This window comes from Streptomyces sp. NPDC019443 (genome assembly GCF_044389785.1).
Classification (GTDB): Bacteria; Actinomycetota; Actinomycetes; order Streptomycetales; family Streptomycetaceae; genus Streptomyces.
Genome location: NZ_JBIRYJ010000008.1, coordinates 168,585 through 224,725 on the forward strand (window position 1 = coordinate 168,585; position 56,141 = coordinate 224,725).

A 56,141-nucleotide genomic window follows, 5' to 3' on the forward strand; every position below is an offset into this window, starting at 1 on the left:
CTCGCGCGCCTCGGCGGGCGTGCCGGCGATCGGCTTGTCCACGACGACCGGGAGGCCGGCCTTGAGCGCGGCGGTGGCGAGCGGGACGTGCGTCTTGTTGGGGGAGGCGATGACGATGAGGTCGAGCTCGCCCGCGCGCTTCCACAGCTCGTCGGGCGAGGCCGCGAAGCGCATGTCGTCGCCGAACTCGGCGCGGGCCTGCTCCCGCCGCTCCGGGTTCGAGGTGACGATCGTGTCGAGGGCGAGGCCCTCGGTGGCGGCGATCAGCGGGGCATGGAAGACGGAGCCCGCCAGGCCGTAGCCGACGAGTCCGACGCGGAGAGGGCTGCGGGTGTCGGTGCCAGTCATGGTTCCACTTAAACAACGGTGTTGCCAAAGTGCAAGCGCAGAGGACAATGGGGTCCGTGAACAGAACCGTCAATGGAGCGAATCTGCCTGTGCTGCGCAGCCACAACGCGGCACTGGTGCTCGATCTGCTGCGTACGGCCGGGGAGGGCGGCATCAGCCGGATCGAACTGGCCGAGCGCACCGGGCTCACTCCGCAGGCGGTCAGCAAGATCACCGCGCGCCTGCGTGAGGGTGGCCTGGTGGTGGAGGCGGGCCGCCGCGCGTCGACCGGAGGCAAGCCGCGCACGCTGCTGCGCCTGGTCCCGTCGGCGGGGCACGCGATGGGACTGCACCTGGACCGCGACGAGCTGACGACGGTCCTGCTGGACCTGTCGGGAACGCTGGTCGCGGCGCGTACGGTGCCGCTGGACCTGGGGGCGGGGGCGGAGGCGGTCCTGGAGGCTGCGGCGGCGGAGATCGAGGCGGTCCTGGCGACGACGGCGACGGCGGAGGCCGAGGCGGTCCCGTCGGCCGGGCGCGTGCTCGGTGTCGGGGTTGCCATGCCCGGGCCGCTCGACCACTGGGCCGGCGTGCCCCGTCGCGTCACCGGGTTTCCCGAGTGGGACGGGTTCCCGCTCCGGGACGCTCTCGGTGCGCGGCTCGGGTTGCCTGTCGTGCTCGACAAGGACACCAACGCCGCCGCCCTCGGACTCGCCCTGCGTGGGCCCGGTGACTCGTTCGCGTATCTCCATCTCGGTACGGGGCTGGGCGCGGGCCTCGTACTCGGCGGGGCGCTCTACCGGGGCGCGCGCACCGGGGCGGGGGAGTTCGGGCATCAGGTCATCCAGCTCGACGGGCCCGAGTGCGGCTGCGGCAGGAGCGGCTGTATCGAGGCGCTCTGCCTCGCCGCCGTCGGGCGCGGCGACGTCGACCGGGCCGCGGGTGTCCTCGGGATCGGCGCCGCGAACCTCGTCGAGCTGCTCGACATCGACCGGGTGCTGCTCGGCGGCCGGGCCGTGACCGCGGCGGCTGAGTCGTTCGTACGGGGAGTCGGCGAGCGCGTCCGTGTCCCCGTTGCCCTCGCCGAAGGCGGCGAGCACGTCGTCGCTGAGGGCGCCGCGCAGCTGGTGCTCGCGCCCCTGTTCGGCCGCGCCGAGGCGTCACCTGCCGGACCGAAAATACGCTGATAGGGCGGAGTTGCGCCGCTGTTCGGCCCTAAGGAGAGCCGGAGCCGTGTCCCCCTGCGCGCGCGAGGGGAAGGTTTTGGGGCACGGCCGGGCGATCCCCCCGCCGTAGGCGATCAGCAAAGGCCCCTCATGCGACTGCGCTATGCCCTCACCGTCGGCGTCACCGCAGCCACCATCGCGCCCGCGGCGCTCACCGCCGCGACCGCGACCGCGACCGCGACAGCGGCGACGTCGGCGACGGCAGCCGCTCCCGTGGCCGCGCGCCCCGCAGCCCCGCGCCCCGCGGCCGACACGGCGCTCACCGGCTCGACGGCGACAGCCGCGATCACTGGGACGGCGACGATCCCCGGGACGGCCGCGATGACTGGGACGGCCGCGATCACTGGGACAGCCGCGATGACTGGGACGGCCGCGATCACTGGGACAGCCGCGATGACCGGGACGGCGGCGATCCCTGGGACGGCCGCGCTCACCGGGACGGCGTCGGCTTTCCTGACCCGGGTCCTGACCGCGCGCCCCGGCGCCGACGCCATCGCCGCGCCCGCGGCCACACCGCCGGCCCCGCCCACGGACAAGCCCGGCGAGCCGCCCGTCGCCACCGCCCTCCCCACCCAGCAGGAGAACCGCCCCGCCGACCGGCAGCCCACCTGCGGCAAGGCAGCCGACCCCGACTTCCCCATCGACACCCGCGTCCACGGCGGCGCGTCCGTCCACCGCCCCGGCGGCGGCTTCGAGCCCTGGTCCGTCGAACTCGCCAACACCACCGGCGAGGCCTGCCAGAACATCCACCCCGTGATCATCTTCACCGGACGCGACCTCGGTCTCACCCCGGCCCGGATCACACTGGAGTTCTACGACGACGAGGCCGCCCTCTGGCGCCCCGTCGTCCTCGAGACGACCGCCGAGGGCGAGGTCGTCGGCGTACTCGACGGTGGGGGCCGTTTCCCCGGCTTCGCCGTCCCGGCCCGCAAGTCCGTCACCGCCAAGGTCCGGTTCCGGCTCGCCACCGACGCCCCGCCCAACGAGGTCACGGTCAACGCCGCGGTCGTCCAGCGGCAGGGCGACGACGGCGACTGGGTCGGGGAGTCCGGCGACTACCGATTCGCAGTCCTCGGCGACGACGGCTCCGGCATCGACGCCGGCGTCACCCGGGACGAGCTCGCGGCCACCGGCACCGGCACCGGCTCCCTGCTCCTGCTCGGCGCCGCCTTCGGTGCGGTCCTGCTGGGCAGCGGGGCTCTGGTGCTCGCGTCCCGGTGGCGGCGTAAGGGCCGACGCTGATCGTTCTCGTACATCTGCGAACATCCCCTGGTGCAACGGGGGCTGAGGGCCGCCCGCGGGTGGTTCTGCCGGGGGTCCGGGGGCTGTCCCCCGGGAGATGCAGGACGGTGCACCTGGGCAATCGGAACTGAGGGCCGACTCGAACTTCGCGACGCGTCTGGTCAGTTCAGGTCCATGCCGAGTCCGTCCGCTCATCGACGGGGTCAAGATCAGCCCAGCCTGACTAGGCTGGGGGGCGCCGGAGACTCACAGGGCCGTGCCTCCGGCGTCCACAGCACACTGCGTACGGCAGGAGTCCGTCTGATGGCAGAGCGCAAGCCGATCGAATCCTGGCTCACCGACATGGATGGTGTCCTGATCCACGAGGGCGTGCCGATCCCGGGCGCCGACGCCTTCATCAAGAAGCTGCGGGAGACCGGGAAGCCGTTCTTGGTGCTGACCAACAACTCCATCTACACGGCGCGCGACCTGCACGCACGGCTGGCCCGGATGGGCCTGGACGTGCCCGTGGAGAACATCTGGACCTCGGCGCTGGCCACCGCGCAGTTCCTGGACGACCAGCGTCCCGGTGGCACGGCGTACGTCATAGGTGAGGCGGGTCTGACCACCGCCCTGCACGACATCGGCTATGTCCTGACCGACCACGACCCCGACTATGTGGTGCTCGGCGAGACCCGTACGTACAGCTTCGAGGCGCTCACCAAGGCGATCCGGCTGATCAACGCCGGGGCCCGGTTCATCTGCACCAACCCGGACGAGACCGGCCCCTCCGCCGAGGGCCCGCTGCCCGCCACCGGCGCGGTCGCGGCGCTGATCACCAAGGCGACCGGCAAGGACCCGTACTTCGCGGGCAAGCCGAACCCGCTGATGATGCGGACCGGGCTGAACGCCATCGGCGCGCACTCCGAGACCAGCGCGATGATCGGCGACCGGATGGACACCGACGTGCTGGCCGGACTGGAAGCGGGTATGCAGACCTTCCTGGTGCTCACCGGGCTCACCACCCCCGCGGCCGTCGACCGGTATCCCTTCCGGCCTTCCACGGTCGTCGACTCGATCGCGGATCTCGTCGACCGCATCTGAGCACGTCAGAGGCCTCAATCGGACTACGGAGCCGCTCCTGCGGATGCGAAAACGGCCCGGACGCGTGAATCTTTCCGTATCAGGAGGTTCACGATGCGTTCAAGTTTGGTTACTTTCCGTGCCGCAGGAGTGGCTGCCGTACTCGTCCTGGCGCCGGCCGCCGCGGCCGCATACGCCGCCGATTCCGTCAAGGTCACGGTCGTCCCGTCCAAGGTCGCTCCCGGCGGCGAGGTGGAGGTCCTCGTCTCCGGTTGTCAGGGCATGACCGGAGCTGCCAGGTCCCAGGGGTTCGTCTCGTACGCCGCGCTCGCGAGCCGCAATGGTGCGGGCACCCAGCTGTTCGGCGAGACGACCGTGAAATCCTCCGTGCAGCCCGGCACGTACGACATCGGCGTCACCTGCGACGGCCGTGAGCACCCGGTATCGGCCCGCGTCCAGGTCGTCTACAACCAGCCGACGGAGCAGCCGGACGAGTCGACCAAGCGGGCGGACGAGTCGAGCAAGCGGGGGGACGAGCCCACCAAGCGGGCGGACGAGTCGACCAAGCGGCGGGACGAGCCCACCAAACGGGCAGACGAGCCGACCAAGCGGCGGGACGAATCGACCAAGCGGCCGGACGAGTCGAGCAAGCGGGGGGACCGTCCGACCGAGCAGTCGTACGAGCCCACGGAGAAGTCGGACGAGGAGGACTCGGACGAGGAGGAGTCGTACGAGCCGACCGACGACTCGACGCCCTTCGCCCCGGTTCGCGCGGGCGGCGGCGGCACGGCCGCCCTCGCGGCCGATGGCCCGCCGGACCCGGCCGAGGCAGGCCCCGGCATCCCGCACACCGTGATCGGCCTGGTGCTCGCGGGCGCGGCAGCGGTCGCTGTGGCTTTCCGCAGCTCACGGCGGCGCCGATCGGATTCGGACTGACATGTCCTCCACCGATCGCCCGGCCGGGACCGGCCGGCTGCTCACCGGAGTGGCCTGGGCGGTACTCCTGCTCGGGCTCTGGCTCTGGGGCCGTGAGATGACCGGCGGCCTCGGCGGAAGCTCCGCGCCCACCACCGGCGACGTTGCCGCGGTCGGCCGGCCGCTGGGCGTGCCGCTGCCGCCCGCCCACGACCCGCTGGCCCCGGCCAGGCCGGACCAGGTGGCCATTCCGTCGATAGGGATCAGCGCCCCGGTCGTCCCGCGCGGCCTGGACGTCACAGGCGCGGTGGATCCGCCGCCGTACGCCATGCCGCACACGGTCGGCTGGTACGACAGCGGTACGCAGCCGGGCGCGGCGGGCACGGCGCTGCTCGTCGGCCATGTCGACACCGAGACGAAACCGGCCGTCTTCTACGGTCTGAGCTCGGCCCGGCCGGGCGAGAAAGTCCGGGTCACCAGGGCCGACGGCTCGGTCGCGGAGTTCACCATCGACGACGTCCAAGTGGTCGACCAGGACCGGTTCGACGCGCAGAAGGTCTACGGCCCGCGCAAGGACGGGCGCGCGGAGCTGCGGCTGATCACCTGCGGCGGCACCTTCGACCGCGAGACCCGCGCATACACCGCCAACGTGGTCGTCTCTGCCTACCTGACCGGGGTCACCAAGGGTTAGGGGAGTCCTCCGCCGCCGGACGGACGCTGTCTGCAACCTGGCCCGGCCGACGACATGCTCCCCCCAGAGCCGCCGGCCGAGCCGGGTCCTCAACCGCGGGTGCTCGGGCTGCGGGAGAAGCCCGGCGCCGACGCGGGAGGTGCGGGAAGGTCCGGTTGCGGTCCCGCCACCGGCCGGGGCGGTTTGCCGGACACTCTAGGGCCGCGAACGGGCCAGGCCTAGAGGCTGAATGACGCCATGTCGCGAAGTCGTCGCCTCCCCCGTGCGTCCCGTGCCCGCGTACCCGTCCTCTCCCGTCCGCCGCGTTGTCACAGCCTGTCCACGGTGCTCCGGCGGGGCTCGTGACCCTCCGCCGGGGTGTGCCACGATGGATTCGACCTGACTTGTCCGGCTGCAAGGGGGAGCGGATGTACGGCAGTTGGTCCGGCCGACGTGCCAGGGCGGGGGCGGTCGCGGCGGGGGCGGTGCTGTTGCTCGCCGGCTGTTCCTCCGACGACGGCAAGGACAGGAGACCGGCGACGAGCCAGCAGCCCAAGGGGAACGATCCGTACTGGGTCAACCCCGACGGCAACGCCGCCAAGCAGGTCGTCGCCTACCGCAAGGACGGCGACGACAAGAACGCCGAGCTGATCAAGAAGATCGCCGATCAGCCGGTCGGCGAGTGGATCGGCCCGGACAACCCCGGGGCCGAGGCCAAGGGCTACACCGAGGCGGCCTCCACAGCCGACCGGGACGCGCTGCTGGTGCTCTACAACATCCCGCACCGCGACTGCGGACAGTTCTCCAAGGGCGGCGCGGCCGACGGCAACGCCTACCGCGCCTGGGTCGACCAGGTCGCGACGGGCATCGGCGACCGGCGGGCCACGGTGATCCTGGAGCCGGACGCGGTGCTGCATCTGGTGGACTCCTGTACGCCGCAGGAGTTCCACGGGGAGCGGTTCGACCTGCTCAAGGGCGCTGTGGAACGGCTGAAGCAGCAGCCGAACACCAAGGTGTACCTGGACGCGGGCAACGCCGGCTGGTCCCAGCCCGACGCGCTCTTCGACCCGCTCCAGAGGGCGGGCATCGACAAGGCGGACGGCTTCGCCGTCAATGTCTCCAACTTCTATCCGACCGCAGCGAGCAAGGAGTTCGGCCAGAAGCTCTCCGCGAAGGTCGGCGGCAAGCACTTCGTCATCGACACAAGCCGCAACGGCAACGGCGCGTACACCGGCGGCGACCCTGAGGAGAACTGGTGCAATCCGCCGGGCCGCGCGCTCGGCGAGGCGCCGACCACCGAGACGGGCGACCCGCTGGTCGACGCGTATCTGTGGGTCAAGCGCCCGGGGGAGTCGGACGGGGACTGCAGGGGTGGGCCCAAGGCGGGGGAGTGGTGGCCGGAGTATGCGCTCGGCCTGGCCCGCGCGACGAACTAGGCGGCGCGCGGGCCCTTCCCGTAACCGGGGCGGAGCCCCGAAAACAGCCCCGCCGGCGATTGAGGCGCGGGTCCGGGCGGAGCACCGGTTATGGGACCTCGACCCACACGCCTTCGGACGGCGTCCCCTTCTCGTTCGTCACAAAGAGCATGTACCACCCGGACGGCACCAGCGCCCGGTTCCTGGGCACGGTGACCTCGATGCCGTCCGCCGTCCTCTTCATGCCGAGCGCGATGGAGCGCTGATCGACATCGGTGACATGCGTGACGGCGCTCGGCCGCATCAGCTTGGCCGACTTCACCGGGCCGCCCCTCTTCACCTTGAACTCGCCGCTCTCTCCGCGCTCGATCGACTTCGGGCCACCGCTCACCTCGGGCCTGGAGCCCCGGTAGCGATACGGCGGGGTGTAGATCTCGATGCGCTGCTCGAAGACGCCCGGCTTGGTGTCGGCCTTGTCCGCGAACAGCGAGTCCGAGCCGAAGATCATGACGCGGCCGTCCGGGAGCAGCACCGAGCCCGAGTGGTAGTTGCGCCCCACCTGGGGGTCGGCAACCCGCTTGTACGTACCGGACTTCGGGTCGTACATACGCGCCTGGAGGACATTGGAGCCGCCGCGCCCCCGGTAGTCCGACGAGCCCCCGGTGACCAGGACGGAGTCGTCCGGCAGCAGCGAGGCGCTCGGATAGCGGGTGCCTTTCTCCAGCGAAGCGCCGTCTGTGAAGCGGGGGTTGTTCTCCTTGAGGTCCACTAGGCGGGACTTCTCGCTGGACTTCTCGGACTCGCCGACCCCCCCGCCGCCGATGACCATGAACCGCTGGTCCTGGGCGGGCGGCAGCATGACCGTCGCGGAGGTCTCCATCCTGTCGGGGTCGCTCAGGCCGGGGATCTTGTCGAACTCGTTCGTCGCCAGGTCCCAGACGCCCGGCTCACGGCCCACGTCGGCCGGTCCGTATCCGGCGTTGGAGCCGGAGTAGAAGAGCTTGCCGTTGTCCATCAGGAAGATCGCCGGGTAGGTGGGGAACTTCCTGATGATCCCGGTGTACTTCCAGGTCCTGGTCTTCGGGTCGTAGATCTCGTCCTTGCCGGGGACGATCTGCCCGATCTCGTCGAGACCGGAGAGCGAGAGGACTCTGCCGTCCTTCAGGGTGGTCAGCGTGGGGTACCAGCGGGCCTCGTTCATCGGATCCACGGTGATGTACTTCTCCGCCACCGGGTCGAACTCGTAGGCCTCCTTGATGCCCTGAAAGTCCTTCTTGTCGAGCGCGAGCTTCTGCGCGATGCCGTAGACATTGCGGGCGTCGGAGCCCTTCAGGCCCTGCACTCGGTAGTTGTCCTCGGTGCCGGTCTCGTAGTCCTTCCCCGACGCCTCGGCCTCGACATAGATCCGGCCGAGCCCCGCCTCGGTCCGCAGGAACCTGCCGGTGTTCTTGTCGAAGATCTTCTTCGCCTTCTCCACCAGGACGGGGTCCCTGGAGACGAAGGTCTTGCCGTTCTCCTTGCCGGTGAACCTGGTGCCCGCGGGCAGTGTCTTGGGCTCGTCCGAGTCCTCGTTGTGGACGATCATCAGGCCGCCGGCCTTGGTCACATCGCCCTTGAGCTTCTCGTACCGCTTTGTGCCGCCCGCGACCAGCAGGTTTCCGTCGGGCAGCTGGGTGTGCCCGGCGCAGAACATGTCCTTGGGTGTGGGGATCTTCTTGAACTCATCGGTCTCCGGGTCCCACAGCACCGACTCGAACTTCTTCGCGTCGAAGTTCTTCTGGTTGTTGCCCGAGCCTGCGATCAGCAGCACTTTGCCGGTGTGCAGCAGGGCCGCGTGGATGGTGTTGACGCGGTACTCGGAGGGGACGTCGAGATAGTCCCAATGGCCTTTCGCGGCCTTGTAGTCCGGCTGGTTGATCTCGAAGTCGTGGTACTGCTCCGAGCCGAACCGCCACAGCGCGGGCCCGTTGAACGCGGCCAGCGTCACCACAACCGCCGCACCTGTCGCCATGCGGCGGGCGCGGCGGCGGCTTGGAGGGTAGTAGTTCACTTCTCACGTCCCCCAATGGCGATCTGCACGGTCTGTTCGGCAGCAGCGGTCTGTTCGGCAGTAGCGGTCTGTTCGGTAGCGGTGCCCTGTCGCTGCTGCGGCACATGGGCCTGAGGATGCCCGGCCGGCGGCTGCCCGCCTTCCTCCCGATTGCCGCGCTTCTTCTTCTCCGTGCGGATGTCGTGCCGCCAGGCGACGATGGGCGCCGCCGTGATCAGCAGCGCCAGCGTGGCCCAGGTGATCATCGCCGGATGGTCGTGCCCGAAGTAGAAGGAGGAGCCGAGCGATCCGCCGAAGACGAGGATGAAGAAGAGATGGATCCGGAAGGTGCCGAAGAGCGTGTCCGGACTGGACGAGTCGCCCTTGGGGGTCACGACGAACGAGCTCTTGCGGCGCAGTACGGCGTCCATCAGCGAGCGTGCGTAGACCGGCGCGGAGAGCGCGGACATCATCATGCCCGCGAGTCCACCGGAGCCCTCGGGCTCGTGCGGCGAGACATTGTGGCGGCGGTTCCAGATGTAGAGGCCGATCTGGAGGGCCGAGGCATTGCCGTACAGCATCATCCAGATCACCGGGTCGATCTGCACACCCGAGGCGCCCACGCCCAGGAACAGCGCACAACTCAGCGCCGCCAGGATCCAGTTGAGAGCGGACATCGGGTAGAAGATGATCATCATCGTGTAGTTGAAGAGCTTGCCCGCGGGCAGCGAGTAGAAGCCCTTCCAGTACTGCTTGAGGATCGTCTCGTACGTGCCTCGGGACCAACGTAACTGCTGGGTGAAGAAGTCCGTCCAGGCGGTCGGGCCCTCGCCGACGGCGAGCACGTCCGGGGTGTAGACCGAGCGCCACCTTTTGCCGGACTCGGGGTTGCGGGCGCGGTGCATCTCGAAGCCCGTGGCCATGTCCTCGGTGATCGAGTCGTACAGGCCGCCGATCTGCTTGATCGCCTTGATCCGTACGGCGTTGGAGGTGCCGACGAACATGGGCGCGCCGTAGCGGTTGCCCGCGCGCTGGATCAGCGCGTGGAAGAGGAACTGCTGCGACTCGGCGGCCTTGGTGACGAACGTGTCGTAATTGCCGTACACCTGCGGCCCGATGACGAAGCCGACGTCCGGGTCGCGGAAGTAGCCGAGCATCCGCTCCAGATAGTTGGGCATCGGGACATGGTCGGTGTCGACGGAGGCGAAGAAGTCGTAGTCGTCGCCGTGCGCCTGGAGCCAGGCGTTGTAGTTGCCGTGCTTGGTCCTGGCCCGGTGCGCGCCCTTGGGCTGGTTCCAGTGCGGGACGCCCTTGCGGGAGAAGTGGTGGACGCCGAGGCGCGCGCAGACGGCCTTGACGTCGGGGTCGTCGCCCTCGTCGAGCAGCCAGACGTGCATCAGCCCGCGGTGGCGCAGCCTGACGGCCGCCTCCAGGGTCTTGGTCACCATCTCCAGGGGCTCCTTGCCCGGTACGAAGGAGGTGAGGAAGGCGACCTTGGTGCCGGGTTCGGGCACCACCGGGACGGGGTCACGCGCGACCAGCGTCGCGTGCGCGTTGGACAGGACGTTCATCGTGCGGAAGAGCTCGATCAAGCCGATCGAGACGAGCATGACGATGTCGAGGATGAGCAGCGTGTCGTTCTTGAGGTTCGGATCGCGCTCGGTCCAGTGCTGAGGCTGCATCAGCCAGGCGAACAGGCCCAGTGACACCAGCGGCGCCGCGCAGAGCAGCAGGGCGGCCTGGATGCGGTGCGGCTCCTGCGAGAGCAGCGAGCGGTACTGCACGGTGTACGGCTTGGCCGGGTCGGGCTCGGTGAGGGGGCCGGCGAGCCGGCTGTAGTGCTCGTAGTCGTACCGGGACAGCGCCTTCTTGGGGCGCAGCCGGTGGCCGCCGGTGCGCAGATGCGCGGGTATCCGGAGCTGAACCGTTCTGGAAGGGTTGTTGGGCTGCCGGGCGCCGCGTGGTGTCGACGTCATGAGTCATCCCCCCGCACGCATGCTGGCTGCGTGTTATGTGGTCGGTCGGTCCGTCCTGAGCGCGGTCCCCCTGGACCCGCGGCCCTGGACGCATCAGTGGCGGGCCACCATCCCTACAGACACAAAGCAGTCACCTGCCGGTTGCAGCGATGCCCGTGGCGTCCAAAACACCCCCAACTGCACTTAACGGATGCCCTATTGGTGGCATTGGCCCCCAACAGGTTCTCCGACCCCCGCTGTGACCGCAAGGGTGGAAACGGGGGCGTAATCGGTCAAACAAGCGATTTACGAGACCCTTGCCGAAGGGGTGTACGGGAGTGCGGGGGTGGGCTGAAAGGGCGCGGGAACGACCGAGGCCCCCTCACCTGTGGTGAGGGGGCCTCGACTCTGCGTGCGCCGCCAGGGACTCGAACCCCGGACCCGCTGATTAAGAGTCAGCTGCTCTAACCAACTGAGCTAGCGGCGCCTGCTGACCTGGAGAACTTTACCGGACGGGGAGAAGTGCTCCTGACCATTATCTGATCATTCCGGCCTGTCGAATCCTCTTTTACTACCTTCATACCGTCAAAATATGCCGAGAAGGGACAGTTTGGACATTACTGCGGAGGGTTTACGTATGACCGTGCCGGTATTCGAGGAGTTCGAGCCCGCTGCCGACTGCGACTGCGCCGGGTGCGCCCAGCAGCGACGGGCTCTTGCCGCCGGAGGCCACCCGGCGGCGCACGGCTGCCGCCGTGCGCTCGTCCTGTTCACCGCGGCGGGCGTGGTGCTCGGCGGCGGGGGAACGAGCGCGGCGGCCGCGGCCGACTTCCCGGCGGGGCACGCGCGCCCGCACGCAATTGCCGACGCGGCCCCCGCCGCACCGACGGCCGCACCGAAGGCCGCACCGAAGGCCGGGCGCACTGCCGCTTCCGGGGCCGGGGTCGCACCCGCGCGCACCGCCGCCGACCCGGAGCCCGCCACCGAGCAGGGCGGCTCCGGGCCGCTGCACGGCGGGACGCTTGGCGGTCCCGCGGGCACGCAGGGCACCGCGCCCGCCAAGCTGCGCAAGATGACCCGGGCCCAGATCATCAACCGCGCCAAGCGATGGCTGACCGCCAAGGTCCCGTACAGCATGGAGAAGTACTGGTCCGACGGGTACCGCCAGGACTGCTCGGGCTATGTCTCGATGGCCTGGAATCTGGCCGGCAACGAGTGGACCGGCAGCCTCGCGTCATTCGCCAACAGGATCACGCGCGAGCAGCTGCAGCCCGGCGACATCCTGCTTTTCCACAACCCGGACAATCCGACCAGGGGTTCGCACGTCACGATCTTCGGCGGCTGGACCGACTACACGCACACCTACTACATCGCGTACGAACAGACGAAGCCGCGCACCCGCAGGCAGCCCACGCCCATGGGGTACTGGACCAACGCCGACCGGTATGTGCCCTACCGCTACAAGGGCCTCGCCACGACTTCTTCCGACACCGACACCGACACCGACACCGACACCGACACCGACACGGCCACCGGCACGGCGACCGCGACCGCCACCAGTACCGCGACCGCCACCGCCACCGCCACCGCCACCGCGAGCGGGGCGACGTCCGCCGACGCCTATCCGGGCCTGACCGCCTTCGGCCCCGGGGCGAGCAACACGTACATCACCCAGCTCGCCGAGATGCTCGCCGGGCGCGGCGGCAAGCACTTCTACCCCAACGGGCCCAGGACGCAGTGGGGCGAGTCGGACCGGCTGGCCACGCAGGCTTTCCAGCTCGCCCAGGGCTGGGCAGGCAGGGACGCGGACGGCCTGCCGGGACCTGAGACCTGGCGGCGGCTGGCGAGCAAGCAGGGCAGGAACATCACGGCCGTGGGCGCGGGCGGCCCCGGCGCCACGAGGGCGGCGGTGCCGAAGTACCCGGGGCGAGGGTTCTTCAGGCCCGGCCAGTCCAACGCGTACGTCACCCAGCTCGGCCGGCAGCTGGTGAAGCGCGGCTTCGGCAAGTACTACACATCGAGCCCCGAACCGCGGTGGAGCGAGGAGGACCGGCGCAATGTCGAGGCCTTCCAGCGGGCCCAGGGCTGGCGCGGCAGCGCGGCCAATGGCATTCCCGGGCCCGAGACCTGGCGACGGCTCTTCGCCTGGGCCCCAGGGGACGCTTCCATCGACAGCGGCTCCGCCACGGGGCGGACCCCCGCCGAAAAGCAGGTCGGCGGGTCTGAACAGACCACTCTTGCGAGGTGAATCGCAGTGAACCCAACTACGTCGGAACCGGAGGGCGGCGCGCCGTCCGACAGCCCGCGGCGCACCCCGGTCATCGCCCAGGAGGTGACGACCGAGATCCCGGTGCACCTCCTCTTCCGTGACGACGACACCCAGCAGGTCGACCTGCGCTCCGCCATGGTGGCGCGGCGGCAGGGAACCGGCGAGCAGCCGAAGGTCAAGGCCGGCAGACCCGCGCCGCCGCCCCCCGTTCCGCTGCGGGCCGCGCCGCCGGTCGACCCCGACCTGGCGGAGCGGGCCGCGCCCGCGCTGCCCGGCTGGACCGCGGCGGTCGCCGGGGCGTGCTCGCTCGCCGGGATCGGCGCGCTGCTGTGGGGTTCCGGGGCGCTGCCCGGCCGGGTGACCGGGCTGCTCGGGCTGACCTCGTACCCGTACCACGGCATCGGGTTCGGCGTGTGGTGCCTGCTCGCGCTCGGCGTGCTCCTGGCGCTCTTCGCCCTCGGCGGGCTCGGGCGCGCACAGGTCGGATACGCCTGGGTGCTCACCCTCTTCGGCGACTACGGCGGGACTGTGCGGCGTACGGGACTGGTGTGGATGAGCCCGCTGGTGCTGCGCCGCCGGGTCGATGTACGGCTGCGGCACTGGCGCAGCCATCCGATGCCCGCGGTCGACGCGAACGGCACCGCGCTGCGCGTCGTCGTGCTCGTGGTGTGGCGGGTCGAGGACACCGCGCTGGCGGCCCTCGGCGTCGAGGACCACGAGCGCTATCTGACCGAGCAGGTCGAGTCCGCGGTGGCGCGGGTGCTCTCGCAGCTGCCGGCCGACGTGCTCCACGAGGACGCTTCCTTTGCCTCCGCCGAAGGGACCCCCACGCTGCGCAACGCAGAGGCGGTCGGCGACGCGCTGACCCGGATGCTGTCGGCGGAGTGCGTGCCGGCGGGGATCGAGGTCTTCTCGGCGCAGCCGACGGGGATCGAATACGCGCCGGAGGTGGCGACCGCGATGCAGCGCCGGCGGATCGCGGCGATCGACGCCAAGCACCGGGACAGCGTGCTCACTTCGGTGGTGGAGGCGGTGGACGACACGGTGAACAGGCTGACCGCGCGCGGGCTCGTCCAGCTCGACGCCTATGAGCGCAACGCTCTGGTGAAGGACCTCACCGTCGCCTTCTACAACGGGCGCTCCGGGGCAGTGGAGGGTTAACGATTGGTCTGGACATGATGAACGCACGTCAATACATTGGGACTTGGTCTAGACCGGAACAAGCACTCTCGTACAACACGCACGCGTGCGGCACGGCTCACAGAACACCCCCACGTTCTCCTGGAGCGAAGCATGCGCAAGAAGATAAGTGCGGCCGTGGTCGGCCTCGTCGTGGCGGGCACCACCGTGCTCGCCAGCGGCAGCGCCAGCAGCCACGGCTACACCGAGTCCCCCATCAGCCGCCAGAAGCTCTGTGCCAACGGTACGGTCACCAACTGCGGCCCCATCCAATGGGAACCGCAGAGCGTCGAGGGCCCCAAGGGGTTCCCGGGCGCGGGTCCCGCAGACGGAAGGATCTGCGCGGGCGGCCTCGGCCAGTTCGCGCAGCTCGACGATCCGCGTGGCGGGGCATGGCCCACCACCAAGGTCTCGTCCGGCCAGAACTACACGTTCCGCTGGCGGTTCACCGCCAGGCACAGGACGACCGACTTCAAGTACTTCATCACCAAGAGCGGGTGGAACTCCAACCAGCCGCTGACCAGGGCGGCGCTCGAGTCGCAGCCGTTCCTGACCGTCCCCTACGGCGGCAACCAGCCGCCGGAAACCCTCTCTCACTCCGGTAATCTCCCGCAGCGCTCGGGGAGGCATCTGATCCTGGCGGTGTGGACCGTCCACGACACGGGGAACGCCTTCTACGCCTGCTCGGACGTTCAGTTCTGACAGCTAGTCAGTTACCGTGCTCCCGCGCGGCGGCCTTGGCCGGGGCCGCCGTGGCGGGCATCGACCCGCCCCGGCGCGGGACCGAGCCGGCCCGCGACATCCTGCACACCGACTGCCGGGTGCCCCCGGGCGCGACCCAGGGGTAGGGCCGGGCATACCCCCCGTCCGCCGCAGGACCCATGGTCGTGGGCGCGCGTCGGCGCCTACCGTTGGCGCATGACCGCCGCCCACAGCCCCTGGCAGGCCCTGACCAGGGGCGACTTTCTGCGCAGTGCCTGGCCCTGGCGTTCGGGCGGGTATCTGGTGACCAGCGCGCTCACCGGCGTTCCGGCTCTTCTCGCGCTCGTCGTGCTTGCGGCGTTCTCGCTCGTCCTCGTCGGGCTGCCGCTGCTGATCCTCGCGGGCGTCGCCCTCGCCGTCGTCGAGCGGCGCAGGCTGCGGATCGTCGACGCCGGGCCCGCGCCCAGCCCGCACCGCACCCCCGCAGAACCCGGTCTCGGAGCCTGGCTGCGGCTGCGGCTCAGTGAGCAGGCGACCTGGCGGGAGCTCGCGTACGGGCTCCTGCACGCGCTCGTCCTGTGGCCGCTCGACCTGGTCGCCGTCTTCGTCGCCATCGGGCTGCCCGCCGCGATGGCCGCCGCGCCCGTGCAGCTGGCGCTCGACGGGGAGGAGGCGCGGGTCGCCAAGGCCTTCCTTGTCACGTCGTACCCGCAGGCGTTCGCGGCGGCCGCGGCCGGGCTCGTACTCCTCGCCGTACTCCTCCATCCGCTCGCCGCGCTGGCCGGAGCACGGGCCCAGCTCACCCGGCTGCTGCTCGCGCCCCGTGAGGGCGAGCTGCGCGACCGGCTGAGCGAGGTGACCCGGTCCAGGGCCCGGCTGGTCGCCGCATTCGAGGCCGAACGGCGGCGTATCGAAAGGGACTTGCACGACGGTGCGCAGCAGCGGCTCGTCGCCCTGACGATGACCCTCGGGCTCGCCCGCCTCGACGCGCCCGCCGGGCCGCTCGCCGACCGCATCGCGGCCGCGCACGACGAGGCCGGTCAGGTCCTCACCGAGCTGCGCCGGCTCATCCACGGCATCCATCCGCAGGTGCTCGCCGACTACGGGCTCGGCCCCGCGCTCGCCGACGCCGCCGACCGCTCGGCCCTGCCTGTGGACGCCGACGTCGAGCTGCCGCGGCTCGACCAGTCCGTCGAGACCGCGGCGTACTTCGCGGTCTGCGAGGCACTCGCCAACGCCGCCAAGCACAGCGGCGCGGACCGGGCGCGGCTCACCGCCCGCCGGCTGCGCGGGGTTCTGGAGATCGAAGTGCGGGACGACGGCCGCGGCGGCGCGACCGCGGCGAAGGGCAGCGGGCTTGTCGGCCTCGCCGACCGTATCGCCGTCCTCGATGGCACACTGACGATCACCAGCCCGCCGGGCGGGCCGACCGTGCTGCGTGTGGAGATCCCGTGCGAACCGAGAGAGAGCGAACCGACCGCCCCCTGCGAGTAGTTCTGGCCGAGGACAGCGTCCTCCTGCGCGAGGGCCTGATCGGCCTGCTGGCCCGGTTCGGCCACGAGACCGTCGCGGCGGTCGGCGACGCGGACGCACTGCGGGACGCGGTCACGGAGCACGACCCGGACATCGTGGTCACCGACGTCCGCATGCCGCCCGGCTTCCAGGACGAGGGCCTGCGCGCCGCCCTCGCCCTGCGCGCCGAGCGCCCGTCGCTGCCCCTGCTGGTGCTCAGCCAGTACGTCCAGCGCTCGTACGCCGCCGAACTGCTCGACGCGGGCGACGGCACCGGCGTCGGCTACCTCCTCAAGGACCGGGTCGGCCAGATCGAGGAGTTCCTGGACGCGATCGCCCGGGTCGCCGCGGGCGGCACGGTCGTCGACCCCGAAGTCGTACGGCAGCTGCTGCGCCGCCGCCGCGACCCGCTCGCCGCGCTGACCCCGCGCGAGCGCGAAGTCCTCGCCCTGGTGGCGGAGGGCCGGTCGAACGCGGCGATCGCCCGTGCGCTCGTGGTCACCGAGGCGGCCGTCGGCAAACACATCGGCAACATCCTCGGCAAACTGGACCTGCCGCCCGCCGAGGACACCCACCGCAGGGTGCTCGCGGTGCTGGCCTTCCTCCGCGCCTAGGGTGCCGCCGCGCCCAGGGTGTGTGGAGGTGGTCCGGGCGTCTGGGCGCACGAAAAAGCCCCTCGCTCTCGCGAGGGGCTTTCCCCGTCTGTGCGCCGCCAGGGACTCGAACCCCGGACCCGCTGATTAAGAGTCAGCTGCTCTAACCAACTGAGCTAGCGGCGCCTGCTGACTCGAAAATACTACCTGGTCCGCAGGGGTGCTCGTGACACCCGCCGCCGCCCGGCTAGATCGCCAGCGACAGCACCACCGGCGCCGCCTTGCGGTTCAGCGTGTCCGCCGCCGCGCGCAGCCGGTGGGCATGCTCGATCGGGAGCGAGAGCGCCAGGCACCCCACCGCCGAGCCCGCCGTCAGCGGGACCGCGGCGCAGACCGTGCCCACCGCGTACTCCTGGAGGTCCAGGATCGGGACCGTCGGGGGCTGGCTGTCCAGCTTCGAGAAGAGCAGCTTCTCGCTGGTGATCGTCCGCGAGGTAAGTCGGGCGATCTTGTGGCGCGAGAGATGATCGCGGCGGCCGTTGACGTCCAGCTGGGTCAGCAGGCATTTTCCGACCGCGCTCGCGTGCGCGGCCGAGCGGAAGTCGACCCACTCGTTGACCTTGGGAGCGCGTGGACCGTCGGCGTACTGCGTGATCTTGACCTCGCCGTCGATGTACCGGCTGATGTAGACCGCAGCCCCGACCGAGTCCCGCAGCTCGGTGAGCGTCTCCTGGATCTTCGCCTCCAGCGCCTGCTGGCGGGTGACCCCTGAGCCGAGGAGTATCAGGGAGTCGCCGATCGCATAGGCGCCGCCCGTGACCTGCTCCACATACCCCTCGCGGCGGAGCATCGCCAGCATGGGGGCCAGGTGGCCGGTCGGCAGACCTGTCTCGCGTGCGATCTGGACGTCGGTGACACCGCCACCGTGCTTCGAGACCGTCTCCAGGACGCGCAAGACGTATTGCACCGAGTGGAACGGCGCGGTCGGCTCGGGCTTCAGCGCCACGGTTTCCCCCTAGCAGGTTGTGACCGCAAGCTTTCGTACCACGATAGCGGCCAAGAGCCGTTTCGGGGGCGGCTGTTGGCGAGTTTCGTGCTGTGCCCCAGCCTCATGGGCTGGGGCTCAGCACTCTGGCATATGCCACAGTCACACCTATTTATCGGAGTGAATGGTCAGAGCACCGCGCCGAGAAACTCGCGGGTACGATCATGCTCCGGCTCCGAGAAGATTTTTTCCGGCGATCCGGACTCGATGACCTTTCCGGCGTCGAACATCAGAACCTCGTCCGAGATGTCCCGGGCGAAATTCATCTCGTGCGTCACGCACAGCATGGTGATGTCGGTGGAGCGGGCGATGTCCCGCAGCACGTCCAGCACGCCCGCGACCAGCTCAGGGTCGAGCGCCGATGTGACCTCGTCGAGGAGCAGCACCTGCGGCCGCATCGCCAGCGCCCGCGCGATCGCCACCCGCTGCTGCTGGCCGCCCGACAGCTGGGTCGGCTTCGCGTCGCAGCGGTCGCCGAGGCCCACCAGGTCGAGCAGCTCCTTCGCGCGCTCCTCCGCCTCGTCCTTGGACATGCCGAGCACCCGCACCGGCGCCTCGGTGATGTTCCGCAGAGCGGTCATGTTCGGGAACAGGTTGAACTGCTGGAAGACCATGCCGATTTGTTTGCGCGCCTCGCGGCGCTCCTTCTCGGCGGCTGGAAACAGCCGGTTACCGTTCACCTGGATCGTGCCTTCTTGGGGCGATTCCAGAGTCATGAGCAGGCGCAGGATCGTGGTCTTGCCGGAGCCGGACGGGCCGATCAGCGTCACATGCTTTCCGGGCTGTACCGAGAAACAGAGGTTGTCCAGCACGGTGTTGTCGCCGAAGCGCTTCGTCACATTCTCGAAGCGGATCAGTTCCTTGGACATGTCGGGAGAGGTGTCGGGGCGGGTGTCAGCGGACAAGGCGGCGCTCCAGGGTTCGTACGAGAAGAGAAGCCGGGTAGGCGATGAGGATGAAGGCGATGCCGATCACGGTCAGCGGCTCGGTGTACTGGAACGTCGACGCGCTCTCCAGCCGCGACTGCTGCAGCATCTCCAGTACGCCGATCGCGGCGAGAAGCGGTGTGTCCTTCAGCATCGCGATGACGTAGTTGCCCAGCGCCGGCGTGATGCGCCGGATCGCCTGCGGCAGGATCACCGCGAACCAGGTGCGGTGGGCGGGCAGGCTCAGCGCCGTCGCCGCCTCCCACTGACCGGCCGGGACGGCTTCGATGCCGGCCCGGTAGACCTGCGCGGTGTACGTCGAGTAGTGCAGCCCGATCGCGATCGTGCCGGTGGTCAGCGCCGAGAACTGCACGCCCCACTCCGGCAGTACGAAGAAGAGGAAGAAGAGCTGCACCAGCAGCGGCGTGGTGCGGATGAACTCAGTGACGAGGTTCACCGGCCACCGTATGAAACGGGTCGGCGCCCTGAATCCGATCGCCCAGACCAGGCCGAGCGTGAAGGAGATCAGCGAGCCGAGCACCAGGATCTGCAGCGTGATGAGCACGCCGTCCCAGAAGCGCGGCATGAAGTCCGCGACCGCGGACCAGTCCCAGTTCACTTCGCGCCACCTCCGGAGACCGCGACGCCGATATTGCTCTTGGTCTTCTTCTCGAGAGCTTTCATGGAGCGTGTGATGCCGAACGCGAGCACGAAGTAGATGACCAGGCTGATGGTGTAGATCTGCGCGCTCTCCTGCGTCGCGAGCCGCACCAGGTACGCCGCGAAGGAGACGTCGCCCACGCCCAGCAGCGACACCAGCGCCGTGCCCTTGAGCAGCTCGACCAGCAGATTGCAGAACGGCGGGAGCATCTCCGGTACCGCCTGCGGCAGCAGGATCAGCCGCATCCGCTGCCACGGTGTGAAGCTGAGCGCGACCCCCGCCTCACGCTGGGCCGGAGCCACCGAGTTCAGCGCGCCGCGCACGATCTCCGCGCCGTACGCACCGTAGGACAGGCCCAGTGCCAGCACTGCCGCCCACATCGGGACCAGCTGCCAGCCCAGCAGCGGCGGCAGCACGAAGAACAGCCAGAACATCAGGATCAGCGCGGACGTGCCGCGGAAGATCTCGGTGTAGAAGCCCGCCAGGAAGCGGACGAACCGCGAGCGGTGGGTGCGGGCCATGCCGACCGCGAAGGCGACGACGCCGGCCAGCGCCGCGCTGTACACCAGGAGTTGGACGGTGATCCAGATGCCCGGGAGCACCCAGTTCTGCCAGAGTCCGGCTGTCATCGGCACAGCTCCTTGGCAGTGAGCGTGGTCATCTCGTTCTTGGTGAAGCCGAACGGCCGCAGTATGCGGAAGAGTTCGCCGCTCTTCTTCATCTTGTGGATCTCGACGTTGAAGGCGTCGCGCAGCTCGGTGTCGGTGGGGCGGAAGGCGAAGCCGCCGCCGTCGATCTTCTTCTCACCGTCGACGACGGCCGCGAACGGCTCGGTCGCCTCCGCCTTCCGGCTCTTCTTGACCACCTCGCGGGTGGTCAGCGCGGTGCCCGCGAAGACGTCGACCCGGCCCGACTCGACCGCGTTCAGCCCCGCCACCTGGTCCTGGAGGATGACGATGTCCTTCTCCGGGAAGCCGGCGGCGACGGCGTATTCGATCTCCGCATAGCCGGTGCCGGTGGCGAACTTCGCCTTCGCCTTCACCACGTCCTCGTAGGTGTGCAGATTCTTGGGATTGCCCTTGCGCACGATGAAAGCGTCGAGCATCTGGTACTCGGGGTCGGCGAAGATGACCTGCTCGCAGCGCTCCTTGTTGATGTACATCCCGGCCGAGACGACATCGAACTGCTCGGAGTTCAGCCCGGGTATGAGAGAGGCGAAATCGGTGGCGACCGGCTGGACGTTGTCGATCCCCAGCCGCTTGAAGATCACCCGGGCCAGCTCTGGAGCCTCCCCGGTGAACTCGCCCTGGTCGTCCACATAGCCGTAGGGCACCTCGCCCGCGATGCCCAGGCGCACCGTGCGCTGGGACTTGAGCCGGGCCAGGGCATCACCCGACGGCACCCGGCTGCAACCGGCCGCGCCCGCGGCGCCGAGCGCGCCGGCGGCAGCGGTGCCAAGCAGCACTGTGCGTCTGCGAATCGATCCTGTCAGTGGTGTTCGAGCCATGGCCGCGCGGCTACCCGCGTCCACGCGGGGTATGCGTACGAAATGGCCGACCGATACATGACCGTTGCCCTTGAGAAGCGCGGTGTGCGGTGCACCGCGAAACTCCTCACCGACAAGGCCCCACTGACCTGCGCTGCCGTGTGGGACGCGCTGCCGCTCTCCGGGGACGTCTACCACGCGAAGTATGCCCGTAATGAGATTTATGCACTTTTTCCGGCGTTCGCGGAGCAGGAACCGCCGCTGGAGAACCCGACGGTGACCCCCATTCCGGGTGATCTATGCTATTTCACCTTCTCGGACGTGCAGTTGGGCACGGCGTCGTACGGGTACGGCGAGCAGGCCGCCCATCACGGCCGGACCACAGTCGTCGACCTCGCCCTCTTCTACGAGCGCAACAACCTGCTGCTCAACGGCGACACCGGCTGGGTACCCGGCATCGTCTGGGGCACCGTGGTCGACGGCCTCGACCGGATGGCCGAGGCCTGCCAGGACCTGTGGCGGGCGGGCGCGCTGGGGGAGTCGCTGTCGTTCCGCCGAGCGTAGGAGCTGGGGCGGAGCCCCGGTGGGGTCTGGGGGCTTGCCCCCAGCTATCCGACCGCCGGCGGGGCGATGCCCGCCGCGCCCGACTCGTACAGCGCATGCGCCGCCCGCAGCACCAGCGCGTCCGCGTGGCGCGCGCCGATCAGCTGGACGCCGACCGGCAGCCCGTCCTCGTCCACCCCGCACGGCACCGTCGCGGCGGGCTGCTGGGTCAGGTTGAAGGGGTATGTGAACGGCGTCCACCCCGTCCAGCGGCGGTGCCCCGAGTGCGCCGGGACCTCCACCCCCGCCTCGAACGCGGTGATCGGCAGGGTCGGGGTGACCAGCAGGTCGTACGACGTGTGGAAGCGGCCCATCCGCCGGCCGATGTCCATCCGGACGTCGACAGCCGCCAGATACTCCAGCGCACTGTGCCGCGCCCCGGCCTCGGCGATCTCCCGCAGCCCCGGATCCAGTGCCTCGCGCTGCCGGGGCCCGAGATGCTGCAGCAGCCGGGCCGCGCCGCTGAACCACAGGGTGTGGAAGGCCTCCACCGGGTCGGCGATGTCGGGGTCGCACTCCTCGATGTACGCACCGAGGCCCGCCAGCGCCGCTACCGCCCGCCGTACCGCGGACGCGACCGCCGGGCGCACCGCCACCTGTCCGCCGAAGGACGGCGAATAGGCGATCCGCAGCCCCTTCACCCCGTCCGCGAGGGTGCCGCGGACGCCGTCCGCGGGGCCCAGGTGCGACCAGTCCCGCCAGTCCTCGCCGCTGATCACATCGAGCATCAGCGCGGCGTCCGCGGCGTCCTTCGTCATCGGGCCCGCGTGCGAGAGCGTCCCGAACGGGCTCGACGGATACAGCGGCACGCGTCCGTACGTCGGCTTCATCCCGAAGATCCCGCAGAAGGACGCGGGGATGCGGACCGAGCCGCCGCCGTCCGTGCCGATCGACAGCGGACCCGCGCCGAGCGCCACCGCCACCGCGCTGCCGCCGCTGGAGCCGCCCGCCGTGCGAGTGATGTCGTACGGATTGCCCGTCACACCGTGCCGCGGTGAGTCGGTGACGCCCTTCCAGCCGAACTCGGGGGTCGTCGTCTTGCCGAGGAAGACCGCGCCGTGCGCGCGCAGCCGCCCCACGGACGGTGCGTCCTCGTCCCAACTCCCTTCCGCGGAAACGGACATGGAGCCGCGCAGGGTCGGGCCGCCGCGCTGCAGCAGCAGGTCCTTCACTGTGACCGGCACCCCGTCGAGCAGCCCCTGCGGCTCTCCTCTGCGCCACCGCCCGGCGGACGCCTCGGCCTCCGTCAGTGCCTGCTCGGCATCCACCCGGACGAAGGCGTTCACCAGGGGCTGCACCACTTCGATCCTCTCCAGCGCGGCGCGGGTCACGTCGACGGGGGAGAAGTCGCCCTTCTCGTAGCCGGTGAGCAGTTGGCGTGCGGTGAGGTCAATCAGCTCAGACGTCATGCATGGGGACGTACCCACGTTTCTTGTCGACAACGTTCGGGAACGGCTTTCCGGCCTCCCACAGTTCGTACAACTCCACGAACTGTTCGCCGAGCCGGTCGCGCCAGCCGACCGTGTCGCCGCTCATGTGCGGGGAGACGATCAGCCCGGGCACGTCCCACAGCGGGCTGTCGGGCGCGAGCGGCTCGGAGCTGAAGACATCGAGGGCCGCGCCCGCGATCCACCTTTTGTTGAGCGCGGCAACGAGATCGTCCTCGACGACCAGCGGGCCGCGCCCCACATTGATGAACCGGGCCGATGGCTGCATCAGACCGAAGCGCCGCGCGTCGAACATCCCGCGCGTCGCATCGGTGAGCGGCGCGGCGCACACCACCCAGTCGGCGCGCGCGAGCAGCGGATCGAGGTCCTGGGCGCCATGGATCCCGGGCCGTTCGGTGCGGCCAACGACCGCCACGGTGACGCCGAGGGCCTCCAGCGTGCCGGCCACGGTCCGGCCGATCGGGCCCGCGCCCACCACCGCCGCCCGGGTGCCCGCCACCCGCAGGCCCTCGCGGTGGCGCCAGCGCCGCTGCCGCTGGAGCTCCAGGGTGCCGGGCAGGTCCTTCGCCATGGCAAGGACCAGACCGGCGACGTACTCGGCGATCGGCTCCTCGAAGACCCCCCGGGCATTGGTGACCACCGTGTCGGAAGCGATCAGCTCGGGGCAGAGCAGCCGGTCGACCCCCGCGCTCGGGGTGTGCACCCAGCGCGGGCGCGGCCCCTCGCCCGGCCAGGCGGCACGCACCGCCTCGGAGAGGAAGTCCCACACCAGCAGGACGTCTGCGTACGGGAGTCGGGCGGCGAGCGTCTGCTCGTCGGCGTACTGGACGTGGACCCGTCCGGTCAGCCGCCCGAGACGGGGCGGCGGGTCTGCTGCCAGCACCAGAAGAGTGGGTTCGGACATCAAGCGGAAGCCGTTTCGATGGGGGCACCTCCCGTGCCCGAAGGGCATACGGGGGGAGTCTGACATGCACGGATTGACCACGCTCGCACCCGAACCTACCGTCGTCAACAACACGTCAAAGGGGGCCGGCGATGGATGTCTCCTTCCTCGGTGGACCACAGCCCCAGCGCGGTGTCGGGGTGGTCGCTCCGTTCGATTTCGCCCTGGACCGTGAGCTGTGGCGCTGGGTCCCCGACGATGTATCGCTGCGCCTGACCCGTACGCCCTATGTGCCCGTCGAGGTCTCCCTCGACCTCGCCCGCCTGGTGAGCGAGCACGAGACGCTGCGCGAGGCGGTCCAGGCGCTCGGCGCGTCCGAGCCCGAGGTGATCGCGTACGCCTGCACGTCGGGCAGTTTCGTCGGCGGTCTCGCCGGTGAGCGGGCCATGTGCGAGGCGATGCGCTCGGCGGGGGAAGTCGACTCGCTGACCACCTCCGGCGCCCTGCTCGAAGCGCTCGAGGAACTGGGCGCCGGCCGTATCGCCCTGGTCACGCCCTATACGGAGTCGGTGACCCAGGCACTTGAGGTGTATCTGGGAGAAGCTGGGGTAACGGTCACGGGCCGCGCCTTTCTGGGACTGACCCGGCACATCTGGAAGGTGCCGTACCGGTCGGTGGTGGACATGGCGCGGCAGGCGGTGGTGGGCGCGGCCGACGCGCTCTTCATCAGCTGCACCAACCTGCCGACGTACGACGCGATCCCGCAGCTGGAGGCCGAACTGAGGATGCCGGTGCTCTCCGCGAACCAGGTGACGATGTGGGCCGCGCTGCGCCGGATCGGGGTGCACGCGGTCGGTCCGTACCAGGCGCTCCTGCTGGACCCCGAGCCGACAGCTGAGCAGACGACCGCGCCGGCGACCGAGCCCGAAGAACAGGAAGGCTGGACATGACGACAGTCGGACTTCTCTACCCCGGGCACTCCGCCGAGGACGACTACCCCCGGTTCGAGGTGCTGCTCGACAGCGACATCAGACTGCCCGTCGTCCACACCGACATCGGCGAGGACGCCCACCGCGTCGACGCGCTGCTGCGGATGGGCTCGGCGGAGCGGCTCACCGCGGGTGTGGAGGAGCTCCGGCTGGAGGGCGCGGAGTCGGTGGTGTGGGCGTGCACCAGCGGAAGCTTCGTCTACGGCTGGGAGGGCGCGCGCGAGCAGATCCGCTCGCTGGCGCTGGCCGCGGGGCTGCCGGCGTCGAGCACGTCGTTCGCCTTCGCGCATGCGGTACGGGCGCTGGGCGCCGTGCGCGTCGCGGTAGCCGCGACCTACCCGCAGGACGTCACGGCCCTCTTCACCGCCTTCCTCAAGGCGTCCGGGGCCGAGGTGGTCTCCGACCGGGCGAGCGGGATCGTCACCGCGGCCGAGGTCGGCACCTGGGGCCGGGACGAGGTGCTGGAACTGGCTAGGGCGGGCGACCACCCCGACGCGGAGGTGGTGCTGCTGCCGGACACGGCCCTGCACACCGCGGCGTACCTCCCCGACCTGGAGGACCTGCTCGGTAAGCCGGTCCTCACGGCGAACCAGGTGACGGTGTGGGAGGGGCTGCGGCTGGCGGAGCGCAAGGCGTGGGTGTTCGGGCCGAAGCTCGGCACGCTGTTCGCGAAGCCGGAGGAATCCCGACTGAAGACCGGGCGGGAATAAAGCGGAGAGGCCCTCCTGTTAGCTCGTGCTGTACGTACTTCATGCGCAGGAGGGCTGCACCGGTGGACGACGCGATTCAGGGTGACGCGATTCAGGGCGACGCGATTCAGGGTGACGCGATTCGAGGCACGGCGAACGGAACGGCCCCTGTGCCCCTGTCGGTACTGGACCTGGTGACGGTCGGCGTCGATCGCACCGCTACCGACGCACTGCGTACCAGCGTGGACATCGCGCGGCTGGCCGAGAGCCGCGGCTTCAACCGCCACTGGGTCGCCGAGCACCACTCGATGCCGGGCGTCGCCTCCTCGTCGCCGGCCGTGATCCTCGCCCACCTCGCCGCCCACACCGAGCGCATCCGCCTCGGCTCGGGCGGCGTGATGCTCCCGAACCATGCGCCGCTCGTCATCGCCGAGCAGTTCGGCACGCTGGAGGCGCTCGCGCCGGGCCGCGTCGACCTGGGTCTCGGGCGGGCGCCCGGCACCGACGGCCCGACCGCCGCGGCCCTGCGCGCACCGAACGTCCCCCGTGGCACTTCGGGCACGGGCGGTACCCCCATCCACTCGGGCGCCGACGACTTTCCGCAGCAACTCGCCGAGCTGACCCGCTTCCTGGACGACGACTTCCCGGACGGGCATCCGTACTCCCGCATACACGCGGTGCCAGGACCGGTCCAGGGCCCCTCCGCCCGGCCGCCGATCTGGCTGCTCGGCTCCTCCGGCTTCAGTGCCCGGCTGGCCGGCGTGCTCGGACTGCCCTTCGCCTTCGCCCACCACTTCTCGGCGCACAACACCATCCCGGCGCTCGACCTGTACCGCGAGTCCTTCCGGCCGTCCGCGGTGCTGGACGCCCCGTACGCGCTGATCGGTGTCTCGGCCCTTGCCTCGGACGACGAGAAGGAGGCCCGCCGCCAGGTCCTGACCGGTGCCCTGTCCATGGTCCGGCTGCGCACCGGCCGTCCCGGGCTGATCCCCACGCCCGATGAGGCGGCGGCGTACGAATTCAGCCCCATGGAGCGGGAGTTCGTGGACAGCTGGTTGACGAACGTCGTCCACGGCACTGCGGACGAGGTGCGGACGGGACTTGACGACCTCCAGAAGCGCACCGGCGCGGACGAGTTGATGATCACGGCGAATGCGCACGGCGGGGATGCGCGGCTGCGCTCCTACGAACTGATCGCGGACGCCTACGACTTGCCGGGGCCCGAGTAAAACCTGGGTTTCGCGGGCGGAGTGGTTCACTGCTGAACTGTCCGTCCCCAGGCCCTTAATGGGGCCTTAAACCGCTCGTCACCGTTGGTGGCGAGCGGTTCTGCGTGCGGAGTGCGGGTGCCTGACGAGCGATTTCTCGCCAAAATTGGTCTAGTCCTCAATTTGGTTCAGACCATTGACGCGGCGGTGGCCTGATCGCTATCTCTTCTCCAACTCGCGTTCCCATTCCTGTTCCAGGTCCCGTTCCGCACATCCCCCCGGAGGCTGTCCCGTGCGCTCCCGCAGACCCTTGCTCGCGGCCCTGACGACCGCGGCCCTCGCCGCAGGCGTCCTGGCCGGTTTCGTAGGCCCAGGCACCGCCGACGAGGCGGCCGGCGACGACGTCACGACCGCCGCCGCGTCCACCGGCGGGGTGAAGATCGCGTACTACGACCAGTGGAGCGTGTACGGCAACGCCTTCTACCCCAAGCATCTGGACACCCGGGGCATCGCGGCCAAGCTCGACGTCCTCAACTACTCGTTCGGCAACATCCACCCGACCGAGCTGACCTGTTTCGAGGCGAACAAGGCCGCGGGCGACGACGCCAATCCCAACGCCGGTGACGGCGCGGGCGATTCGTACGCCGACTACCAGAAGTCCTTCGCGGCGGCGGACAGCGTCGACGGCGTCGCCGACACCTGGAACCAGCCGATCGTGGGGGTCTTCAACCAGTTCAAGGAGCTGAAGGCCAAGTACCCCAAGCTGAAGATCAATATCTCGCTGGGCGGCTGGACGTACTCCAAGTACTTCCACGACGCGGCCAAGACGGACGCGAGCCGCAAGAAACTGGTCGCCTCGTGCGTCAAGCAGTACATCGCGGGCGACCTGCCGGTCGAGGGCGGCTACGGCGGCCCCGGCACCGCCGCCGGGATCTTCGACGGCATCGACATCGACTGGGAGTACCCGGGCTCGGAGGGCGGCCACCTCGGCAACCACTACGGACCCGAGGACAAGGCCAACTTCACTCTCCTGCTTGCGGAGTTCCGCAAGCAGCTCGACGAGTACGGCGCGGCGCACGGCGGCAAGAAGTACCTGCTGACGTCGGCGCTCCCGGCCGGCCAGGACAAGATCAAGCACATCGAGACGGACAAGATCGGCGCGTACCTCGACTACGCGAACATCATGACGTACGACATGCACGGCGCCTGGGACGCGGACGGCCCGACGTACCACCAGTCGCCGTTGTACTCGCCGGCCTCCGACCCGACGGACCCCATCGCGCCCGGCACACAGAAGTACTCGATCGACAACGCCATCGACTCCTGGCTCGACGGGAACGCGGCGTACGGCATCGCGGGCGGCTTCCCGGCGAACAAACTGACGCTGGGGTACGAGTTCTACTACCGCGGCTGGAAGGGTGTCCCGGCCGGCGCGAAGAACGGCCTCGCGCAGTCCGCGACCGGCGCATCGGGCGCACGACCGGTGAGCCAGCAGGCGGGCATCGCGCACTACAAGGAGCTCGGCGGGGTCGTCGACAACGCGGCGACGACGTTCTGGGACGACGAGGCCAAGGCGGCGTACTTCTACAAGGACGGGGAGTTCTTCACCGGCCTCGACAAGCGCGCGATCCAGGCGCGGGCGGACTACGGGCACAGCCGGGGCCTGGCGGGCGCGATGATGTACTCGCTGCTCGGCCTGGACGCGAACGCGACGCTGTTCAACGACATCGTGACGGCAGTCGGCGGCTCCCCGAACCCGGACCCGTCGGACCCGACCCCGTCGCCGTCGGACCCGACCCCGTCGCCCTCCACCCCGACTCCGTCCCCCTCCGACCCGCCGGCGGGCTGCACGGCCGCGGCCTGGTCCAGCACCCCGGCGTACACCGGCGGCGCGCAGGTCTCCCACAAGGGCCACCTCTGGAAGGCGAAGTGGTGGACCCAGGGCGAAGAGCCGGGCACGACGGGCGAATGGGGCGTCTGGCAGGACCTGGGCGCCTGCTGAGCCGCTGCCCCCCTACCCCCCACAGGCCGCCGCCCCCGCTGGAACGTCCTTCCGGCCGGGGGCGGTCGGCGTCCCACCCGGTCGCCCGGATCCGGCGTCGGGACCGGGCGTCGCCGGGCGTCGGACCTGGCGTCAGACCGACAACGCTCCGACGCCGATCAGCTCGGCGATCTGCTCCGGCGCCACCGCCCGCGAGTAGAGCCAGCCCTGGCCCGTGTCACAGCCGATCCGCCGCAGCCGCGACGCCTGGCCCGCCGTTTCCACGCATTCCGCCGTAACCGTCAGGCCCAGCCGGTGCGCCAGTTGCACCATCGCCTCGACGATCGTCTCGTCCGCCGGGTTCGGATGCGCCTCGTCCTGGAAGCCGCGGACAAACGATCCGTCGAGCTTCAGTACGGATACCGGCAGCCGGCTCAGATACGCGAGGTTCGAGTACCCCGTCCCGAAGTCGTCGATCGCGATCTGCACGCCCATGTCGCTGAGCGCCTGCAGCGCCTGGAGCGGGCGGCCCGCCGAGCCCATCACCGCCGACTCCGTCAGCTCCAGTTGCAGCAGATGCGGCGCGAGTCCCGTCTCAGCCAGGATCCCCGCCACGTCCGCCACCAGGTCGGAGTCCCAGACCTGGCGTACGGCGACATTGACGCTGACGAACAGCGGCGGCGCGTCCGGGTGGTCCTTCTGCCACCGGCGGGCCTGGAGGCACGCCGTACGCAGCACCCACCGTCCGAGCTGGACGATCGAGCCGTCCTCCTCCGCGATGCCGATGAACCGATTCGGCGCGAGCGTGCCGAACTGCGGGTGGTTCCAGCGCACCAGCGCCTCCACGCCTCGCGTCACCCCGTCCGCCATCCCCACCAGCGGCTGGTACTCCAGCGTGAACTCCCCGCGCTCCACGGCCGGGCGAAGCGTCGAGGACAGCGCCTGACGGGTCATCCGGTGCGCGTTGCGCTCGGGGTCGAAGAGTGTCCAGCGGGCCCTGCCGTCCGCCTTCGCCCAGTACAGCGTCGTGTCCGCGGCCTGCATCAGCCCGGTGGCATTCGTCCCGGACACCGTCCGTTCCACCACCCCGATCGACGCCGAGACAGAAAGACGCTGCCCGGCCAGATCGAACGGCTGCTGCAGCGCGGCCAGTACGGACTTGGCGAGATCGGCGAGCTGCTCCGTACCGGCGGAGTCCTCGACCAGGATCGCGAACTCGTCGCCGCCGAGCCGCGCCACCAGGTGCCCGCCGCTGCACGCGTATCCGTAGCTGTCCGCGCACTCGGTGAGCCGCGAGGCGACCGCGGCCAGCAGTCGGTCGCCGAGCCGGTGCCCGAGGGTGTCGTTGACCGCCTTGAAGCCGTCGAGGTCGAGATAGCAGAGGCCGATCCGGCCGGTCGAGCCGTGGTCGTACGCCGATGACTCGAGCGCCGCCGACAATCGCTCGAAGAACAGCGTGCGGTTGGGCAGCCGGGTCACAGGGTCGTGCATCTGGAGATGGCGCAGCCGGGCGTGCAGCTCGCGCCGGTCGCTGATGTCCGCGATGGAGAGCAGCACATTGCGGCTGTCGGGCACCGGCGCGACAGTCACCTCCGCCCACAGCGTGCGCCCGTCGGGGTGCTTGAGGCGGCGCGCACAGCGGAACCGGGACCGGCGGCCGCGCAGCACTTCGCGGTACGCGTGCCAGGTGCGGCGGTCCGATGCGAGGTCGACGATGTCCGCCGCGAACTGTTCCTGCAGGGTGTCTGGTTCGGTGCCCAGCAGCGCGGCGAGGGCCGCGTTGGCGGTGACCACGAGGCCCTCGTGGTCGACGACCGCCATCGCGAGGTGCGCGGCGTTGAAGGCGGCCCGGTAGTCGCGCAGTTCGGCGGTGGTCCGGCCGAAGCGGTTACGCTCTGTGATCGACAGCCCGGATTTGCTGGGGTCGGCTGCGACTCCCGCGGGCCCTGTTCCTTCGGAGGTTCCGCTCACCGCTCGCTCCCGCAGTGCAGTCGTGTCGTACAGGGTCGTACCGATGTGATCAGCAAGAAATCCGGCAAGAAGCCCGGCGGCAAAGGGAAGAAGCCGGGAAAGTCTGCCGATCATAGAGGCTGGCCCATGGGCCGTTCCAGCTACGCCGCCGCGAGGCAGCTCATTCACGGCCTTCGGTCGATCGTTTCTGCACAGGTCTGAGCCGGGGGCGATCCGCACTGACCGAATGTGACGTTCCGTGAGCCATCGGAGTGTCGTCGGGTCTCGGGTCGGTGTCGGGCCGGTGTCGGGTCGGTCACCCGGGTGGGGCAGCGGAACAGGGCGTACTGCGAAAAACCGTCACAAGGTGGTTGAGGTGTCGCCCATTCCGCAGCCGGAGGTCCACGTGGAGGGTCAGCAGTCGTCCGAGGGAACACCCGAGGGAGTGGAACCCGTGCGCCTGCGGAGCGCCGCTGCTGCCCTCACTTCCCTCGTGGCGCTCGCCGCCACTTCGCTCGTGGCCGGCCCCGCGGTGGCCAAGACGGCGGGTGGGCCCTGCGCGCTGACCCGCACGGCCGCGCACCACTCCCTGGGCGTGGACACGTGGAACACCGACTATCCGCGCCCGGCCCGGCAACTGGACGCCGTGATGATCTTCCTGTCGTTCCCGGACTCCGTCCCGCTGAACGCGCCGCGCGAGCTCGCGGCCGACCACTTCCCGGCCACCAGCACATTCTTCGCGCGTGCCTCGTACGGGAAGTTCGTGCTGCGCCCGCACTCGCAGCGCGAGTGGGTGGCGATGCCGAAGGCCTCGACGGCGTACGGGATAAGCCGTGACTGGGAGCCCGGACAGCGCGCCGGGTATCTGCGTGACGCGATCAACGCGGCCGACCCGACCGTCGACTTCTCCCGCTACGACATCGTCTATCTGGTCGCCGACCCGGACGCGCCCGGCGTCGACTCCGACGCGACGAAGGTCGTGAACTTCGACGAGCCCCTGCACGCCGACGGCACCGACGTCGACCGGGTCGTCACCGTCTTCGAGCGCCACCCGCCGGACCGCAATGTGCTGGCCCACGAGACCGGGCATGTCTTCGACCTACCTGACCTCTACCACCGGCCGACGGACGGCAAGGGCGACTGGGACACGTACGTCGGGGACTGGGACGTGATGGGCAGCCAGTTCGGTCTTGCCCCGGATCTCTTCGGCTGGCACAAGTGGAAGCTGGGCTGGCTGGACAGGCGGGCCGTGCGGTGTGTGACGAAGGCCGAGTGGATCACTCTGGAGCCGATCTCGGCCGCGCCGACCCCGGGCGGGAGCCTCGGCACGCGGCTCGCGGTCGTCCGGACCGGTGTGGACACGGCGCTCGCGATCGAGGTGCGCGGATCGACGGGCAACGACGAGTCGACCTGCAGGGAGGGGGTGCTGCTCTATCGCGTGCAGGCCGAGACGGCTTCGGGTGGCGGCCCGGCGGAGGTCGTCGACACCCACCCGGACAGCTCGGCGTGCTGGGACACGTCGGTGTACCCGCCGCTGGCGGATGCGCCGCTGGGGGTCGGCGAGACGTTCACGATGCCGGGGGTGCCGGGTGGGCGGACGAAGGTGGAGGTGGCGGACCGTACGCGGTCGGGCGCGTGGACGGTCAAGATCACGACGACGTAGCGGTGCGTCCGGGGGTCTGCGGTGCGGGGCGCGGGTGCGGGGCGGGGTCCGGCCGTCCGGGCGTACGAAAAAGCCCCTCGCTCTCGCGAGGGGCTTTCCCCGTCTGTGCGCCGCCAGGGACTCGAACCCCGGACCCGCTGATTAAGAGTCAGCTGCTCTAACCAACTGAGCTAGCGGCGCCTGCTGACGTCGTAGACCTTAGCATCCTGATCGGCGCCAGGAAAAATCGATATACGGACGCTGGGAGCCGAGGCCGCGCGGACCGCCCGCACGCACGCCCAGAGCACCACCTCGGGCCCCGGCAGCCACGGGTGCCGGGTGTCGGGGGCCACCAGCCAGCGCGGGCCGCCCGTCGCGGCGTGGCCCTTGGCCAGCGGCGGAACGGTGACCGCGTCGCCGGTGCCGTGGCAGAGCACCGGCGGTACGGAGTCGCCGCACTCCTCCCAGCCGAGCAGGGACGGCAGGCGGTGCGCGGTGCCGGGGGCGGCGAAGAGCAGCATCCGGCCTCGGTGCATGGCGACGGGGCCGGATCCCGGCCCCTCCTCCCAGAGCCGGTCGAGCATGCGGCGGCCGAAGACCGTGGGCACGTTCACGACGTCGAAGACGGAGCCGCAGGGAAGTACGGCGGGGGCGTACGGGTGGGTCTCCCAGAGGGCCAGCATCGAGCGCGGATGGCCGACGGCCGAGACGAGCCAGCTCGCGCCGGGCGATGTGACCTGGGCGACCTGGTGCCTGCCCTCGTCCCGCAGGAGGGCCAAGGTATGGGTCCGGCGCTCGTCGTCACCGGAGCCGGGGGCCGGCAGAGAGTCGTCTTGCAGCCATGCACTCATGGAACAAGACCTACCCGGAGTGACCGTTCCGTTTCTGAGAGTTGGCGGAAACGGAGACAGCGCCGGTCGGGGAGGCGTATCTTGCGCCCCGGCATATGCCGTGCGCGATGTTGAGGCGGGGCGGTGGGCTAGGGCGTGGTGTTGCGGAGCAGGCCGCGGCCGAACTCGATCATCTTCTTCGCGTAGTCCTCGGTCCACTCCGCCCGCTCGGCGATGTCCGCGGGGGTCAGCCGGTCGAACCGGCGCGGGTCGGCGAGCTGGGCGGCCGCGAGCGCCTGGTACTCCACGGCGCGGTCGGTGGCCGCGCGGAACGCCAGGGCCAGTTCGGTCGACCGCGCCAGCAGCTCCCGCGGGTCCTCTATCGACTCCAGGTCGAAGAAGTGCTCGGGGTCGGCGGCAGCCTCCGACGGCTCGAAGAGCAGCGGGGCCGGTCGCAGCTTCCGCTCGCTCCGCTCGGGTTCCGCCATGTGGTTCTCCTCCTCGCCCAGGTGCGAGCCCCTTTCCGGGCCGCCCTCCGTTGACCTTGTGTCCATCGCATACCCATCGCCGCCTTCCATTGTCGCCGCGAATGCAAGTGTGCCTACGGCTGCCAGCTCACCCGGTGTTCCGCCAGGTGTGCCAGGACCGAGTGGTTGGCCTCCCAGCCATCCGGAAACTTGACCGTGACGCCGAGCTGGACCGGCTCCGTCGACGGGTGCTCGTCCAGCAGGTCGGTGACGCCCGCGCGGCACACCACGATGCACGCGTGCCGGTGGCGGGAGGTCAGCACGCACAGCCGGCCCGTCTCCAGATGGAACGCGGTCGCGTCCGGGCGGCCCGAGAGCGGGTGGAGGACGATCGTGACGTCGAACTCACGGCCCTGGAGGCGGTTCGCCGTGTCCACGGTGACGTCCGCGACGCCCAGCTCGGCGAGCGCCGCCCGCACCGCAGCCGCCTGGTCGCGGTGGGCCGTGCCGACGGCGATCCGGCCGGCGGTGACCGGGACGGGTTCCGTGGACCGCTCGCTGGTCGCCGCGCCCCCGCGGTCCAGCAGCCGGCGTACGACCAGGGCCACCGCCCGTACCGCCTCGGGGTCGGTACGGGGCGTGTGGCGGGCGGGCAGCTCCAGCAGGCCCCAGCCCGATTCGGCCGCCTCGTCGAGCACCCGGTCGGGGCCCGAGCCGTCCGGCGGCACCCCGAAGGCGAGCCGCCGGTCGCCGGGGCCGGTACCGCTGCGGAAGGGGGTGTACGGGTAGAACGCGTCGGAGACGAGCGGCGCGGCGGAGGCCGGGAGCCGCCAGGAGACGGGCAGCCGGTGCTGCGGCAGCTCCGGATTGTGGGCCAGCAGTGTGGAGACGGCGCTCGCGGAGGGGTCGTACGACAGCCCGGCCCACTGGTCAGCGCCGACGATCGAGAACGGGTCCAGCTGACCGGGGTCGCCCACGAACAGGGCGCGCTCGAAGAGCCCGGCGACGGCGAGCAGCGCGTCGGAGCGCATCTGGTAGGCCTCGTCGACGATGGCGTGCCGCCAGGGCTCGACGCCTTGGACATGCGCCCACTTCGCGGCGGTCGAAATGACGATCTCCAGCCCGGCGAGGTCACCGGCCTTGGCGGACTTGCGGACGTTGTCCAGCTCGTCGAGGGCCTTGTCGTACGGATCGGGCTCATTGCTGTGCAGTCGCCCGACCGCCAGCGCGGGCTCCTTCTCGGCGAGCCGGACGACGAGGTCGTCGACCTGGGCATTGGTCTGCGCGATGACCATCAACGGCCGCCCGGCGGCGGCCAGTTCCCGCGCGGCGTGCACCACGAGCGTGGACTTCCCGGCCCCGGGCGGCGAGTCCACGACGACACCGCGGTGGGAGCCGTGCAGCGTGTCGTCGAGGATCGCGTCCGTGGCCCGGGCAGCCTCGACGGACGGCTCGAAGCCCGGCCGGGTCACAGCACGTCCTCCGTGGTCACAGGGTCCGGACTCTGAGCCGACGTGCCCGGGGGCCCGCCGTGGGTCCACGGGGTTTCCTCCGGGGGCGGGAGCTTGGGGCCGCCCCGCTGGTCGTGTTCGAACAGGGTCCAGGCGATCCGGTCGCCCTTCCGCGGGACCGAGCCCTCCGCCGGGTCCTTGGCGCGGCCCATGCGGTCCGTCAGCCGCAGCACCAGCGTCCCCTCCGCGTCGTACCGTACGAACTCCGCCGTCTGCGGCTTGTCCGCCAGCGAGCGGTACACCTTCGCCCGCTCGGCGAGCTGCGGGCGGTCGTCCGTGCGGACTGTGAGCAGCGGACGCGGGCTCGGGCGCTTCGAGTCCGACCAGGCCATCACGACCTCCGTCACCTCACTCAGGAACGCCTCGCCCGCCAGCCTGCGCCCCGCAAGCACCAGCGGGTCGTCCAGCGCCTCCTGGGCCTCCAGCTGCGCCTGGGCCGTCTCGCGGGAGGCGAGCTTCTGCGCGGCCGTCACCGCGTCGTCGCGGCGCGGCTGCGGCGGCTCTCCCGCCCGTACGCGATCGCGGTGCGCGGTGAACGACCAGCGGTCCCGAGTCCAGCGGTCCGCCGCCCTGGAGCCCTCCGGCAGCTCACGCAACAGCTCCAGGCTCCGCCACACCGCCTGCCACGTGGGCAGCAGCTGGGTCAGCACGAGCCGGCGGATCTCCCGCTCGGCGACACTCAGTTCACCCAGCCGCGCATCCGCCGCCGCGCCGTCCTCCGCCGCGCCCAGCGCCTGTCGCGCCCGGTCGTAGCGCTCCACGGCCGGGGCCAGCAGCCTGTTGTCGAAGGCCGGATCGGTGGCCGGCCCGGCCGGCGGGCAGAACAGCTGCCCGTCCCTGCCCCGCGCCAGCTCGGCCCGCAGCGCGGCATCCGGGCCGGACTCACCCTCCGGTGGATCGATCCAGGCGAGCAGCGCCCCCAGATGCTGGTCCTCCAGCGAGGACTGACCGGTCGCCCAGTGCCGGTTCAGCAGATCGGTCGCGGCGAGGAGCAGCGAGGAGCCGGGCACCCGGGCCCGTTCGCCGTAGTGCGTGAGCCAGCGGCCGAGCAGCGGCACCCGCGGCGGTGCGGGGTAGGGCGCGTCGGGGTCCTCCTCCGCCGTACGCCGAAACCGCATCGACCGGCCGAGCAGCCGTACGAAGTCGATGCCGGCCCGCCCCGGCACGATCAACTGCGGTGCGTCCGCGCACAGTTCGACTTCGACCTTGACCCTCTTGCCGGTCTCGGGGTCGGTCTCCTTCCGCTCGGCGGGCTCGATGTCGTCGGCGTACGCATCCAGATGCGGCAGCACCGCGTCGGCCAGCTGCGCGAGGAAGGTGAAGCGCAGATCGCGGTCGCGGGGCTGCGCCACGACCAGCAGCCGAGGCTCCTCGGAATCGGTGCCGACCAGCGCGCCCAGCGGCGCCCCCGCCTCACCCGCCGTGGTGAGCGGCACGAAGACCAGCGGCCGATCGGACAGATGCCGGTGCCGCACGGTCGCCAGCGGCCGGGCCCGCCCGGACTCCACGGCCTCCAGCCGGGCAAGCGTGGAGATCAGCGACATCCGGCCGCCTCCAGTGCCTCGGCCCGCAGCGCCGCCGCTCTGCGCAGGGCGGCGACCGCCGGGTCGTCCGGATCGCCCGCGGCCCCCCGTGCCGCCGCCAGGACGTCGCCGATCGTCGTCAACCCGCCCAGCTCGCCGCGCACCCCACGGCCCAGCGCCTCTACCGCGCCCGAATCGCGGGCCCGGTCGCGGCAGTGGAAGGCCAGCTCGCACGCGGCCAGGCACTCGGGGGCGTACGCCGCGGACACCGACTCGACCGCCGCCGTCAGCTCCTCAGCCGGCCGCTCCAGGTCGAAGGTCGTGCCCTCGGGCAGCGCCGCGGCGATGTCCTCGATCCGGGTCAGCCTGGCCAGCTGGCGGCGGGTGACCGACAACTGCTTACGGACGTCGACCACGGACCCGGTCGGCAGATTGGAGAAGTCCTTGGGGCAGACCAGCAGCACCGAGTGCGCCACCTCCGCGCCCTCCGTCAGCGCGGCGACCCTCTCCAGCGCCAGCACGTACACCGCGGCCTGGCGCGCGGCCGCGCCCACCTTCGCCGCGTCCGCCGAAGCGTCGATCATCGGGAAGGACTTGATCTCGACGACCGTCCACCGCCCGTCCGGGTGGACGACCACCGCGTCCGGCTCCAGATAGGCGGGGGAGCCCGCGACCTCCAGCGCCAGCAGGGGATGGTCGAGCAGCGTCCACACCCCGTCTTGGGCACCGGCCGCGGTCGCCTCACGCAGCGCCAGCGCCGTACGCGCGGCCCGGCCCTCGGGACCGGCCGCCGACAGATCGGGCACCCGGACCTCGGCCGGGGCGTCCACGCCCAGCAGCCGCATCAGTTCCGTACCGCCGTCGGCCTTGACCCTGGCCTCGAAAGCATTGCCGCGCATGAACGCGAACTGCGACTGCCCGAACGCCGCAGGGGACCCCAGCGCGGAGGCGAGCGCCGCCTTGTCCACCCCGGCGCCGTCCAGCAGCGCGCGCCGCTTGCAGCCGGGGTTCGCGGCGAGGGCGGCCAGCGCGCGGGCGTCGAGCGGATGCGGCTGGGCGGCGGGGCCGCGCAGCTCAGCGAGCCGCTGCCGGAGTGCTGTCGTCGGCGCCTGCGGAGGTGGTCCGCTGTCCAGGGATTCGCTCACCCGCGGAAGTCTCGCATCCGGCACTGACAATCGGGGACTTAGAGCCGGAAGGAGCGGACAGTACACGTGTGCGCACCCGGTGGGCGAGGCGCATCGCGGGCCGCGTCAGCAGTGCGCCGACGCCCATCACGGCGGCGCCGGCGACCGCGTCCAGGAAGTAGTGGTTCGCCGTGCCCATCACCACGAGCGTGGTGAGAAGCGGGTAGGCGATGCCGAGGACCTTCATCAGCGGAGTGCGCCCGTGCCGCCACAGCATCACGCCGCACCACAGCGCCCAGCCGACGTGCAGACTCGGCATCGCCGCGTACTGATTGGTCATCGCGCCCATGCCGCGCGGCGCGCTCGCCTCGCCGCCCCACCAGCCGTACGAGCTGTACTGCGCCATCGTGTCGACGAACCCCTGACCGGCATCGAGCAGCCGCGGCGGGCAGGTCGGCAGCAGGGTGAAGCCGACGAGGCCGAGCAGCGTGGAGAGCATCAGCCAGGTGCGGGCGGCGTGGTAGCGGGCGGGGCGGCGGCGGAAGAGCCAGACGAGGATGGCCGGAGTGACCAGATAGTGCAGCGAGGCATACGCGAAGTCGGCGGGTATGCCGAGGGCGGGGGTCTGGCTGAAGAGGCGGTTGAGCGGGTGCTCGGCGTTGAGCAGGAGGGCCTTCTCGGCCCGGAGTATCGCCATGCCGTGGTCGACCGCGGTCGACACATCGCCGCGGGCGAGCAGCCGGCCCGCCGAGTAGGCGGCGTAGACCACTGCGATCAGCGTCAGTTCGGTCCACCAGCGGGGCCGATGGCGGGGCGCGGTGTACGGCATCCGAACGTTTCTCCAGTTTGTGTTCAGGCGGCCATCGGCCACCGTTCGACCGTACGGTGTACAGGGCGACGCTCCGTCGGCGGGTCCCGGCCTGTAGAGGGACGCTGAGATCGACTTGGAGGTTGCCCCGCGTTCAGGTGCGCGATGATGGAAAGCCACCCGATGTGAACCTCAGGGAGACCCCGCATGGCACCGCGCATCCTGCTCGCCCGGCACGGCCAGACGGAATGGTCACTGCTCGGCAAGCACACCGGCAGGACGGACATCCCCCTGCTCGAAGAGGGCAGGCGCGGGGCGAAACTGCTGGGGGAGCGGCTGCACCGGGCGCCGTGGTCGGGCCTGGAGGGCGTCGAGGTCCGTACGAGCCCGCTGGCGCGGGCGGCGGAGACGTGCGCGCTGGCGGGGTTCGGGGACCGGGCGACCGGGTGGGACGCCCTGATGGAGTGGGACTACGGGGCGTACGAGGGCCTGGCCCCGGCGGACATCCATGCGGACCGCCCGGACTGGTTCATCTGGCGCGACGGCGTCCCGGACGGCGAGACCCTGTCGGAACTCGGCGCGCGGGCGGACGAGGTGGTGGAGTGGGCGCGCTCGGCGGACCGCGACGTGCTGGTCTTCGCGCACGGCCACATCCTGCGGGTGCTGGGGGCGCGGTGGCTGGGCATGGACCCGTCGTTCGCGGCGCGGATCAAGCTGGACCCGACGAGTCTGTCGGTGCTCGGGTGGGCGTACGGTGCGCCGGCGGTGGAGCGCTGGAACGACACGGGCCATCTGGAGGGTTGAGCTTCCCGCCCGGGGGCGCCCATCACGCCCTTCGCAGCGACTCCCCGTGCCGCTCCAGGAACGAACCCACACCCCCCGTCCTCCGCTTCGGCAGCAGCACCCTCGCCGTGTCCGACAGCATCGACTGGATGCGTGACGACCGGACCTCCGCCAGCAGGTCCAGCACCTGGTGGCCCGCCTCCGCCGCCTCGTCCGGGGCTCCGGCGCGGGCCAGGTCCGCCGCCAGTTGCGCCCGGTACAGGGCCAGGTTGCGGGTGAAGCGGCTGTCCTGGAGGGTCGCCGCCCGGCGGGCGTGGCGGGCGGCCCGGGGCCAGTCGTGGAGGGCCGACCAGCACTGCGCCTGCAGTGCTTCCAGTTCCGGTTCGCCGAAGAAGGACATCCACTCCGGATCCGCGTCCGCCGGGCCCCGGTCGAAGTACGCGTACGCCCGCCCCAGGGACTTCTCGCAGCCCGTACGGTCCCCGAGCCCCGCCCAGCCGCCCGCCTCCCGAAGCGAGAGCAGGGACAGCAGCCGCGGCGAGGCCAGCTGCCGCGCCGCCCGCTGGCCCGCCTGGGCCGAGCGGACCGCCTCCCGGTGGCGGCCCGCGTCCCGCGCCAGGAAGGACGTATTGCAGAACGCGTGCGCCTCCAGCGCCGGATCGCCCGCCACCCGAGCCGTCGCCAGCGCCTCCGCGTAGTGCGAGCGCGCATCGTCGAACCGGCCCGAGTCGTGCGCCAGCCAGCCCACCGAGATGGCGAGTTCGCCCGCCCCCGCGTGCAGCCGGTCCGCCGTCGAGGGGCGCGCGGCCGTGCCCGCGTCGAGCAGTGCGTACGCCGCCCGCAGCGGCTGCGCGGCCCGCTTGTAGAGCCCGTCCGCGCCGTGCCTGTCGTCGAGCAGCCGGATCCGGCGTACCGCGTGCTCGACGGCGTTCACTTCCGCCTCGCCGACGCGTCGCTGTGCGGGCACAAGGCCGGGGCCGGGACCGAGCCCGAGAGACGCGGCCGCCACGGTGGCGGAGCCGCTCGTCATGAATGCGCGACGCAGCACGTCGCTCTCCTCGTCGATGTCGCTGTCACTGTTGCCGTCAAGGTCGAGGGGGCCGAGGGAAGGTTCGGGCGGCCGCCCCCGGCCGCCGCCCCGCACCTGTTCCCGCGCCGCGAACCCCAGGTCCGCCAGCGTCAGACCGGGGAACATGTGCAGGAACACCCGCTCGTACGCATAGTTGGGACAGCGGATCTCGCCTGCCTCGACGCGCCCGACATAGCGGGCGTCGCACGAGACCTGCTCGCCGATCTCTCGAGCCGCCTTGCGCACACTCGCCGCGAACTCCCCAGGCGAGCGCTGCCCCCGCAGCCGGCGGAAGGCGAGGTTGGGAACCGCCCGGTTGGGAACTGCCCGTGATGCCTGTGACGATGACGCCATGGCCGAGCCCTCTCTTGGTGCAGCCGTGTTCCGGCGGAGCAAGAACGTACCTGCTGTGATGGACCGCACACACAGGGTTTAGCTACAAAAGGGATATCTCTCCCTCGATCTGCCATGAACTGCCATCCTTTGCGGCGGCGAGCCGCCGTAGCCCTTGACGCGAACGGGCGTTGAACCATCCGGAGGCGCGGTACGTGTCTCCACTCGAGCGAGGAGGGGATCCCCTTGTTGGAGATCGGCATGGAGACCAGCGCCAACGGCGGCTCACGCACGACTGCGACGACTGCTCGCCGCAGGCCAACCCCGGACAGCAGCGCACCGCCCGGCGACGACGCGGAGCCCTGCGATCTGGTGACCGTCCCCGCCAGGCAGGGGCTCGAGGCCGTCGACATCCTGCGCCGCGGCGGTGTACCGGCCGTCGGCCCGGTGCTCCACGACGGCACCTGCGACACCCTCGGCTTCCTGGTGCCGCCCGGCACCGCGGACGGCTGGGACATGCCGGGCAGCGCCTGTACGCAGACGTCGGGACGCGGTCTGCGGATCCCCGCCGAACCCCCGGTCACGGGCACCGGCACCGGTGCCGACACTGGCGCCGACTGGTTACTGCCGCCGGACGGCGCCGGCCCGGTCACCGACCCGGTGGTGCTGCGCGAGGCGCTCGGCGAGGCGGCCCGCCTCATCGAAGCCGCCGACAACTGTTGCTGAGCCCCGGCCGCTGAGCCCCCCATCCGTACTGCGCCGATAATGGGCTGGTGGCAAAGAGCAAGCGGCGCAGCCGTACGGGCGGGGCAGGCGGCCCCGAACCCGTCGTCGAGCAGGTCGACGGCGGGCTCGCCGAGCTGATACCCGACCGCGAGCGGCCGCGCGGCTGGACGCTGCTCCTCGACGGCGCCCCGCAGTCCCATGTCGACCTCGACGACCCGGTCCATCTCTCCTTCGAGTACCAGCGCCGCCTCGGCCATGTCGCCGATCTCGCCGCCCCGCCGGGCCGCCCCCTCCAGGTCGTGCATCTCGGTGGCGGGGCCTTCACTCTCGCCCGCTACATCGCGGCGACCCGCCCCCGATCCACCCAGCAGATCATCGAGTTGGACGCCTCGCTGGTCCAACTGGTCCGCAAACAGCTCCCGTTGGACCCCGGCGCACGCATACGCGTCCGGTCGGCCGACGCCCGCGCCGGGCTCGGCAAGGTCCCGGACGACTGGGCGGACCTGGTGATCGCCGACGTCTTCAGCGGAGCCCGCACCCCCGCGCATCTGACCAGTACGGAATTCCTCGCCGAGGTGCGCAGGGTCCTGAAGCCGGGCGGGCACTACGCCGCGAACCTCGCCGACGGGCCGCCGCTCGCCCATCTGCGCGCCCAGGTCGCCACCGCCGCCGCCGTCTTCCCCGAGCTCGCGCTCGCCGCCGACCCGACGGTGCTGCGCGGCCGCCGCTTCGGCAATGCGGTGCTGCTCGCGTCCGACGTTCCGCTGCCCGTCGCCGAGCTGACCCGCCGCGTCGCGAGCGACCCGCACCCCGGCCGGGTCGAACACGGCAGGGCGCTCACCGACTTCACGGGCGGCGCGGCCGCGGTCACCGACGCGAGCGCGAAGCCGTCACCCGTACCGCCGCCGGCGACGTTCCGTTAGCGCGGTGACCGGGACCCGGCGATTGAGGACGGAACAGACAACCTAGCGGTCGTCGAACTCGACCATCGGCGGGTGGCCGTTCCAGGTGCAGAAGACCGAGACCTCCCGGCCGTCCTTGGTGAAAGTCACCCGGATCCACGTCGGTTGCTTCCAGACCTGCATCTGCCAGGCGGCGTCCGGCGTCGCAGAGACCAGCTCCGCCGACGACTCGCCGATGTCGAAGACGACCCGGCCGCCGTCGACGGTGTAGCCCTTCACATTCCCGGACGGCGTCGCCGAGGCCGGCGGCGACGACGGCTTGGTCTTGCTCGGCTTTCCGGCCGACCCAGTGGCCGACGGCTTGCGGGTCCTGTCCGCACTGCCCGGCTTGGACGGCGTCGGGCTCGGCGACCGTTGCGTTGACGATGCCTGCGGTTTCGCGCCCTGCGTGGTGGCGCCGTCCGCGGTGATGGGCAGCGCGCGCGGCCGGTCGTAGGCGGTCCCGGACATGACCGTGTGGACGCCCCACCAGGACAGCGTGACCGCCGCGCCGGTGGACAGCGACCACGCCATGGCATGTACGAGTCCTCGATGCATCGGGGCCATACTGCACCACGCACCCCGCAACTGTCCCTAGAGGGACCGGCGTCCTCCGGATGGCGTACGGTGCCGCCCATGGCAAGTGTGCTCGTGGTCGAGGACGACCAGTTCGTGCGCTCCGCCCTCATACGGCACTTGACCGAGGCCTCCCACACCGTACGGAGCGTCGGCACGGCCCTCGAGGCGCTGCGCGAGGTGGCCCATTTCCGCTTCGACTTGGTCATCCTGGATCTCGGCCTGCCCGATCTGGACGGGTCCGAGGCGCTGAAGATGCTGCGCGGAATCACCGACGTACCAGTGATCATCGCGACCGCGCGGGACGACGAGGCGGAGATCGTCCGCCTGCTCAACGACGGCGCCGACGACTACCTCATCAAGCCCTTCTCGGTGGAGCACCTGTCCGCGCGGATGGCGGCCGTGCTGCGCCGCTCGCGCGCCGCCGGGGACGCCCCGCCCTCGGGCGTCATCCAGGTCGGCGGGCTCTCCATCGACCCGCTGCGCCGCCAGGCCGAGCTGGACGGGGCGGCACTCGACCTGACCCGCCGGGAGTTCGACCTGCTGGCGTTCCTGGCCGGGCGGCCCGGCGTCGTCGTACCGCGCAAGGAGCTGCTCGCCGAGGTCTGGCAGCTGAGTTACGGCGACGACCAGACCATCGACGTCCATCTGTCCTGGCTGCGACGGAAATTGGGCGAAACGGCAGCACGGCCCCGCTATCTGCACACCCTCCGCGGCGTCGGCGTGAAGCTGGAGCCGCCGAACGGACGCATGCCGTGAACGGACGCATGCCGTGAACGGACGCATGCCATGAATGGACACATGTCATGAGATGGGCGCTGGTCAAGGTCTCGCTGGCCGTCACCGCCATGGTTGTGGTCGCCTTCGCGATACCCCTCGGGCTCGTCATCAAGGAGATGGCCAGGGACCGGGCCTTCTCCAACGCCGAGCGGCAGGCCGCCGCCATCGGCCCCACCCTCTCCATCACCGCCGACCGCGATCCGCTGGAGCGGGCGGTGATGTCCACCCAGGCCGGATCGGCCGGGCGGATGGCCGTGCACATCCCGGCCTCCGGCGAGCCGGGCAGCCAGCCGGTGAACATCGGCACCCGCCGGGCGACCCAGAAGGACCTGGCGACCACGCGGCGGCTCGGCCGCGCCTCCATCACCGAGGTGACCGGCGGCTCCGCGCTCCTCCAGCCCACCGCGATCAGCACCGGACAGATCGCCGTCGTCGAGGTGTTCGTACCGGAGGGCGAGGTCTCCAACGGCGTGGACACCGCCTGGCTGGTGCTCGCCGGTGTCGGCATCGCGCTGATCGTCGGCTCGGTCGCGGTCGCCGACCGGCTCGGCATCCGCATGGTGCAGCCCGCCCAGCGCCTCGCGGGCGCGGCGCACGACCTGGGCGAGGGCAAGCTCGGGGCGCGCGTCCCCGAGGAGGGGCCGACCGAACTGCGTTCCGCCGCTATCGCCTTCAACTCCATGGCCGACCAGGTGGTCCAGCTCCTCGCCAATGAGCGCGAGCTGGCCGCCGACCTGTCGCACCGGCTGCGTACGCCGCTCACCGTGCTGCGCCTCAACGCCGCCTCGCTCGGCGACGGACCCGCCGCCGACCAGACCAGGGCCGCGGTCGAGCAGCTGGAGCGCGAGGTCGACACGATCATCCGCACGGCGCGCGACGCCAAGCCGCAGACCGCGTCGCCCGGCCCCGGAGCCGGTTGCGACGCCTCCGAGGTTGTCCGGGAGCGGATGGACTTCTGGTCGGCGCTGGCGGAGGACGAGGGCCGCAAGGTGCGGGTCGCGGGCGTCGACCGGCCCGTACGCATCCCCGTCGCGCGCCCCGAACTGGCCGCCGCGCTCGACGCGTTGCTCGGCAATGTCTTCCGGCACACCCCGGAGGGCACGGCCTTCTCGGTCGACGTACACAACGGCGGGGACGCGGTCATCGTGCTGGTGTCGGACGCGGGCCCGGGCATCACCGACCCGGAGGCGGCGATGGCCCGCGGTAACAGCGGGGGCAGGGACGGCTCGACGGGGCTCGGCCTGGACATCGTGCGCAGGGTGGCGGAGTCGACGGGCGGGGACGTACGGATAGGCAGCTCGGTGCTCGGCGGCACGGAGGTACGGATCTGGATCGGGCTCGACTCGCGCGAGGGGCTGCTGGGGGAGCGGAGACGGGGCCATCGGGGAACGGTCAGACGCCGCAAGGGCGTCCGCCTGAGAAGTGACCGGGGCGTTCGGTGACAGCGAGACCGCGGGTCGCCGGAGCCGGCTCAATCGCTCTCACTGGTCTCGACCATTAATCCGTTCCGATGCCCTCCTTAAGAGCGTCCTAAGAAGCTCAACCCCCGCCCCGAACAGGTCATTTGTCCGTTTCCGGGCCGCTAGCGTGCTGCCACACCCCCACCCCCCGTAACGCAGAGGCAGGCACGCAATGGGCAGCAGCACGCACCGGCGCAGGGCGAGCGCGAAGACCAAGGCGGTCGGCGCGGTCGTCGCCGCCGCCGTCATCGGCGGCGCGGCGTTCGCCCTCACGGGCACCGCGCAGGCCGCAGCCGTAGGCGCCGCGTACACCAAGACGAGTTCCTGGACCGGTGGTTACACCGGCCAGTACGTCATCACCAATGCCACCGGAAAGGCGCAGTCGGACTGGACGCTCGAGTTCGATCTGCCCAAGGGCACCACGATCGGCTCGCTGTGGAACGGCGAGCACACCGTGAACGGGCAGCACATCACCGTGAAGCCCGCGAGCTGGAACAAGGAGCTCGCCCCCGGCAAGTCGGTGACCGTCGGCTTCGTCACCTCCGCGAGCGGTACGGCGACCGTCGCCGACCCGACCTCCTGTCTCATCAACAAGGTCAAATGCTCCGTCGACGAGGGCGCGACGCCGCAGCCGAGCGGCCGCCCCACCGAGCAGCCCACACCCACCAAGACCCCGAGCCCGACGGCGAGCGCCACGCCCACGCAGAAGCCGACCCCCACCCCGACGCCCACCCCCACCCCCACCGAGACGTCCGGCGGCGGCACGGGCGCCGGCTTCGCGCCGTACATCGACACCTCGCTCTACCCGGCGTACGACCTGCTGGACACCGTCACGAAGACCGGAGTCAAGGAGTTCAACCTCGCCTTCATCACCTCCGGCGGCAGCTGCGCCCCGCTCTGGGGCGGCGTCACCGACCTCGCCAGCGACAAGGTCGCGGCCCAGATAGGCGCGCTGCGCGCCAAGGGCGGCGACGTCCGGGTCTCCTTCGGCGGCGCGGCCGGCCATGAGCTGGCGCTGAACTGCTCCTCCGCCGACGACCTGGCGAAGGCGTACGGCAAGGTCATCGACGAGTACAAGCTCACCAAGGTCGACTTCGACATCGAGGGCGCGGCCCTGCCGGACACCGCCGCCAACTCCCGCCGCTCGCAGGCGATCGCGCAGCTCCAGAAGTCCCACCCGGGCCTCGACGTCTCCTTCACCCTGCCCGTCATGCCCGAGGGACTGACCCAGCCCGGCGTGGATCTGATCGCCGACGCCAAGAAGAACGGCGTGAAGGTCGACGCGGTCAACATCATGGCGATGGACTACGGACCGGCCTACAGCGGTGACATGGGCCAGTACGCCATCCAGGCGGCGACCGCTACCCAGGGCCAGATCAAGGGCGTGCTCGGGCTGTCGGACGCGGCCGCCTGGAAGGCCGTCGCCGTTACCCCGATGATCGGCGTCAACGACGTCGTGACCGAGATCTTCAAGGTCGACGACGCCACGCAGCTGGTCGACTTCGCCAAGTCCAAGGGCCTGGGCTGGCTGGCCATGTGGTCCTCGACCCGCGACAAGCAGTGCGCGGGCGGCGAGAAGCCCGCCGCGGATGCGACGTGCAGCTCGATCCTCCAGGAGCCGCTGGCCTTCACGAAGGCGTTCTCCGCCTACAAGTAGGACCCACCAAGCCGCCACCCCCCGGCGGCGCGTCCCGGCCGGACTGCCCCCCACCCGGCCGGGACGCGCGTTTTTGTTCACCGGCGGCCGAGTACGGCGACCGCCCGGTCGAAGGCCGAGTCGCGGTCCTGGGCGAACTCCTCGTCCGTGAAGACCGGTTCACGCATATGCGGCGGGATGCCCGGACCGTCGAAGGTCACTCCCGTACGGGTCAGGAACTCCTCGTTCGGCAGCATGCTGCCCGCCCGCGCGCTCGGTGGCGACGTCCTTGACGCAGCTGACGCCGGTGACCTCGTACTCCTGCAGATGCTCCGCGTCCGGCGTCAGCACCTCGCCATACCCGTCCACCCGCCACACCCCGGACGGCGGCCGGGCAGGCTCCGCGCCCGCCGGGGCGAGCGGCAGGGCCATGCCCGCGGTGACAGCCAGCAGCGCGGTCGCCGCGACGGTCCTGCAGATGGTGCCCGATCCACTCCTGAGCTGCATGGTCCGTGCCTTCCCCGTACGTCGTCGATCTCGTACCACCACGATCGGCTCGACGCGTCTTCCGGAACATCCCGCTGTCCGGCCGGTCCGTGGTGGGGAAAACCCCCGCGGCCATTGAGTGGTGCAAGCCGTCAGTCCGTACTGAAGGGCATGAAGGACACGGTTTCCCCCATCACTCCCATCACTCCCATCACCGGCAAAATCCGCCAAGCGCCGCGCAGGGCCGCGTTCTTCGATGTGAGCGGCACGCTGGTGCGGCAGGCCCTGTGGAACGAGTCCGGCCTCGCCGCGTATCTGCGGCACGCGGTGGCGGGCGATCTGATGGTGCTGGTCTCCAGCTCCCCGCTGCCCGTGGTTGCCCCGTTGGCGGCGCGGCTCGGCGCGGACGAGATGCTGACCTGCATGCGGGGCCACGGCAAGGGGTACGCGGCGCGCACGCTGATGCGGGAGTACGGCTTCGACCCGGCGGACTGCCACGCGTACGCGGACGAGGCGGCCGACCTCGCCCTGCTGACCGAGGTCGGCAACCCGGTGGTCGTGGGTGATGACCCGGTGCTGCTGAGTCACGCCCGACGGGGTACGTGGCCGGTGCTCAGCGAGTGAGGTCCTCGGCCGGCGGCTGGGGGAGTACCCCGGACTCGGGAAGTACCCCGGACTCGGGGAGTACCCCGGACCGGGCCAGCGCCGCGTACCAGTGCGCGCTCGACTTGGGCGTACGGGCCAGCGTCTCGTAGTCCACGTACACCGCGCCGAAGCGCTTGCCGTAGCCGTAGGACCACTCGAAGTTGTCCATCAGGGACCAGAGGAAGTACCCGCGCACATCCGCGCCGTCGGCGATCGCGCGGTGAACGGCGGAGAGATGGCCGTGCAGATAGCGGATGCGGTCGGGGTCATGGACCGAGCCGTCCGCCGCGGGCTTGTCGACGTACGCCGCGCCGTTCTCGGTGATCATCAGCGGCAGGCCCGGGGCCTCGCGGGTGTAGTGCAGCAGCAGGTCGTAAAGACCGGTCGGGTCGATGGACCAGCCCATCTCGGTGCGCTCGCCCGGCGGCTGGTGGAAGGAGACCGAGTCCGCGCCCGGCCAGGGGGAGTGCTCGCTCGCGCCGTGGCCGTCGCTGCGCTCGGGGCGATTGTCAGTGGCAGCCGATACAACTGCAGGTGCGTAGTAGTTCAGTCCGAGCGAGTCCAGGGGGTGCTTGATGACGGCCAGATCGTCGCCGTGGACGAACGACCAGTCGGTCAGGGCCGCGGTGTCCGCGAACAGGTCCTGCGGATATGTGCCCTTGAGCATCGGGTCCGCGAAGACGCGGTTCGCGAGCGCGTCGATACGGCGGCGCGCGTCCAGGTCCGCGGGGCTCTGGCTGCTCGCTCTGACCACGCTCGGGTTGAGGCTGACGGAGAGCTGGGATCCCGCGGGCAGGGCTGAGCGCAGCGCCTGGGCGGCCAGGCCGTGGCCGAGGTTGAGATGGTGGGCGGCGCGCAGCGCGGCGACCGGGTCGGTGCGGCCCGGCGCGTGGACTCCGGAGCCGTACCCGAGAAAGGCGCTGCACCAGGGCTCGTTGAGGGTGGTCCACATATCCACGCGGTCGCCGAGCGCGTCCGCGACGATACGGGCGTAGTCGGCGAAGCGGTGCGCGGTGTCCCGCTCGGGCCAGCCGCCCGCCGTCTCCAGCTCCTGGGGCAGATCCCAGTGGTAGAGGGTGAGCACCGGACGGATGCCGTGGGCGAGCAGATCGTCGACGAGGCCGCGGTAGAAGTCGAGGCCGCTCCGGCCGGCGGGGCCGCGGCCGGTGGGCCGCACCCGGGACCAGGAGACGGAGAAGCGGTATGCGTTGACGCCGAGGCCCGCCATCAGGGCGACGTCCTCGGCGCGGCGCTGGAAGTGGCCGACCGCCGTGTCCCCGGTGTCACCGCCCTCCACCTTGCCGGGCGTATGGCTGAAGGTGTCCCAGATCGACGGCGTGCGGCCGCCCTCCCGTACCGCGCCCTCGATCTGGTACGCGGCGGTCGCGGTGCCCCACAGGAAGGCCGGCGGGAAGGTCATGGACATCGGTGAGCTCCCAACATGTGCGTAGGGATGTATGCGTAGGAACGACTGCATAGGTACGGGAATGTGAGGGGGCGTCAGCCCTTGACCGCGCCCTGCATGATGCCGCCGACGATGTGCTTGCCGAACACGACGAAGGCGATCAGCAGCGGCAGGGTGCCGAGCAGCGCGCCCGCCATGATCACCGACTGGTCGGGGATATAGCCGCGGCCGAGCCCGGTCAGCGCCACCTGCACGGTGGGGTTGCCGTTCTGGGTCAGCGCGATGATGGGCCAGAAGAAGTCGTTCCAGGCCATGACGAAGGTCAGCATCCCGAGCACCGCCATCGCGGGCCGCGCCGCGGGAAAGACGACGTGCCACACCACGCGCCAGCTGCCCGCGCCGTCCACCCGCGCCGCCTCGATCAGCTCGGTGGGCAGCGCCTCGATCAGGTACTGCCGCATGAAGAAAACCCCGAAGGCGCTGACCAGGGTGGGCAGGATGACGGACTGCAGCTGGTCGGTCCAGGACAGCTCGGCGATCAGCATGTACAGCGGTACGACGCTGAGCTGCGGCGGCACCATCATCGTGCCGATCACCAGAAGGAGCAGGAGGTTCTTGAAGCGGAAGCGGAGTTTGGCGAAGGCGAAGCCGGCGAGGGTCGAGAAGAGCACGGTCCCGGCCGCGATCGACCCGGCGACGATCGTGGTGTTGAGCAGGGCGGTGCCCATGTTGGCGTCGGTCCAGGCGATCTCGAGATTCTTGAAGAGATTGCTGCCGAACCAGAAGGGCGGGGGAGTCTGCGCGAGCCGGGAGCTGCTGCGGGAGGCGGCGACTGCCGTCCACACCAGCGGAAAGAGGGAACCGACCGTGAACACGATCAGCACGGCACAGGTGATCCGGCCGCCGTGCAGCTGACGTCCGGCGCGGTTGGCGCCTCGGGTGCCTCCGGCACCTCCGGTGCGGCTTGTGTCTCCGGCACGACCGGCACGACCGGCGCGGCCTTTGGCGCGCTTGGCACTGAGCAGTGTCGTCATCGTCCTACCCCCTACGCGCTCTTGCTCAGCCGGCGGGCGAGCAGCCAGTTCACCGCGCCGATCACCAGCAGGATCAGGAACATCGACCAGGCGATCGCAGAGGCACGGCCGAGGTGGAGATTCACCCAGCCCTGCTCGTACAGATAGAGCCCGAGCGTCTGGAACTGATGGTCGGCGCCGCCGGTCGCGCCCGCGCCGCCGTTGAACAGCAGGGGCTCGCCGAACAGTTGGGTCGCGCCGATCGTCGAGACCACACAGGTGAACAGGATCGTGTGCCGCAGGGAGGGGACGGTGACATGGATGAACTGCTGCAGGCGCGAGGCCCCGTCGAGCGCGGCCGACTCGTACAGATCGTTCGGGATGGCCTGCATCGCGGCCAGATAGATCAGCGCGTTGTACCCCGTCCAACGCCAGATCACGATCGTGGAGACGGCCAGCTGGGAGGTCCATTCGCCGTTCTGCCAGTCGATGTTGTCGATGCCGGCCAGTCCGAGCGCCCAGTTGATCATTCCGTAGTCGCGTCCGAAGAGGAGGACGAAGACAAGGGTCGCGGCGGCCACGGAGGTGGCGTACGGAGTCAGCGCGGCCACCCGGAAGAACATCGAGCCGCGCAGCCGGTAGTTCAGCAGATGCGCGATGCCCAGCGCGATGAGCAGCTGCGGCACCGTGGAGATCAGGCCGATGGTGACGGTGTTCTTCAGAGCGTTCCAGAAGAACTCGTCCTCAAGCAGGCGGGAGAAGTTGCGCAGCCCCACCCACTCCATGTCGGTGGGCGCGGTCAGCTCCACCCGGTGCAGCGAGGCCCAGCCGGTGTAGAGCAGCGGAAAGAGCCCGAAGGCCAGGAAGAACACGAAGAACGGCGCCACAAAGGCGTACGGACTCCACTTGACGTCCAGCCGGTAGCGGCGGCTGCGCCGGGCCCGGCGGCGATCGTCGGCCGCGCCGTCGGACCGGTCGCGTGGGGCCGCGCCCTCCTCCCCCTGGGAGGGCGCGGCGGCCCGTGCGTCACTTGCCATACCGGTCACTGGTCCAGCGCGTTGTCGATCGCCTTCACGGCCGCGTCCCACCCCTGCTGGGAGGACCGGCCCTTCTGGTCGACCTGGAGCATGCCGATGTCCGCCAGGTTCTGCGCGATGATCAGGTCCTTCGGCCCGATGATCTGGACCGGCACTCCCTCGGCGGCCTTCGAGAAGATCTGTCCGATGGGCGCGCCGGCGAAGTAGGCGTGCTTGGCGCCGGAGACGTCGGGCAGGGAGTACGCGGCCTTGGCGCTCGGGAAGCTGCCGCGCTCGGCGAAGAGCTTCGCCTGCTGCTCGGGCGCGGTCAGCCAGGCCGCGAGCTTTGCCGCCTCGTCCTTGTTCCTGCCCGCATCGGGGACGGTCAGGAAGGAGCCGCCCCAGTTGCTGGGCCTGGGCGCCGCGGCCACGTCCCACTTGTCCTTGCCCGCGGCCCCGCCCTTGTCCTGGATATAGCCGAGCATCCAGGCCGGGCAGGAGACGGTGGCGAACGTGCCGTTCGCGAAGCCCTGGTCCCAGGCCGGGGTGAACTGCTGGAACTTACCGGTCAGACCCTCCGTCGCGAACTGGGCCGCGATGTCCCAGGCTTCCTTCACAGCCGGGTTGGTCTTGTAGACGATCTTGCCGTCCTTGTCGTAGAAGCGGTTCTCGTTGCTGCCGGTTATCGCCGCCATCACTCCGGAGGCGGAGTCGACGAACGCCGTCCCCTTCGGCGCCTTCGCCTTGAACTGCTTGCCCGTGTCGAGGTACTTGTTCCAGTCGCCCGCCCACAGCTTGCCGACCGCCTCCCGGTCTGTGGGCAGCCCGGCCTTGGCGAAGAGGTCCTTGCGGTAGCAGATGCCCTGCGGGCCGATGTCGGTGCCGAGCGCGATCGTCTTGCCGTCCTTGGTGGTGGCCTGCGCCCACTTCCAGGGCAGGAACGCGTCCTTCTGGACCCCCTCGGTCTTGCCCAGGTCGACCAGCTTGCCCGCCTGCGTCGCGGTTATCTCGGCGATGTTGTTGACCTCGACGGCCTGGATGTCGGCGAGACCGCTGCCGCTGCCCAGATGCGTCAGCAGCTGCGGGTAGTAGTTCTCGTTCCGCTCGATCGAGGTCTGCTTGATCTCGATGTTCTTGTTGAGCTTCATGTACTCGTCGTAGAGGCCGGCCTCCTTGAGACCGAAGGCGCCGAAGACCCCTACCGTGAGCGTGGTCTTGCCCTTGCCTCCACCGCCGCCGTTCGACGCACTGCCGGTGGGTTCGTCGCTGTCCTCGGCACAGCCGGCCAGCAGACCGGCGCCGAGCGCGGCGACGACCGCGAGGATTACTGCCCTGCGCATTGCGTCCTCCTTGTGCCCTGACGTGCCGACCCCCCGGCCAACTGGCGTGCAGCGCAGTGCCGTTGATGCTCCGCGGCTCGGGCGGGGAACGTGCGGGTTGTGTATGAGTCAGGTACTGTGGGAGCGCTCCCATATGTGATGTGTTGAAGGGTCGCCGCTCCCTGAGGGGGTGTCAAGGCACCCGGCACGTTATGTTCTCGGACGGGGAAGCCTGGGGAGGCGGACATGGTGTCTCGGACAATCCGTACGCGCAACGGAGGGCGGGGCACGGGCAGACCCACCCTTGAAGAGGTCGCCGCACGCGCCGGAGTCGGACGTGGCACGGTCTCCCGCGTGATCAACGGCTCTCCGCGGGTCAGCGACCGCACCCGCGCCGTCGTCGAGGCCGCCGTCGCCGAACTCGGATACGTACCCAACCGCGCGGCCCGCGCGCTCGCCGCCAACCGCACCGACGCGATCGCCCTCGTCGTCCCGGAGCCCGAGGACCGGTTCTTCGCCGAGCCGTACTTCTCCGACATGGTGCGCGGTGTCGGCGCGGCCCTCGCCGACACCGAGATGCAGCTGCTGCTGACCCTGGCCGGCAGCGACCGCGAGCGCCGCAGGCTCGCGCAGTATCTGGCGGCCCACCGCGTCGACGGCGTCCTGCTGGTCTCCGTGCACGCCGACGACCCGATCCCCGACATGCTGGAAGACCTCTCGATTCCGGCCGTGATCAGCGGCCGCAGGTCGGCCGCCGAGACGCTCGCCGCGGTCGACTCCGACAACTTCGAGGGCGCCCGCAGCGCGGTCGCGCATCTCGCGGCCCGCGGCCGCCGCGCGATAGCGACGATCACCGGACGCCTGGATGTGTACGGCGCCCAGTGCCGCCTGGACGGCTACCGCGCGGCTATCGCGGCGGCGGGCCTGCCTTCCGACGCCCGGCTGACAGCCCCCGCCGACTTCACGGAGGAGGGCGGCCGCCGCGCGATGCGGGAGCTGCTTGAGCGCTGCCCGGAGCTGGACGCGGTCTTCGCGGCCTCCGACGTGATGGCGGCGGGCGCCCGCCAGGTCCTGCGCGAGGCGGGCCGCCGGATCCCGGACGACGTGGCGCTGGTCGGCTTCGACGACTCGGCGGTGGCCCGCCACATGGACCCGGCGCTGACCAGCGTGCGCCAGCCGATCGAGGAGATGGGCCGCACGATGGCCGAGGTGCTGCTTCAGGAAATAGAGGGGCGCACGGGCGAGCGGCCGCAGATCGTGCTCCCGACGGAGCTGGTCGTACGCGAGTCGTCGTAGCCGGATCCGCAGATCCATGGCCCGGCGAAAAAGAATCAAGGGCCCCGGTCCGAAGACCGGGGCCCTTGATCATTCAGGGTGAGTAACGGGACTCGAACCCGCGACATCCTGGACCACAACCAGGTGCTCTACCATCTGAGCTATACCCACCACGACCGGTCTCTTTCCGGACCGGCCGAGAAAAAGTGTACAGGGTCGGGGAGGGTGCTCGCGCCCGGGTTTACACCCCCTTCGCGCGGCGGCTACTGCGCAGGCAGGACGTGCTTCGCCGCGATCGCCTTCGCGGTCTCCGAGTCGGGTCCGGGCTGCGGCACGAAGACCGCCTCGCGGTAGTAGCGCAGCTCAGCGATGGATTCACGGATATCCGCCAGCGCCCGGTGGTTGCCGTTCTTCTCCGGACTGTTGAAGTACGCCCTCGGGTACCAGCGGCGGGCCAGTTCCTTGACCGAGGAGACATCGACGATCCGGTAGTGGAGGTAGTCCTCCAGCGTCGGCATGTCGCGCAGCAGGAAGCCGCGGTCGGTGCCGACCGAGTTTCCGCACAGCGGGGCCCTGCCGGGCTCCTTCACGTGCTGGCGTACGTACGCCAGGACCTGCTCCTCGGCGGCGGCGAGCGTGGTGCCGCCCGCCAGCTCGTCGAGGAGGCCCGAGGCGGTGTGCATCTGCCGCACCACCTCGGGCATCGTTTCCAGCGCCGCGTCCGGCGGGCGGATCACGATGTCCACCCCTTCGCCGAGCACGTTCAGTTCCGAGTCGGTGACCAGTGCGGCCACCTCGATGAGTGCGTCGTCCGTCAACGAGAGCCCGGTCATCTCGCAGTCGATCCACACCATGCGATCGTTCATGCGTCCTACCTTAGGCCGACCGGCGATCGGGGGACGCCGGTCGGCCTAAGGCGCACTGCGCTGGCCGGGCAGGCTCGGACGGCCGTGACCTGTCGCGTACGCCTCGGAAGGAGGTTTTCCCAGCTCCGGCGGAGCGGCCGAGGTGGCCGCGGGTCCCGAGGCTCCCGCCGCCGCGGCGGCCCGTCTGGCCTGGGCCGTGGCCTGTGCCGGAACGACCGCCTCCACCATCGCGGGCGGGGCGGAGTCGTTCTGCGGGCGGCGGACCCGGTAGGCGGCCCGGTACGCGGCCGGGGACGAGCCGAGCTGACGCCGGAAGTGGCCACGCAGCGCCACCGGCGAGCGGAAGCCGCAACGGCCCGCGACCTCGTCGACCGAGTAGTCGGAGGTCTCGAGCAGCCGCTGGGCCTGCAGCACCCGCTGGGTGATCAGCCACTGCAGCGGCGCGCTGCCGGTCAGCGAACGGAATCGCCGGTCGAAGGTGCGCCGGCTCATGTACGCCCGGGCCGCCAGGGTCTCCACATCGAACTGTTCATGGAGATGCTCCAGCGCCCACGAGACGACCTCGGCCAGCGGGTCCGACCCGATTTCCTCTGGTAAAGACCTGTCCAGATAGCGCTCCTGCCCGCCACTGCGGCGCGGCGGCACGACCAGCCTGCGGGCCAGTGCCCCGGCGGCCTCGGTGCCGTGGTCGGTGCGCACGATGTGCAGGCAGAGATCGATTCCGGCCGCTGTCCCCGCGGAGGTGAGCACATCGCCGTCGTCGACGAACAGCTCGCGCGGATCGACATGGACGGACGGATACCGCTTGGCCAGCGTCGGTGCGTACATCCAGTGGGTGGTGGCCGGGCGGCCGTCCAGCAGACCGGCCGCGGCGAGCACGAACGCGCCGGTGCACAGTCCGACGATCCGGGCCCCCTCCTCATGCGCCCGGCGCAGCGCGTC

51 protein-coding genes and 4 tRNA genes (2 of these 55 cut by a window edge) are annotated in these 56,141 nt (G+C 70.6%); 25 read left to right on the forward strand and 30 right to left on the reverse strand.

Annotation, left to right across the window (positions count from 1 at the left end; genetic code table 11):
• Positions 1-348, reverse strand: the 5' portion of a protein-coding gene (locus ACH492_RS24935) for a Gfo/Idh/MocA family oxidoreductase (protein WP_398989897.1). 807 nt of this gene lie to the left of the window's left edge; 348 of the gene's 1,155 nt are visible here — the first part of the coding sequence; its start codon is at positions 346-348; the stop codon falls past the left edge of the window.
• A gap of 56 nt (positions 349-404) precedes the next feature.
• Between ACH492_RS24935 and ACH492_RS24940 the strand changes: the two genes are divergently transcribed.
• The 6 genes from ACH492_RS24940 to ACH492_RS24965 all read left to right on the forward strand — a co-directional run bounded on the left by ACH492_RS24940 (position 405) and on the right by ACH492_RS24965 (position 6,878).
• Positions 405-1,514, forward strand: coding sequence for an ROK family protein (locus ACH492_RS24940; protein WP_398989898.1), 1,110 nt, complete (start codon positions 405-407; stop codon positions 1,512-1,514).
• Positions 1,515-1,643: 129 nt separating this feature from the next.
• A complete protein-coding gene (locus ACH492_RS24945) occupies positions 1,644-2,795 on the forward strand; it encodes a hypothetical protein (protein ID WP_398989899.1) in 1,152 nt (383 codons plus the stop codon).
• Between the two features lie 303 nt (positions 2,796-3,098).
• Positions 3,099-3,878, forward strand: coding sequence for an HAD-IIA family hydrolase (locus ACH492_RS24950; protein WP_398989900.1), 780 nt, complete (start codon positions 3,099-3,101; stop codon positions 3,876-3,878).
• 93 nt (positions 3,879-3,971) lie between these two features.
• On the forward strand, positions 3,972-4,793 hold the full coding sequence (locus ACH492_RS24955; RefSeq protein WP_398989901.1) for a hypothetical protein: 822 nt from the start codon (positions 3,972-3,974) through the stop codon (positions 4,791-4,793).
• Between the two features lies 1 nt (position 4,794).
• Positions 4,795-5,463 (forward strand): class F sortase, encoded by a 669-nt coding sequence (locus ACH492_RS24960; RefSeq protein ID WP_398989902.1) that lies wholly within the window; start codon positions 4,795-4,797, stop codon positions 5,461-5,463.
• Positions 5,464-5,870: 407 nt separating this feature from the next.
• Positions 5,871-6,878 carry a glycoside hydrolase family 6 protein gene (locus tag ACH492_RS24965; protein ID WP_398990035.1) on the forward strand — a complete coding sequence of 336 codons (1,008 nt, stop codon included), beginning with the start codon at positions 5,871-5,873 and terminating at the stop codon, positions 6,876-6,878.
• A gap of 88 nt (positions 6,879-6,966) precedes the next feature.
• On the opposite strand, the gene ACH492_RS24970 is transcribed toward ACH492_RS24965, so the two are convergent.
• From ACH492_RS24970 to ACH492_RS24980, 3 genes are all read right to left on the reverse strand, one after another.
• Positions 6,967-8,868 carry a galactose oxidase-like domain-containing protein gene (locus ACH492_RS24970; RefSeq protein WP_398990036.1) on the reverse strand — a complete coding sequence of 634 codons (1,902 nt, stop codon included), beginning with the start codon at positions 8,866-8,868 and terminating at the stop codon, positions 6,967-6,969.
• A gap of 35 nt (positions 8,869-8,903) precedes the next feature.
• The gene (locus ACH492_RS24975; RefSeq protein WP_398989903.1) at positions 8,904-10,862 is read right to left on the reverse strand and encodes a glycosyltransferase family 2 protein; all 1,959 of its coding nucleotides are present in this window, start codon (positions 10,860-10,862) and stop codon (positions 8,904-8,906) included.
• 392 nt (positions 10,863-11,254) lie between these two features.
• A tRNA-Lys gene (locus ACH492_RS24980) sits at positions 11,255-11,328 on the reverse strand.
• Between the two features lie 150 nt (positions 11,329-11,478).
• Here ACH492_RS24980 and ACH492_RS24985 point away from each other — a divergent pair.
• The 5 genes from ACH492_RS24985 (at position 11,479) to ACH492_RS25005 (ending at position 17,117) form a co-directional block, all read left to right on the forward strand.
• Positions 11,479-13,089, forward strand: a complete 1,611-nt coding sequence (locus ACH492_RS24985; protein ID WP_398989904.1) for a peptidoglycan-binding protein — start codon at positions 11,479-11,481, stop codon at positions 13,087-13,089.
• A gap of 6 nt (positions 13,090-13,095) precedes the next feature.
• The gene (locus ACH492_RS24990) at positions 13,096-14,271 is read left to right on the forward strand and encodes an SPFH domain-containing protein (RefSeq protein ID WP_398989905.1); all 1,176 of its coding nucleotides are present in this window, start codon (positions 13,096-13,098) and stop codon (positions 14,269-14,271) included.
• Positions 14,272-14,403: 132 nt separating this feature from the next.
• Positions 14,404-14,991, forward strand: coding sequence for a lytic polysaccharide monooxygenase (locus ACH492_RS24995; RefSeq protein WP_307663228.1), 588 nt, complete (start codon positions 14,404-14,406; stop codon positions 14,989-14,991).
• A 216-nt stretch (positions 14,992-15,207) separates the two neighbouring features.
• Positions 15,208-16,485 carry a sensor histidine kinase gene (locus ACH492_RS25000; protein WP_398989906.1) on the forward strand — a complete coding sequence of 426 codons (1,278 nt, stop codon included), beginning with the start codon at positions 15,208-15,210 and terminating at the stop codon, positions 16,483-16,485.
• A complete protein-coding gene (locus tag ACH492_RS25005; RefSeq protein ID WP_398989907.1) occupies positions 16,443-17,117 on the forward strand; it encodes a response regulator in 675 nt (224 codons plus the stop codon). The genes ACH492_RS25000 and ACH492_RS25005 overlap by 43 nt, the downstream gene beginning before the upstream one ends.
• Positions 17,118-17,208: 91 nt before the next feature.
• On the opposite strand, the gene ACH492_RS25010 is transcribed toward ACH492_RS25005, so the two are convergent.
• The 6 genes from ACH492_RS25010 to ehuB form a co-directional block, all read right to left on the reverse strand.
• Positions 17,209-17,282 (reverse strand) — tRNA-Lys (locus tag ACH492_RS25010).
• A gap of 61 nt (positions 17,283-17,343) precedes the next feature.
• Positions 17,344-18,102, reverse strand: a complete 759-nt coding sequence (locus tag ACH492_RS25015; RefSeq protein ID WP_398989908.1) for an IclR family transcriptional regulator — start codon at positions 18,100-18,102, stop codon at positions 17,344-17,346.
• A 167-nt stretch (positions 18,103-18,269) separates the two neighbouring features.
• Complete coding sequence (gene ehuA / locus ACH492_RS25020; protein WP_398989909.1) at positions 18,270-19,010, reverse strand: ectoine/hydroxyectoine ABC transporter ATP-binding protein EhuA; 741 nt, start codon at positions 19,008-19,010, stop codon at positions 18,270-18,272.
• Positions 19,011-19,035: 25 nt separating this feature from the next.
• Positions 19,036-19,686, reverse strand: coding sequence for an ectoine/hydroxyectoine ABC transporter permease subunit EhuD (gene ehuD / locus ACH492_RS25025; RefSeq protein WP_398989910.1), 651 nt, complete (start codon positions 19,684-19,686; stop codon positions 19,036-19,038).
• Positions 19,683-20,357 (reverse strand): ectoine/hydroxyectoine ABC transporter permease subunit EhuC, encoded by a 675-nt coding sequence (gene ehuC / locus ACH492_RS25030; RefSeq protein WP_398989911.1) that lies wholly within the window; start codon positions 20,355-20,357, stop codon positions 19,683-19,685. Before ehuC ends, ehuD begins: the two co-directional genes overlap by 4 nt.
• Positions 20,354-21,235 (reverse strand): ectoine/hydroxyectoine ABC transporter substrate-binding protein EhuB, encoded by an 882-nt coding sequence (gene ehuB, locus ACH492_RS25035; RefSeq protein ID WP_307663234.1) that lies wholly within the window; start codon positions 21,233-21,235, stop codon positions 20,354-20,356. Before ehuB ends, ehuC begins: the two co-directional genes overlap by 4 nt.
• 42 nt (positions 21,236-21,277) lie before the next feature.
• Here ehuB and ACH492_RS25040 point away from each other — a divergent pair, with 42 nt between their 5' ends.
• Positions 21,278-21,778 (forward strand): DUF3830 family protein, encoded by a 501-nt coding sequence (locus ACH492_RS25040; protein WP_398989912.1) that lies wholly within the window; start codon positions 21,278-21,280, stop codon positions 21,776-21,778.
• Positions 21,779-21,822: 44 nt separating this feature from the next.
• Here ACH492_RS25040 and ACH492_RS25045 read toward each other — a convergent pair whose 3' ends face one another.
• Positions 21,823-23,226: an amidase gene (locus ACH492_RS25045; RefSeq protein WP_398989913.1), complete on the reverse strand. Its 1,404-nt coding sequence runs from the start codon at positions 23,224-23,226 to the stop codon at positions 21,823-21,825.
• Positions 23,216-24,169: a D-2-hydroxyacid dehydrogenase gene (locus ACH492_RS25050; protein WP_398989914.1), complete on the reverse strand. Its 954-nt coding sequence runs from the start codon at positions 24,167-24,169 to the stop codon at positions 23,216-23,218. The genes ACH492_RS25045 and ACH492_RS25050 overlap by 11 nt, the downstream gene beginning before the upstream one ends.
• A gap of 131 nt (positions 24,170-24,300) precedes the next feature.
• Here ACH492_RS25050 and ACH492_RS25055 point away from each other — a divergent pair, with 131 nt between their 5' ends.
• The 4 genes from ACH492_RS25055 (at position 24,301) to ACH492_RS25070 (ending at position 29,036) form a co-directional block, all read left to right on the forward strand.
• Complete coding sequence (locus tag ACH492_RS25055; protein ID WP_398989915.1) at positions 24,301-25,098, forward strand: decarboxylase; 798 nt, start codon at positions 24,301-24,303, stop codon at positions 25,096-25,098.
• On the forward strand, positions 25,095-25,847 hold the full coding sequence (locus ACH492_RS25060; RefSeq protein WP_398989916.1) for a decarboxylase: 753 nt from the start codon (positions 25,095-25,097) through the stop codon (positions 25,845-25,847). The genes ACH492_RS25055 and ACH492_RS25060 overlap by 4 nt, the downstream gene beginning before the upstream one ends.
• A gap of 41 nt (positions 25,848-25,888) precedes the next feature.
• The gene (locus ACH492_RS25065; protein ID WP_398989917.1) at positions 25,889-27,055 is read left to right on the forward strand and encodes an LLM class flavin-dependent oxidoreductase; all 1,167 of its coding nucleotides are present in this window, start codon (positions 25,889-25,891) and stop codon (positions 27,053-27,055) included.
• A 271-nt stretch (positions 27,056-27,326) separates the two neighbouring features.
• Positions 27,327-29,036: a glycosyl hydrolase family 18 protein gene (locus ACH492_RS25070; RefSeq protein WP_398989918.1), complete on the forward strand. Its 1,710-nt coding sequence runs from the start codon at positions 27,327-27,329 to the stop codon at positions 29,034-29,036.
• A 132-nt stretch (positions 29,037-29,168) separates the two neighbouring features.
• Here ACH492_RS25070 and ACH492_RS25075 read toward each other — a convergent pair whose 3' ends face one another.
• Complete coding sequence (locus ACH492_RS25075) at positions 29,169-30,986, reverse strand: putative bifunctional diguanylate cyclase/phosphodiesterase (protein WP_398989919.1); 1,818 nt, start codon at positions 30,984-30,986, stop codon at positions 29,169-29,171.
• Between the two features lie 385 nt (positions 30,987-31,371).
• On the opposite strand from ACH492_RS25075, the gene ACH492_RS25080 reads away from it, so the two are divergent.
• Positions 31,372-32,628, forward strand: coding sequence for a M6 family metalloprotease domain-containing protein (locus ACH492_RS25080; protein ID WP_398990037.1), 1,257 nt, complete (start codon positions 31,372-31,374; stop codon positions 32,626-32,628).
• Between the two features lie 106 nt (positions 32,629-32,734).
• Here the strand turns inward: ACH492_RS25080 and ACH492_RS25085 are convergent.
• The 7 genes from ACH492_RS25085 to ACH492_RS25115 all read right to left on the reverse strand — a co-directional run bounded on the left by ACH492_RS25085 (position 32,735) and on the right by ACH492_RS25115 (position 38,891).
• Positions 32,735-32,808 (reverse strand) — tRNA-Lys (locus ACH492_RS25085).
• Positions 32,799-33,458, reverse strand: a complete 660-nt coding sequence (locus tag ACH492_RS25090; protein ID WP_398989920.1) for a bifunctional DNA primase/polymerase — start codon at positions 33,456-33,458, stop codon at positions 32,799-32,801. Before ACH492_RS25090 ends, ACH492_RS25085 begins: the two co-directional genes overlap by 10 nt.
• Positions 33,459-33,586: 128 nt before the next feature.
• On the reverse strand, positions 33,587-33,925 hold the full coding sequence (locus ACH492_RS25095) for a hypothetical protein (protein WP_398989921.1): 339 nt from the start codon (positions 33,923-33,925) through the stop codon (positions 33,587-33,589).
• Positions 33,926-34,038: 113 nt separating this feature from the next.
• The gene (locus ACH492_RS25100; RefSeq protein WP_398989922.1) at positions 34,039-35,376 is read right to left on the reverse strand and encodes an AAA family ATPase; all 1,338 of its coding nucleotides are present in this window, start codon (positions 35,374-35,376) and stop codon (positions 34,039-34,041) included.
• Positions 35,373-36,959, reverse strand: a complete 1,587-nt coding sequence (locus ACH492_RS25105) for a hypothetical protein (protein WP_398989923.1) — start codon at positions 36,957-36,959, stop codon at positions 35,373-35,375. The genes ACH492_RS25100 and ACH492_RS25105 overlap by 4 nt, the downstream gene beginning before the upstream one ends.
• Positions 36,950-38,083, reverse strand: coding sequence for a hypothetical protein (locus tag ACH492_RS25110; RefSeq protein WP_398989924.1), 1,134 nt, complete (start codon positions 38,081-38,083; stop codon positions 36,950-36,952). Before ACH492_RS25110 ends, ACH492_RS25105 begins: the two co-directional genes overlap by 10 nt.
• Positions 38,013-38,891 (reverse strand): phosphatase PAP2 family protein, encoded by an 879-nt coding sequence (locus ACH492_RS25115; RefSeq protein WP_398989925.1) that lies wholly within the window; start codon positions 38,889-38,891, stop codon positions 38,013-38,015. The genes ACH492_RS25110 and ACH492_RS25115 overlap by 71 nt, the downstream gene beginning before the upstream one ends.
• A gap of 186 nt (positions 38,892-39,077) precedes the next feature.
• On the opposite strand from ACH492_RS25115, the gene ACH492_RS25120 reads away from it, so the two are divergent.
• Positions 39,078-39,674: a histidine phosphatase family protein gene (locus ACH492_RS25120; RefSeq protein WP_398989926.1), complete on the forward strand. Its 597-nt coding sequence runs from the start codon at positions 39,078-39,080 to the stop codon at positions 39,672-39,674.
• Positions 39,675-39,696: 22 nt separating this feature from the next.
• Here the strand turns inward: ACH492_RS25120 and ACH492_RS25125 are convergent, their stop codons facing one another.
• Positions 39,697-41,076, reverse strand: a complete 1,380-nt coding sequence (locus tag ACH492_RS25125; protein ID WP_398989927.1) for a tetratricopeptide repeat protein — start codon at positions 41,074-41,076, stop codon at positions 39,697-39,699.
• A 240-nt stretch (positions 41,077-41,316) separates the two neighbouring features.
• Between ACH492_RS25125 and ACH492_RS25130 the strand changes: the two genes are divergently transcribed.
• Both ACH492_RS25130 and ACH492_RS25135 read left to right on the forward strand, forming a co-directional pair.
• On the forward strand, positions 41,317-41,781 hold the full coding sequence (locus tag ACH492_RS25130; protein WP_398989928.1) for a hypothetical protein: 465 nt from the start codon (positions 41,317-41,319) through the stop codon (positions 41,779-41,781).
• A 47-nt stretch (positions 41,782-41,828) separates the two neighbouring features.
• Positions 41,829-42,704 (forward strand): spermidine synthase, encoded by an 876-nt coding sequence (locus tag ACH492_RS25135; RefSeq protein ID WP_398989929.1) that lies wholly within the window; start codon positions 41,829-41,831, stop codon positions 42,702-42,704.
• A gap of 42 nt (positions 42,705-42,746) precedes the next feature.
• Here the strand turns inward: ACH492_RS25135 and ACH492_RS25140 are convergent, their stop codons facing one another.
• Positions 42,747-43,289: a hypothetical protein gene (locus tag ACH492_RS25140; protein ID WP_398989930.1), complete on the reverse strand. Its 543-nt coding sequence runs from the start codon at positions 43,287-43,289 to the stop codon at positions 42,747-42,749.
• Positions 43,290-43,358: 69 nt separating this feature from the next.
• Here ACH492_RS25140 and ACH492_RS25145 point away from each other — a divergent pair, with 69 nt between their 5' ends.
• The 3 genes from ACH492_RS25145 to ACH492_RS25155 all read left to right on the forward strand — a co-directional run bounded on the left by ACH492_RS25145 (position 43,359) and on the right by ACH492_RS25155 (position 47,195).
• Complete coding sequence (locus tag ACH492_RS25145; RefSeq protein ID WP_398989931.1) at positions 43,359-44,057, forward strand: response regulator transcription factor; 699 nt, start codon at positions 43,359-43,361, stop codon at positions 44,055-44,057.
• Positions 44,058-44,104: 47 nt separating this feature from the next.
• Positions 44,105-45,520 (forward strand): sensor histidine kinase, encoded by a 1,416-nt coding sequence (locus ACH492_RS25150; protein ID WP_398989932.1) that lies wholly within the window; start codon positions 44,105-44,107, stop codon positions 45,518-45,520.
• A 190-nt stretch (positions 45,521-45,710) separates the two neighbouring features.
• Positions 45,711-47,195: a cellulose binding domain-containing protein gene (locus ACH492_RS25155; RefSeq protein ID WP_398989933.1), complete on the forward strand. Its 1,485-nt coding sequence runs from the start codon at positions 45,711-45,713 to the stop codon at positions 47,193-47,195.
• A gap of 159 nt (positions 47,196-47,354) precedes the next feature.
• On the opposite strand, the gene ACH492_RS25160 is transcribed toward ACH492_RS25155, so the two are convergent.
• Positions 47,355-47,681 (reverse strand): hypothetical protein, encoded by a 327-nt coding sequence (locus tag ACH492_RS25160; RefSeq protein WP_398989934.1) that lies wholly within the window; start codon positions 47,679-47,681, stop codon positions 47,355-47,357.
• Between the two features lie 150 nt (positions 47,682-47,831).
• Here ACH492_RS25160 and ACH492_RS25165 point away from each other — a divergent pair, with 150 nt between their 5' ends.
• Entirely contained in the window at positions 47,832-48,284 is a 453-nt protein-coding gene (locus tag ACH492_RS25165) for an HAD family hydrolase (protein WP_398989935.1), read from the forward strand.
• Here ACH492_RS25165 and ACH492_RS25170 read toward each other — a convergent pair.
• From ACH492_RS25170 to ACH492_RS25185, 4 genes are all read right to left on the reverse strand, one after another.
• Complete coding sequence (locus ACH492_RS25170) at positions 48,274-49,731, reverse strand: GH1 family beta-glucosidase (protein WP_398989936.1); 1,458 nt, start codon at positions 49,729-49,731, stop codon at positions 48,274-48,276. The genes ACH492_RS25165 and ACH492_RS25170 overlap by 11 nt on opposite strands.
• 74 nt (positions 49,732-49,805) lie before the next feature.
• Positions 49,806-50,744, reverse strand: a complete 939-nt coding sequence (locus ACH492_RS25175) for a carbohydrate ABC transporter permease (RefSeq protein WP_398989937.1) — start codon at positions 50,742-50,744, stop codon at positions 49,806-49,808.
• An 11-nt stretch (positions 50,745-50,755) separates the two neighbouring features.
• The gene (locus tag ACH492_RS25180; protein ID WP_398989938.1) at positions 50,756-51,760 is read right to left on the reverse strand and encodes a carbohydrate ABC transporter permease; all 1,005 of its coding nucleotides are present in this window, start codon (positions 51,758-51,760) and stop codon (positions 50,756-50,758) included.
• Positions 51,761-51,765: 5 nt separating this feature from the next.
• Entirely contained in the window at positions 51,766-53,079 is a 1,314-nt protein-coding gene (locus tag ACH492_RS25185) for an ABC transporter substrate-binding protein (protein WP_398989939.1), read from the reverse strand.
• A gap of 225 nt (positions 53,080-53,304) precedes the next feature.
• Here ACH492_RS25185 and ACH492_RS25190 point away from each other — a divergent pair, with 225 nt between their 5' ends.
• Positions 53,305-54,354, forward strand: coding sequence for a LacI family DNA-binding transcriptional regulator (locus ACH492_RS25190; protein WP_398989940.1), 1,050 nt, complete (start codon positions 53,305-53,307; stop codon positions 54,352-54,354).
• Positions 54,355-54,431: 77 nt separating this feature from the next.
• On the opposite strand, the gene ACH492_RS25195 is transcribed toward ACH492_RS25190, so the two are convergent.
• The 3 genes from ACH492_RS25195 to ACH492_RS25205 form a co-directional block, all read right to left on the reverse strand.
• Positions 54,432-54,504, reverse strand: a tRNA-His gene (locus ACH492_RS25195).
• Positions 54,505-54,596: 92 nt separating this feature from the next.
• Positions 54,597-55,199: an oligoribonuclease gene (gene orn, locus ACH492_RS25200; protein ID WP_389185216.1), complete on the reverse strand. Its 603-nt coding sequence runs from the start codon at positions 55,197-55,199 to the stop codon at positions 54,597-54,599.
• Positions 55,200-55,244: 45 nt separating this feature from the next.
• Positions 55,245-56,141, reverse strand: the 3' portion of a protein-coding gene (locus tag ACH492_RS25205; RefSeq protein WP_398989941.1) for a GlxA family transcriptional regulator. Its footprint extends 321 nt past the window's final position; the window shows 897 of its 1,218 coding nt (coding positions 322-1,218); the start codon falls outside the window, past its right edge — the gene reads right to left on this strand; its stop codon occupies positions 55,245-55,247.

Bases quoted from the DNA above. Each gene is read 5' to 3' on its own strand.
- ACH492_RS25155 (WP_398989933.1), top strand. From the start codon at position 45,711: ATGGGCAGCAGCACGCACCGGCGCAGGGCGAGCGCGAAGACCAAGGCG.
- ACH492_RS25160 (WP_398989934.1), bottom strand. From the start codon at position 47,681: ATGCAGCTCAGGAGTGGATCGGGCACCATCTGCAGGACCGTCGCGGCG.
- ACH492_RS25170 (WP_398989936.1), bottom strand. From the start codon at position 49,731: ATGTCCATGACCTTCCCGCCGGCCTTCCTGTGGGGCACCGCGACCGCC.
- ACH492_RS24995 (WP_307663228.1), top strand. From the start codon at position 14,404: ATGCGCAAGAAGATAAGTGCGGCCGTGGTCGGCCTCGTCGTGGCGGGC.
- ACH492_RS25190 (WP_398989940.1), top strand. From the start codon at position 53,305: ATGGTGTCTCGGACAATCCGTACGCGCAACGGAGGGCGGGGCACGGGC.
- ACH492_RS24945 (WP_398989899.1), top strand. From the start codon at position 1,644: ATGCGACTGCGCTATGCCCTCACCGTCGGCGTCACCGCAGCCACCATC.
- ACH492_RS25065 (WP_398989917.1), top strand. From the start codon at position 25,889: ATGCGCAGGAGGGCTGCACCGGTGGACGACGCGATTCAGGGTGACGCG.
- ACH492_RS25130 (WP_398989928.1), top strand. From the start codon at position 41,317: ATGGAGACCAGCGCCAACGGCGGCTCACGCACGACTGCGACGACTGCT.
- ACH492_RS25165 (WP_398989935.1), top strand. From the start codon at position 47,832: ATGAAGGACACGGTTTCCCCCATCACTCCCATCACTCCCATCACCGGC.
- ACH492_RS25145 (WP_398989931.1), top strand. From the start codon at position 43,359: ATGGCAAGTGTGCTCGTGGTCGAGGACGACCAGTTCGTGCGCTCCGCC.
- ACH492_RS25000 (WP_398989906.1), top strand. From the start codon at position 15,208: ATGACCGCCGCCCACAGCCCCTGGCAGGCCCTGACCAGGGGCGACTTT.
- ACH492_RS24970 (WP_398990036.1), bottom strand. From the start codon at position 8,868: ATGGCGACAGGTGCGGCGGTTGTGGTGACGCTGGCCGCGTTCAACGGG.
- ACH492_RS25095 (WP_398989921.1), bottom strand. From the start codon at position 33,925: ATGGCGGAACCCGAGCGGAGCGAGCGGAAGCTGCGACCGGCCCCGCTG.
- ACH492_RS24985 (WP_398989904.1), top strand. From the start codon at position 11,479: ATGACCGTGCCGGTATTCGAGGAGTTCGAGCCCGCTGCCGACTGCGAC.
- ACH492_RS24950 (WP_398989900.1), top strand. From the start codon at position 3,099: ATGGCAGAGCGCAAGCCGATCGAATCCTGGCTCACCGACATGGATGGT.
- ACH492_RS25125 (WP_398989927.1), bottom strand. From the start codon at position 41,076: ATGGCGTCATCGTCACAGGCATCACGGGCAGTTCCCAACCGGGCGGTT.
- ACH492_RS25175 (WP_398989937.1), bottom strand. From the start codon at position 50,744: ATGACGACACTGCTCAGTGCCAAGCGCGCCAAAGGCCGCGCCGGTCGT.
- ACH492_RS25040 (WP_398989912.1), top strand. From the start codon at position 21,278: ATGGCCGACCGATACATGACCGTTGCCCTTGAGAAGCGCGGTGTGCGG.
- orn (WP_389185216.1), bottom strand. From the start codon at position 55,199: ATGAACGATCGCATGGTGTGGATCGACTGCGAGATGACCGGGCTCTCG.
- ACH492_RS24960 (WP_398989902.1), top strand. From the start codon at position 4,795: ATGTCCTCCACCGATCGCCCGGCCGGGACCGGCCGGCTGCTCACCGGA.
- ACH492_RS25185 (WP_398989939.1), bottom strand. From the start codon at position 53,079: ATGCGCAGGGCAGTAATCCTCGCGGTCGTCGCCGCGCTCGGCGCCGGT.
- ACH492_RS24965 (WP_398990035.1), top strand. From the start codon at position 5,871: ATGTACGGCAGTTGGTCCGGCCGACGTGCCAGGGCGGGGGCGGTCGCG.
- ACH492_RS25055 (WP_398989915.1), top strand. From the start codon at position 24,301: ATGGATGTCTCCTTCCTCGGTGGACCACAGCCCCAGCGCGGTGTCGGG.
- ACH492_RS25090 (WP_398989920.1), bottom strand. From the start codon at position 33,458: ATGAGTGCATGGCTGCAAGACGACTCTCTGCCGGCCCCCGGCTCCGGT.
- ACH492_RS25050 (WP_398989914.1), bottom strand. From the start codon at position 24,169: ATGTCCGAACCCACTCTTCTGGTGCTGGCAGCAGACCCGCCGCCCCGT.
- ACH492_RS25060 (WP_398989916.1), top strand. From the start codon at position 25,095: ATGACGACAGTCGGACTTCTCTACCCCGGGCACTCCGCCGAGGACGAC.
- ACH492_RS25140 (WP_398989930.1), bottom strand. From the start codon at position 43,289: ATGGCCCCGATGCATCGAGGACTCGTACATGCCATGGCGTGGTCGCTG.
- ACH492_RS25115 (WP_398989925.1), bottom strand. From the start codon at position 38,891: ATGCCGTACACCGCGCCCCGCCATCGGCCCCGCTGGTGGACCGAACTG.
- ehuB (WP_307663234.1), bottom strand. From the start codon at position 21,235: ATGGCTCGAACACCACTGACAGGATCGATTCGCAGACGCACAGTGCTG.
- ehuA (WP_398989909.1), bottom strand. From the start codon at position 19,010: ATGTCCAAGGAACTGATCCGCTTCGAGAATGTGACGAAGCGCTTCGGC.
- ACH492_RS25045 (WP_398989913.1), bottom strand. From the start codon at position 23,226: ATGACGTCTGAGCTGATTGACCTCACCGCACGCCAACTGCTCACCGGC.
- ehuC (WP_398989911.1), bottom strand. From the start codon at position 20,357: ATGACAGCCGGACTCTGGCAGAACTGGGTGCTCCCGGGCATCTGGATC.
- ACH492_RS24955 (WP_398989901.1), top strand. From the start codon at position 3,972: ATGCGTTCAAGTTTGGTTACTTTCCGTGCCGCAGGAGTGGCTGCCGTA.
- ACH492_RS25180 (WP_398989938.1), bottom strand. From the start codon at position 51,760: ATGGCAAGTGACGCACGGGCCGCCGCGCCCTCCCAGGGGGAGGAGGGC.
- ACH492_RS25105 (WP_398989923.1), bottom strand. From the start codon at position 36,959: ATGTCGCTGATCTCCACGCTTGCCCGGCTGGAGGCCGTGGAGTCCGGG.
- ACH492_RS24975 (WP_398989903.1), bottom strand. From the start codon at position 10,862: ATGACGTCGACACCACGCGGCGCCCGGCAGCCCAACAACCCTTCCAGA.
- ACH492_RS25150 (WP_398989932.1), top strand. From the start codon at position 44,105: ATGAGATGGGCGCTGGTCAAGGTCTCGCTGGCCGTCACCGCCATGGTT.
- ACH492_RS25120 (WP_398989926.1), top strand. From the start codon at position 39,078: ATGGCACCGCGCATCCTGCTCGCCCGGCACGGCCAGACGGAATGGTCA.